Source organism: Methanofollis sp. UBA420 (assembly GCF_002498315.1).
In the GTDB taxonomy this organism is placed as follows: domain Archaea; phylum Halobacteriota; class Methanomicrobia; order Methanomicrobiales; family Methanofollaceae; genus Methanofollis.
Genome location: NZ_DAGX01000002.1, coordinates 905,768 through 952,782 on the forward strand (window position 1 = coordinate 905,768; position 47,015 = coordinate 952,782).

The window sequence follows — 47,015 nt, forward strand, 5'->3', positions numbered from 1 at the left end:
CCGATCCGAAGGAGGCCCAGGCCGTCAATGCCCGCGAGATGGCGAGAGTGACCGATGCCCTCAAGGCCGCGGGCATCGCCCCCGAGGACATGAAGACGACCGGCTACTCCATCTGGCCCGAGTACCCGGAAAACGACAAGCCCTTCAGTTCCCAGAAAGTGACCTACCATGTCACGAACACCCTTGAGATCACCCTGAAGGACGTGACCCGGGCGGGCGAGATCGCCGATCTTGCCGTATCGAACGGAGCCAACCGCGTCAACAACGTCTACTTCACCCTCAGCCCGGAGAAGGAACAGCAGTTCAGGGGTGAGGCCCTGACCAATGCCGTCCAGAAGGCGAGGGCCGATGCCGACGTCGTCGCGGCGGCCTCGGGCGTGAACATCACCGGCATCCAGGACATCTCCATCGGCGGGATCTATGTTCCCTTCTACGAGAACACGCAGTTCAGGGCGATGGATGCAAAGGCGACGGGTGCCCCGGTACCGACGCCGGTCGAGGCAGGCACCATCAAGGTCACCGCCTCGGTCACCATCGCCTACATCATCCGCTGAAAACCTCCCTCCCCCTTTTTTTCAGATTTTCAGAGGGCCGGATGCATGATCTCCCAACCCCCGGCAGGCAAGTCTGTGCCCCTGCACCTGAAGACAGAAATGCTTCATACCCGGATGAACTCCCAACCTTTTTTAGCGCCCTCACCCACAACATATATAGGAAAACTGTCAAGAAATCTCTACAAAATACGGGATTCGAATCGAAATACAGATACAATCATCACAGATCAGGGATTTTGAACATGGAAAGAAGCATTGGATTCAAAGAAAGACGATATATCGAGGAGTTGAGGATCCTCACCAGATCTGTTGCGGTGGACTGCCTCGTCGACGAGAGGTTCGACCGGATCATCTACGTCATAAAACCCGGGGACATGGGCCTTGCAATCGGTAAAAAAGGAGAAAATATCAGGAAGATGCAGAAGGTGCTCGGCAAGAGGATCGAGATGGTCGAATATGCCGAGGAGGAGAAAGACTTTATCACCAACATCTTCAAGCCCGCAGAGGTTGTCGATGTCCGTGCTGACGAGACCGGCGAGAAACTGGACGTCTTCGTCGGGGAGAAGAGCCATCTCGGCATCGCGATCGGGAAGGGAGGGAGCACCGTGGAGAAGGCGCGGATGCTTGTAAAACGCTTCTTCGGCCATGAGATCGGGGATGTCATCCTCAACGAGGAGGAGGAAGAGGCATGAAAGACCTCGCCGTGATCGAAGAACTCTGGGCCGTGATCAATGACCGCGCCGCACACCCGTCGCCTGACTCCTATGTCTCGTCCCTCCTGACCCACAGGAAGGGCATCGACAAACCCCTCGAAAAAGTCGGGGAAGAAGCGACCGAGTTCATCCTCGCGGTCAAAAACGGCGTCGACCAGAGAACCGTCGAGGAGGGGGCCGACCTCTTCTTCCACTTCCTCGTCGCCCTGAAAGCCGCGGGCATAGATTTCGAGGACGTCCTCGCCGAACTGGAGTCCAGGCGGAAGTGAGGGTTGGGAAAGCGCTCTGTGAAAAATGCCGCGGGGCATATTCAGGGAGCCCGATCACCCCCCTTATTGATGATATTTTATCCTGAAAGAATTCAATTTCAGGAGTGCCGGAGAGGTTTTCCGCGAAGATCGACTCTAAAAAACCCCAGAGAAGTATCACTTCCCGGAGAGAACTCTGGAAATTTTCTGTTCTGAAGTGCTGATGGCAGGGGACGAACGCCCGGTTATCTGAAGAAGAGAGGGCAAGTCCACCCCCGTCCTAAAGTGGGGTGGGGGACGAGGATTTCCTATTCTGTCTTCCCTGGTCCTATCCTGATTGAGGATGACCAAAGGGAGTCAAGAAAATCTTTGATTTTTGAGTTCTGTAGATATTCCCCGGATCTGATCTCCATGACGCCTGCATGTCAGAGCGTGAGGGCGTGGGCCGCGGGACACGGCGGACCAAATACGCCCGGATCTGCCTTCGAATAGGGGATCCCGCCTCCCATTCGGGGTCATACCGGGGAGATCCGGCGATCCGGGTGTATCGGCGTCCGTGCGCGAAACAGAATGAAATCCGGCAGGACTCAACGCCCTCAGGTCGCCGATATGATTGCGGGTAATGTCCCCTTCCTCCCGGCCCCCCTGGTGCCGGGGAGGAGGAGGGAGCGGGGCTGGAAAATGCCCCGATCCGGGCTCTGGAGATACCCCGATATAAGGGTTTCAACAGAGCCGATTTTTCAAAAGTCTCTCCTTCAGGAGAGATAGGTGGCAAGGTCGACAAAACCCGGGAGATCTGCCTCTTCTATCCCTGCATCCGTGGCCACCCTCTCCTCGACCGAGATCGGCGCTCCGGCCCGCAGGGCGATCGCGATCCCGTCGCTCGGCCGGCAGTCCAGACTCTCTTCGGCACCTTCCCGTGCCGAGATCAGGCGGGCATAGAAGATACCCTCACGCAGGTCATCGATGTGCAGCCTGACCACCCCGATCCCGAAGCATTCCAGCATCGCAAGGAAGAGGTCATGGGTCCCCGGGCGCGGGAGGACGTCATGGTTCAGGGCATTGTTGATCGATATCGCCTCCCACAGGCCGATATAGATGGGAATCGACCTCCCCGCCGAAAGGGCGAGGAGGACGGCCGGCACAGCCCCGGCCGCTCCGGTCGCCAGAAAGACCCCCTTCACCTGCACCTCCATCGTGCCCATAGGAGGGGGAACATCCTCATCTGAGTTAAGGGTTGTGGCAGGTCAGTGCCTGGCCACCTCGCGCTTGAGGATGCCGATGCTCGCCGCAAGGCCGACGGCGATATTGAAGTAATAGAAGATCATCCGCCAGAGGAGGACGAAAACGCCGACGATCGACGAGTTCACGAATATCCCGTAGATCGAGGTGGCGCTCACCTCGGCAATCCCGGACCCGCCCGGCGTCAGGGGGATCATCATCAGGAGGGCGATGATGATCTGGGCGATGAACGACTCCACCAGGTACGGCTTTTCCCCGAGGCCGACAAGGATGATCGAGGCGATACCAAACTCCACGATCCAGAAGAGGGCCGTGAAAACCGCTCCCCAGACAAGGCCCGCCTTCCCGTGGTTGACAAACTTGCTCAGGCCGCCATGAAAGTTATCGACCTCGGTATCGATCCGCTCAAGGAGGAGGTTCAGTTTCTCCACGTTCCTCCTCGACTTCCTCCGCTCCAGCCACACCGAGATCCGCCGCAGCCAGCCCTTCAACACCTCCGGATTCCTGACAGAGTAGACAAAGAGGAGGACGAGCGCGGCGATGATCGCCCATGATGCATAGACCAGCGTCGAATTCCCGCCCCCGAGGCTCTGCCACTGCTGGCCCAGAAGGACCATCGTGACAATGCTGATGGCTGCAAGGACCACACCGTCCAGGATCCGTTCCATGATCACGACCGCTGTGGCATCGCCGAGGCTCACACCGGCACGGTAGAGTTCATGGACCCTGACCGGTTCCCCTCCGGCCTGGGAGGGCGTGATCGCTGCAATGAGGAGGTTTGCAAAGACCGCATTGAGACAGTGGAAAAAACCGACATCATACCCGAGAGACCGGGACATCGCCTTCATCCGCATGGCCCAGAACCCGAGTGCGACGATATGGGCCAGCAGGGCAAGGAGAAGGTAGAACGGATTGAGCCGTGCGAGGTATTCCAGCGTGGTCTCGTCGAATGTAAAATACAGGACAAGTATGAGCACGATAGTGCTGAAGGCAATGGATACCCCGAGCCACTTCCACTGAGACTTTTTCATCCGGCCTCCGCAAGCACCCCCGAAATCAGCAGGGTACGGTATTTGCTCCTCTAAGTTTACGGGACGGTACTATAAACCCTTTGAGGATTGACGGCACAAAACGGGCATTCATACCGTGAATATCTCCCGTGAGCCGGTAATCACAAAGAGGCCGGCCTGAACCCCGGCATCAAGCCATCCGTACCCGTACGAATACCACCCAAGGGCCTCAGCACGTCGCCCGCACCCGGCATGGCCCTGCCCGTCTGCAAGGGCCGACCGACCTGCCTCACGCACCCGGCATGCGGCGGAGAACATCGGGGTCTCCGCGTCGGGGGCCGGTTCGACAGACGAGAGGGCCTGCGAGAGGAGACGCTCGTACCGGGCAGTCTTCTCCTCAAGGTGGCCGGCAAGGGACGGCGGGATAGGCGCCGCAAAGTCGTACGAGGAAGGGACAGCCCGCCCGCCGTACAGGCCGAGATATGCCCCGGCGTCCAGCCAGCCGAAGGCATAGGCAAAACTCGCATGGGCATTCACGAGGTCGCCCCGCTCCGCAAAGACCCGCCCGTCGGAGAGGTACGACTCGGCCATTCTGAGGACACAGGCCTCGACCTGTGCAAGCGCCGATCCCTCCGGGACGGCAGGGACAATCGCACAGAGAGCCGCCTCCAGGGCGTCGCCGGAGAAGGGAGAGGTCATAGGCCAGCAAAGGCCGAGAGATATTCCCTCTCCATCACGTGGAGTTCGCCCGGGACGACGAGGATATGGAGGGGGCCGCCGAAGTCCACGCCGGCAAGCGCCTCAGCCGTACCGGCCGCGACGACAGGCGCAGGCGACCCGGCCCGCGCCACGCCGATATACAGCGGGACCGAGATGCCGCGGTCCGCTGCCATCTTCTCCAGCATCGCCACCGCCTCAGGGACACGCATGTACCGGTCCGGCTGGATGTCCAGGTACACCAGGGTGTGGAGATTTTCGGCCATATTGTGCTCGATCACCTCGATCGGCGTCGTCGGCGCCCACTTCCCGTAAGGGAACGGAAGGGAGCAGGACTTGCCGAACCGGTAGTTCTGCAGCCCGGTCAGCCCGCAGACCGCGCTCACGATCGAGGCGCCGTGGATGATCGCCGTCTCGACCCCCATCGCCGCCGCCCTGATCCGCAGGTCGATGTGAGTGGTCGAGACCATCGGGTCACCGGCCGTCAGGAAAGCGACGTCCTCGTCCTTCGCCAGCGCAAGAAAAGACTCCGGATGTCCCTCGACATCGTCACGGTACAGGTACCGCACCTTCTTCCCGAAGAGTGCTTCCATCTTCTCGGGCGTCGCCCCGGTCAGCACCGAGGTATAGTGTTCGAGAAAAACATGATCAGCCCGCCTGATCCGTTCCAGACCCTTCAGGGAGAGGTCGGTCTCGTCATAGAGGCCAAGTCCGATAAATGTCAGCATAGTGCATCACTCATGGGGGGTACAGGGCACATCTATCTTGTGGAGAGGAGGGAGACGCGGCCTCACGCCGGGTCTGTGCTCCGGGTGATCAGACAGACCAGGGCGTCGAGCACGCCCATCGCCCCGTCCGGGTCCAGGGCCGAGAAGGGATGGAGCGGCGTCTCCTCAGGGAGAGAGAGGGCCACCCGCAGGTCCCGGTCAGGCACCCTCTCAGGAAGATCGCCCTTGTTCACCGCCACGACAAAGGGCGCGTCCATCTCCCTGATCTCGTCCAGGATCGCACGCGCCCGGCCGAAAGACGCCGTGCTGGTGCCGTCCACCATGAAGACGACGCCGGTCGCGTTGGTGAGCAGGTGCCTGATGATCGGCCCGAAGTGCTCCTGACCGGGCGTACCCATCAGGGTGAGGTCAAAACCCCGGCAGGTGACATGGGGATGGCCGACGTCCATCGCCACCGTCGTCGGTGACCCCGAGACACTTATCCGGTCGGACGAGACCGACGTCTCCGAGAGTGTCCTGATGAATGTGGTCTTCCCCGCGTCCACCGGGCCGGTGACGACGATCTTCGGGAGATAGGGGATGAGGTAGCCGTCGTCCCCGACCACGAAGGGGAGGGGCATGTCAGGGGCGCGGGTCCAGGACAGGTGTTCTATCCTGAAGTGGTTCAGAAAAAGGAAGTTCTCAAACCCCTCGCCCACCGAGAGCACCAGGTCGAAGGGAATGCCGGCCGAAAGCGCCCCGAGGTGGTCGCGGTCATAGAGGTTGAGGTATTCCACATAGAGGGTCAGACCGAGCCTGCGGCACACCCCGACAAAGAGGGCGAGGGCCTCCTCGGTCCCGAGGGCGTCGCAGATCCGGTTGCAGTAGAGGAAGACGGTATCGATCCCGCAGTCCGCGGCAAGGGAGGCGACGAGGTCATCCCACGCCGCCGCCTCAGACAGGGGAGTGGCCGCCCTGTTCCCGTGGATCTCGTCGAAGACGGAAACGTCAAGGAGATCGAGGTGTTCCTCCGGGGAAAGGGCATAGGGTGTCCCCGAGAGGTCGGCACGATAGGCACCGGCCGTCGTGTACGGGACGATCACAAGGCAGCGCCGGCCCAGGTCGTGCGCACTCCTGAGGGCGCTGTACAGTAACTGCTGACCGTCGACGCCAGGAGCAAGGGAGAAGAGCGCCAGACCTCCCGGCGGCATGCCGCCGCCCAGCAGTTCGTCGAGCGCCGGGATACCAATCGGGATCATGGCTCCACCACCAGGTCGTCGCCTTCAAAGTGGTAGCGCACCCGCGGGGAGACCCTACCCGAGAGGTCCTGATAACGCAGGGCATGGACCCCGGGGTCGCCGTCACATGCCTCCACCTCGATGATCCCGGTCATCAGTTGCTTCAGGGTGGAAACCGTCTTCTCGTCGACAGATTCCGGATTGAGGAGATAGACCCCGACGCCGTTCATCCTCCTGATGCGGGCAGAGAAGATGTGGAAGAAACGATAGATCGCTTCGAGCTTCGTATAGATCAGAAAACTGGAGAGGGAGTTGACACAGACCCTCACCTGCCCGGGCGCCGCGTCCCCTGCATCCCCGGCCCTCTGGACACCGTCCAGGATCTTCGTGAACTTGATCCCTATGCCTGTCAGGTCGGCCGGACTGCCGACGTACTTCACCCATTCGGTGTCGGTGGCGCCAGGGACCACACTCTTCGTGATGCAGTCCAGGACCCAGACCCGCCCGGCGTCCTCGCCAAAAGCAGTGCAGACGCTCGGCGCGTCCTCGTCTGTGGAGATGACGACAGTATAATCGGTCTCTGCCGGGCGCACCAGGGCATAGGCGAGGCGTTCGGCGTCGGAAAATGGCGGGGCAAGGAGGAGAATATTGGAGGGCGGCCTGATCTCGCCGATCCGACCATCTATCTCCCTGACACCTGCACAGATCCGGTCCATCGCCACTTACCCTGTGATCAGATGTATGAGTGCCCCGACACAAAATCCGATCGCAATCGTGTAGGCCGAGACCGCGACCGTCACCCTCGCACCCATCTCCTTCAGGAGCACGGCGATCGTCGAGATGCAGGGGACGAAGAGGACGCTGATGACGGCGAAAGTATAGAGCTGGACCGCGCTCATCACCGAGGCAAGGTCCGCGGTCCCGGCAAGGACGGCAAGGGTCTCAAAGGCCATCTCCTTCCGGAGGATGCCGAAGAGCAGGGCGGTCGTGGCCGATGCAGGCAGGCCGAACAGGCCCTCGGAGATCGGGGTGACAGCCTCGGAGAACGCGGCGACCCAGCCGAAGTAATCGAGGGCGCCAAGGACGACGCTCCCTGCAAGGAGCAGGGGCATGGCAATGAAGAGGAACTCCTTGATCCGCTGCCAGGACTTTTTGATGACGAGCGCAGCGTCGGGCCGCCTGAGAGGGGCCATCTCCAGGATCATGCCGTACTGCCCGCCGGGGATCGAACGGGCAAGGAAGATGCCGGTCAGGATGATGAGGGTAAGGACGATGAAATAGACCGAAAGCGCGGCGCCGAGGCCGACGAAAGCGGCGACGATCCCGGTGATGATCACTGTCCGCGCAGAGCAGGGAACCATCGTGATCAGGAAAGCGGCGATCGTCCGTTCCCTCGTCGTCCGCAACTGCCCGGCCGCCATCACCGCGGGTACATTGCAGCCGAAGGCCATCACCATCGGGATGATGGCGCCGCCGTGAAGGCCGAGGCTGTGCATCGCACGGTCGGCAAGGAAAGCCGCACGCGTCAGGTAGCCTGAGTCCTCGACGATGGAGAGGAGGATATAGTAGATGAAGACGAAGGGGAAGGCGATCCCGAGGCCGGCGACAATGGCAAGGAGCGCCGCCATCACGATGGTGTGGAGGAGGGGAGGGAGGGCGAGGGCCGAAAAGGGCTCGATCAAAAAGACGGAGAAGGCCTCCACGATCACTCCCTCGATGAACGATCCGGCGGTAAAGACCACGAGGAGCATCGAGAGGAGGACGGCAAAAAGGATCGGGATCCCGGGAAAGGACTTCGTGAGTAGCCGGTCCAGGGAAAAACGGCGGTCCGGTTCCCGCGCCCCGACCACCTCGCCGCAGATCTGCCGGGCGCAGAGGTGGCGGTTGGCGGCGATGATCTGGCCGGGTGCCATGTGATTGCGCGACTCGATCTCTGCGGCGATCGCCCGCGCCCCTTCGAGGAGGCTGTCGTCGTGTCCGATCCCCTGAAGGGCCTGAAGGGCAGGAAGGCGCGGCGCCCCGTACATCTTCTCCATGCTCCGCACGGCCGCCTCGATCTCAGGGGTGTACGGCACGGACAGCCCGGAGACGGCCGCATCATGCACGGCCGCCGGCACGATCCGGTCGATGTTCTGCCCGAGAGAGGCGGCGGTCTCGATCACCGGCAGGCCGAGCAGTTCGGAAAGCCGCTCGCGGTCAATGGAGAGACCCTGCTCCATCGACTCGTCGATCATGTTCAGGACAACGACCGTCGGGATCCCGTACTCGGCCAGCTGGAGGAGGAGGTAGAGGTTCCGCTCCATCCGGGTGGCGTCGAGGACGGCGACCACCCGGTCGGGAGGTTCATTGACGAGGTACGAGCGCACCAGTTCCTCTTCCTGCGAATCGCCGTCAAGAGAATAGATCCCGGGGAGGTCGACGACCTCCAGAGGGAAACGCCGGTAACAGAGTTTCCCCTGCAACAGCTCCACGGTCGTGCCCGGATAGTTCGAGACCTCGACGCCGAGGCCGGTGAGCTGGTTGAAGATGAGCGACTTGCCGACGCTCGGGTTCCCGACGAGGGCACACTTCATGCCGTCTTCTCCGCAAAGATCGTCGAGGCAATCTCGGGCGATAGGGCGATGTCGGCACCCTTCACCGTCACGACGACGGCATTGTTCCCGAGTTTGCGCTGAAGGACAATCTTTTCACCGGGAATGACGCCAAGATCGATGAGCCGACGGTTCTTGCCGATACACCGGATCATCGTGACCTCCACGGTGTCCCCCTCGGCGAAATCAAGGAGCGTGTGCCTGGAGTGTCGACCGGCACCTGCCCCGGCCCCCCGCCGCATCGCCCTGTGGCGGCCCGGGTCCTGGATATATGTCGAGAGACGGTCGATCGTCTCTTCGGAAACGCCGTGTTCGAGGACACATGCCTCCTTCGAGGCCGCACCCGTGTCCATGCCGAGCATCTCGGAGAGGAAGCACTCGAGGACGCGGTGTTTCCTGAACACAATCTCTGCAGCCGTCTTCCCCTGCGGGGTGAGCAGGTAGCCGCCGTCCTGCAGGACGATGTCCTCGTCGGCGACGAGCGTCCGGAGTGCCGCCACGACCTCGGCGGTGTCGGCATCCACCGCTCCCCCGATCCCAGCTTCGCTCACAGGCCGGCAACCTTTGCCGGAGAGGGTGAGGATCGCCTCAAGGCAGTCTTCCCGGACAGAAGAACTCATACATACATTGTAGGGGCCAGTGATTTTATGGATTTGCTTCCCTGCAGAACCAGAGCCTCCGCCAACCCCTATATAGGGAGGAGGCCATCCTGTTGCATGGCGATGGCGAACCGGCAGGTGGCCGCGGTGCTCGAAGAGATCGGCCAGTTGCTGGATATCCACGGCGAGAACCCGTACAAGGTCAGGGCCTATGCAAGGGCCGCCGAACTCATCGGCATGCTCGACCGCCCTGTGGCGGCGATGGACAGGGAGGAACTGGAGACGATCCCCGGCATCGGGAAGGCCCTCGCCGAAAAGATCCGGGCGATCGCCGCGACCGGAACCTGCCCCGAGAGGGACCGCCTCCTTGCAGCGACGCCGCAAGGTCTCCCCGCCCTCCTCGCTCTCCAGGGCGTCGGCCCGAAGACGGTCGGCCGCCTCTGGAAAAACCTCGGCATCGAGGGGATCGACGACCTGGAGGCGGCGGCACGGAACCGCCGGCTCAGGGCACTGAAGGGTTTCGGGCAGAAGAAGGAGCAGGAGATCCTGCGAGCAGTCGAGGAGGCCAGGAAGGGCGCGGAAAGGATGACCGTCGCCGAGGCCAGTGCGATCGCCGCCGCGATCCTCGCCGTCCTCCCCGGCGAGGCGCGTGTTGCCGGGAGCCTGCGCCGCGGCAGGTCCACCATCGGCGACATCGACATCGTCACCACCGCACACCCCGGCCCCGCGAACCGGGCCCTGCGGGCTCTCGCGGAGAGCGTTGTTGAGGAAGGGGAGAAGAAGACCTCCCTGCGGATGCGGGGGAGGCAGGCAGACATCAGGTACGCCCGCACCGGCGAGGAGGGGGCGATGCTCCTCTACCTCACCGGTTCGAAGGCTTTCAACATCCGCCTCCGCGAGATCGCCCGGACACAGGGGATGCGGCTGAACGAGTACGGCCTGACAGAGATGGCGACAGGGCATCTGTCTGTCTACCGGACAGAAGAAGAGGTCTTTGCCGCCCTCGGCATGGCGCCTGTGCCCCCTGAACTGCGGGAGGACCGCGGTGAGATCGAGTACGCCCTCCGCGGCGCCATCCCCTCCCTCGTCGACGAAGCCGATATCAGGGGCGACCTCCATGTCCACTCTGACTGGAGCGACGGAGCCATGAGCCTCGACGAGATCGCCGCCGCGGGAGAGGAGAGAGGATACGAGTATGTCCTGGTCCCCGACCACTCGGCAAGCCTCGGGGTCGCGCACGGCCTTGATGCCGCACGCCTGCAGAAACAGCAGGAAGCGATCAGGAGGGTGAATCACACCGCCGCCTGCACCCTCCTCTCAGGCGTTGAGGTGGACATCCTCGCCGACGGGAGGCTTGCCCTGCCGGTGGCCGTCCTCGACGACTGCGACCTTGTCGTCGCCTCGGTCCACTCGGCCTTCAGGCAGGACGCCGATAACATGACCCGCCGGGTGATCGCGGCGATGGAACACGAGCAGGTGGACATCATCGGTCACCCGACCGCGCGACTCATCGGGAGGCGGCCGGCCACGGCGATCGATATGGCACGCGTGATCGATGCGGCGTCGGCGACAGGAACAGCCCTTGAGATCAATGCCTCGCCGGCGCGCATGGATATCGATGATATTTATATCAGGCAGGCAAAAAAGAAAGGCGTGAAACTGGCAATCGGGACTGACGCGCATTCTGCCGGCGAACTCGGCCACCTGCACTACGGCGTCGCCCTCGCCCGGCGGGGCTGGTGCGATGCCGGAGACGTCCTCAATACCCGGCGGCCTGCCGATCTACCGGGGCGGTGCCGGTGATCAGGTGGCTGTACGAGCAGATCCTTCGCCGCGACCTGGAAAAACTCCCCGGCCAGATCTGTTTCATGATCACCGGCGAGGACATGGTCGAGGCCCCGGAGAAGGTCTTCGAGGTGAGCGAGTGGTGCCGTGAGATCGGGCTTGGCGGCGCCACCTTCCATATCTCGACACAAGACTCCTCCGAGATTGTGCCCTATCTCCCGGCCATAAGAAAGATCGCGACGATCGCCTGCCTACGCCTCCATGTGGGCGACCAGATCGAGACGAGCGGAGAGGGAATGTGCGTGACCGTCGCGGCGGGCAAGAGCGGGCGCGAGGAGATCGCCGAATGCATCAGGAAGATCGCAGAAGAGGGAATCACCCCGGAGGCGATCGACGAGGAAACGATCGAGCGCCACCTCACCTATCACTGCGCCCCCGACCTCGTGATCAAGACCGGAGGCAGTCACCTTACCGACTTTCTCATCTGGCAGTCGGTCTACTCGGAATTTTTCTTCTCAGACGTGAACTGGAAATGGTTCAGGAAAATCGATTTTCTCAGGGCCCTGAGAGACTTCCAGGCACGGGCCAGGCGCTACGGCGCCTGACCTACCGGGAACCCCGCATCCTCTGGTCGTACACCCTGATCGCACGTAAAAGGTCGATCTTTCTGAAGACCGGCCAGTAGGGCGCGCAAAAATAGACCGCACACTCGTTGCCGTTTGCCATCCAGGGGAGGAAATTCGAAGTCCGGCGTTCATTCCCTGTCCTGAGGATGAGGTCGACGGGAGGGAGATGGATGCCGTCATAGAGGTTGCTCTCCACGGTCTGCGGGGTGATCTCGTCAGGGGCGATGCTCCCGTCCTGCACGCCGGCGGCGATCTTCCGCGCGGCATGGACGATCTCGTTCCTGCCGCCATAGGCGAGGGCGATATTCAGGTAGTACCGACTGTAGTTCCTCGTCGCCTCTTCCGCGGCCTCGATAGTCTGGAGGAGGTCGGGCGGGAGCATCGAGCGGTCGCCGATCATCTGGACCCGGATCTGGTTTTTGTGGACGCGCTCGTCGGTTTTCAGGGCGGCGAACTTCTCCTTGAAGAGTGAGAAGAGATACTCCACCTCGGCACGGTCGCGGTTGAAGTTCTCGGTCGAGAAGGAGTACAGGGTGATCGTCCGGACACCGATCTCCCGCGCCCATTCGAGCACCCTCTCGGTCACCCCGGCGCCCGCGCGGTGGCCTTCGATGGTGTCCAGGCCGAGAAGCCTTGCGTACCTCCGGTTGCCGTCCTGGATGATGGCAATATGGCCGGGGATCTGGACGCACTGCCACTGGAGATAGCGCTCGTACAGGGGTTCGACCCTCTCCCTCAGGCTCAGAGTGGCGTCACCTCCAGGACGATACCACCATTCGGGTAGCGCTCCACGATCTCCTTCTTGCCGGGGAGGCGTTCCCTGAGTTCGGCAAGCACCCACCAGGCCATTTCCACATGGGTACCGGAGACTTCGAGATCATAAATATCTTCCTTGAGGGCCTGCGGGACCTCCCCGCCCTCGATTTCCAGGACGCCGTAGACGATCGTGCCGTCGTCGGTGATCTCGTCGAAGGGCCTGGCCGTGTTCTCCGCGATCCTCTTCAGCCTTTCCCGCAACTGGACCGAGTCCTTGAATGCCGACGAGCAGACGTGGACCTTCTCATCGCCGAGGAGAGGGGCGGCCCATGCCACCGCACCGCCGACGGCATTGTGGAGGCCGTCCTCCAGATCGAGGTTCCGCTCGCGCATGGCATCGGCGTTCGTCTCGCTCCACTCCAGTTCATTGATATTGAGAAAGTCGAGTTCAGGCAGGATCGCGGCGAGGGCTTCGAGGCCGGGAAGGGACGGGACCTCGATCCCGATGGAAAAGCCGAGGTCACGGGCAATCCGCACCGAGGCGGCGTACGGGCTTTTCAGGATCCCGGCCCAGGCCTCCTGCGGCGGGTGGAGGCGGACCTCGTCCACAAGCCCGCGCAGGGGTTCGAGCTGCGCTTTTTTTGGGGCGATACCCGTATAGAGGTGGATATGGTGGTCGGGCCCGAAGTGCTCCTTGAGGAGACGACAGTACCTGACGACGTCGTCGAGGACCAGGAAGGGTTCGCCGCCGGTGACGCCGGTGCCGAGCGCGCTCATCATCTCAGCCTCCTCGATGATGTCGTCGAGGCTCCCGACCAACCGGTCGTTTGCATAGACGACATCCAGATTCCGGCGCGTGTCTGAGAGGGGGCAGTACCAGCAGTTCCTGCCGCACCGCCCGGTCACGAAAAGGACCATCTTGGCCCCTTCATAGCAGAGGACGCAGCCGTCGGCAAGACGTGGCATCCGGTCGTCAGGTTCGATCATATCAATAGTCTCCAGAGATCAGATGGAGCATATATGTGACCGCGTGCAATCTTAACGCTATCCCAGCAGGCAGGTGCACTGTTCTGAAAGACATATATACTCTCTCCGGAAAAACGCGATCCATGCATTCCCCCCAGGACGAGGACGCTCTCTCCGAGGTCGTCGGCTTTGTGCTTCTTCTCGGCGTCCTTGTCCTCGCCCTCTCTGTCTATCTGCTCTATGCGGTGCCGGCAGAGGGGCGGGAGAACGAGATCGCGCATATGAACATGGTGAAGGACAGGTTCACCGACTACAAAATCGCGCTCGACTCCCTCTGGATAAATAAACAGACGGGTGTCACCCTCTCGACGGCCTTCGACCTCGGGACCGGCGCGGCGGCGACGGAAGGAGGAGGACTTGCCCTTCCCCTCCTCAGTCCGGTGAGGTCGTCAGGTGCGGTCGAGGTCAGGTCTGACGCGGGAGCTGTCACGATCGCCACCAGCGACAACCCCGACGGCGTGAGGATCCCCCTCGGCCTGGTACAGTATGTCTCAGGGAACAACTACTGGGTCGACCAGACCTGGACCTACCAGATGGGGGCAGTGTTTCTGACGCAGGACGGGGGAACGACCGTCCGGGTGGCCCCTCCTCTCTCGGTCTACAACATCAAGAATACCTCGGCATCCGTGACATTCGCCCCGGTGAACATCACCGGTTCGACTCTCCTTGCCGGGTCGGGGCCTGTGCGGATCGAATCGAGGCTGCGGGACATGCCGTCGTACGGCCTCGACGGAGTCTATGAGGATGTAACGATCGCTATCGAAACCGGAGATAGCGGAAAGGCACAGGCCCTCAAGCACGTCTTCCGTGAAGCTGCCAGGAACGGCGGGGTTCCTGCAGCGTGGTACACGGTCGGCACCGGCGCCGGAGGCACAGTGTCTATCCATGTCATCGGCCCGGAATCCGACGAAACACCAGACGTCGCTCTCCGCGTCCCGACAGCAGACTATGCGGTGACGATCTTTAATGCGGCGTCCCTGATCGAATGAGGTGATGAAGATGAGAGACGGGCAGACTGAAGACGGCGTATCTGAGGTGATCGGGAGCGTTCTTCTGATCTCTCTCGCGGTGCTCGCCGTGGCGGTCGTCGCGGCGACACTCTTCTCCCTCCCCCATGCCGCAGAGGTGCCATACGCGAGCATCGTCGCGGGAAACTCCAGCAACGGTTCATTTGTCCTCTTCCACGAAGGCGGCGACCCCCTGAGCAGGGATAAGTACCGGATCTATGTCGATACCGGCACCGGGCTTGAGGACCGGACAGCCGCGTTCACCCCCGCCGGGAGCGACGAAGTCTGGTCGATCGGCGAAACCATTGCGTATACCGGCCCCATTACTCCAGAGATGGCCGTCATTTTGGTCATTGACTCCGGGGGCGGCGAGATCGTCATTGCAGAACCCTCCTATCGGAGAGAGGTCGTGGATGCAGGGGGACCGGTGGATGCAGGGGGGTCGGGCGTGGTACCAACCGCGACACTGACGACGATACCGACAGCAATCCCAACAACCATACCGACCACAATACCGACGACGCCGCACCCCGCAGAAGGCCACGACATCACCCTGATCACAGAGCACCCGAAGGAGGGGGTGATCATGGGCGGCGGTTCCTTTGCGTTCAGAGTCACCGGCCTGTGGTCCTCCATCCAGATCGGCGAAACATATCTAACACTCTCCCCTGGCGACCGCGTCAAAATCACGCTCCTGAACGATCAGAAAGGTCGCATCTTTATCGGTGCGTCATCGATCAGTTCCTTTGAGTTCCCCGACGTCAGGGTCACGGTCAACGACGAGGTGCTCGGAGAGGGTGCGATCGACTCCATCATGGTCAGCCAGTACGACAGCCCGATCTCCACCCTTGTCCTCTCGGTCGATTCGAAGAACAAATGGACATACTTCGTAGTCGACGACGAGATCGTCATCGACGGCTGGAAGGACAGGAGAGAGATCGTCCTCACGCACCTCATACCCGACTCATTTGGTGCGATGAACCTCGACCTCATCGGCATCAGCCATACCGACAAATCCGTGTTTTATGATGGCGGGGCGGAGGACTACACCTGCTCTTAGCCGTGAGCATGAGGAGGAGGATACAATGCACAAAGACACCGCCGCCAGCGAACTCATCGCCGTCATGGCCCTCATCGCCATCTTCGTGACAACAGCGGCGATCGTCGGGGTCATGCTCCTCTCGAACCCGCCCGGCGACGACGCACCCGCGATGCTCGCCCATGTCGAGGAGGAAGAGGGGAACGTCTACCTTTACCACGACGGCGGCGACCCCCTCGATAAAGACCATTTTGCGATCCAGGTCGATGGCGTGGACAGGACCGGAGACTTCAGCCTCATCGATGCGTCGGGAACAGAGTACGGTCCTGGCGGATGGACGTCCTGGGAGGCCGGGCAGGCCCTCGTCCTTTCAGGCGTGTCTTCGGCGGCAGAGATCAGGATCGTCGCCGACGGCGTCGACCAGAGAGGAGGCTCCTGGCTCCTCTTCGAAAACGGCACGGCGCCGAGCGGAACGCCCACCATCACGACGACACCGACCGCTACGATGACAGTGCCGACGACCGGACCGACCCCGGTGCCCATAGGCGCCGGCTTCACCGCCAATATGACGCTGGGAACGGCACCCCTGACCATCGGCTTCACCGACCTCTCCACAGGGTCGCCGACCGCATGGTCCTGGAACTTCGGTGACGGGGCAACGTCGAACGAGCAGCACCCGACCCACACCTACACGGAGGCAGGCACCTACACCGTCTCTCTCACTTCATCGAAGACCGGGAGTTCTGACACCGAGACAAAGACTGCATACATCACTGTCGGCACCTCCTTCATCGATTACGTCATCGACAAAAATGTCTTCGTCTACGGCAACGCCCTCAGCTTCGGCGGAAACACCGTCACCGGCACGGGAGCAACAGTCGTTGTCACGGGAGGGCTGGATACCGGGGATCTCAACGGCGGATCTTCCATCGCCGTCTCCGACATCTACATCGACGGCGACGTGGCCCTGGACGGAGGGAGTGCCGGCCTCGGATCGGCAATAAAACCGGGAAATATCTCCATCAACGGAGACCTGACATTGAAAAGCGGCAGCAGAGACATCTACGGCGACGTGTACGTTGCCGGAGATTTCTTCCTCAAGGACGCCAGGATCCACGACAACGTGTACGTCGACGGGGACCTGACACTCGACTGGACGCCGGTGATCGATGACGACGCCCGTATTTACTATACCGGCACGTTCACGCATCCGGCGTCTATGAATGCAGACATACTATCGAAATGCATCCACCAGACAACCGTATCTGAAGTCAGGATGCCTGACCAGAAGATGTCGTCCGCAAAATCCGCCGACTGGTACGCGGCAAGAGGGTACGTCTCAGGCGGAGCCCTGACGAGCACCATGAAGGTCTATGCCGAGAGGTACTCGTCCACGTTCTGGAGCAAAACAGCGACTGACGTCGTCATCGTTGCATACGACGGCGACATCACCATAACAGGAAAGGGAGGAAGCGGCGTTACCGGCATCTTCTTCGCACCCAGGGGGGAGGTAACCTTCGAGGGTGCATTCATAGAGGGGGTCGTCATCGCTCGCGACGGCTTCTTCGTCACGAGCGGCGGAACGGCAGTCACCTTCAAGAATATCGAGGAATACATCAGCAATCCGGACGATTATCCATTCTAATCAAATAGAAGTCACCTGCCGCAACCGCATATGCAACAGAATGGACGATGCGCACACGACTCCGCACCCATCATCATCGACACCAAGAAAAAACCCCCGTACAGGAAAGGGGGAATGAGGTCAGGAGGCGCTAAGCCGACTGTCCGGCACCATTTTTACCCCGAGACTTCCATAAACTCTGCCGGCACCGGCATGTCTGTCACCGGCTCTGTATAGTCCTCGAACCAGAGGGCCGACGGGTTCCGGCGGAACGCCATAAACTTCCCGATATTTGCCGGGTCTGCTGCCTGGTGGTACTTGAAGAAGGCACACCCCTCTGTCAGACCCGCGATCTCGATCTTCCCGGTCGCATGAGACATCACAAACCGTGCCCTCTTCGCGAGCCCCGAGACCCGCCCTTTGGCAGCCTCGAAGATCTGGTACCCCTCCTCCACCGGCACCTGGAACATCCCGTTCCCGAGAGTCGGGCGGCACTGGAAGACATAGTACGGTGGCACCCCGATGAACGAGAGTTTTCTGAACAGTTCTGCAAGGACATCCGGGTCGTCGTTCACCCCACGCAGGAGAGGCGTCTGGTTCACGACGATCGCCCCGGCCTTCTGGAGGAGGGCGAGCGCCTCCACCGCCTGCGGCGTCAGTTCCCGCGGGTGGTTGAACTGGGCCATGATATAGATCCGCTTCTCGTCGGTCGAGTACTTCCCGATCATCTCCAGCAGGGACGGGTCGTCGATGATACGATACGGGTTGAAGGCAGGCATCTTCGACCCGATCCTGATGATCCCGACATGGTCGATCGCCCGCACCGATCTGACGATCGGTTCGAGTTTCGACGTCGCCATGATCAGGGGATCGCCGCCTGTCAGAAGCACGTTCGTGATCTCGGGGTGGTCCCGGATATAGGCGACCTCCTCGGTCACGTCCCTCGTCACCTCCGCACCCCGGTCCATAAACAACCGTTTTCTGAAGCAGAAACGGCAGAAAGTCCCGCACACATCGGACACCAGGAGAAGAGACGTCTCCCTGTACTTGTGCTGAAGACCCGGAGCAACCGTGTAGTTCTTCTCCTGCGAAGGGTCGAGCACCCCCGTTTCCTCACATTCCAGCGGGCTTGGAACCGCAATCCTGCGGATCGGATCCAGAGGATCGTCCCAATCAATCAAAGAGAGATAATAATCGTTCGAGCGGAAAGCGAACTTTTCTTCCACCTTCCTGAGGGCGGCCTTCTCATCCGTGCTCAGCGCGTCGATCTGGTCAACTCGTGTCAGGTATTGTGGTTTCATGATGTTCACCTCTATCAGTCCCGGTCAGATCCAGAAAGGAGTTCAATGCAGAACCGGGCATCACGCGGCGTCAAAAAATATCGGCACAAGGACATCTCTGCCGCGTACTGAGTGAGCACTGATCCTATGGCCCCACCATATAAAAAAGTATAGATCCCGGGAAAACCGTAAGAAATAATATTTTTATTGCTTCTTTTTGCGTTTGCCCATAGAGAAGATGTCGACAAAGTACTTCCCTTCCTTGCCGAATCCAACGACCATCTCCTCATCCCGGGCCAGTTTCTCGATATTCAGTTCATAGGTACCGGGCTCGAGGACACGGATCGCCTCGACCTGATCATACCTGTCTATACGGTCCCGGACCTCCTCTGTCTTGCGGGGCGGGGAAGGTGTCTCGGGAACCTCAATCTCCTCTGTATCGGTCTCCGAGGCGAGCTCTTCGATCGTCTTCCCCTCAAGCACGTCGTCGTGCCTCTTCGATTCTCCAATATAGAGGAACTTCTTCCCGCCGCAACTCGGGCAGCCCCTCAGGATCTCGGTTGAGCCGTCTTCAAACTCCCTTCCGCATTTGGTACACTTATGGGGCATTCCACCTCACCGTGACGAAACCCAGGCGCGGATCAGGTTCTCATCCTTCTTGATCGTCTTGAGCTGGTTCGCCGGCCCGATCACCGTGAGCCTGGACTCAGACTTCTTGCCGACAAGTTTGGAGAAGAAACCGCCGAAACCCTCTCCTCCCCCCTTCACCGGATAGGTTTCAAGTTCGATCCCGGAGAATCCATCGGGCCTGATCTCCATCATCGTCACCTCGATGAGTTTACTCTGCTCGTCCGGAGCAAGCCCCTTCTCCAGGACGACGATGTTTCCGTCCCGTACGTCGTCAAGGATCAGCCGGACCTTCTCCATCATGGTCAGCCGATCCATCCTTTCAGCCGAGAGGAAATCGATCTGAACTCCCTGAATCATCCTGATCACCTGAACGTCTCAGCCATCTTTTCATAGAGCATCTCGATATTGTCTCCTTCCATGCCGGAGATCGGAACGACCGGGTGCTGTGGGAAGGCACTCCTGATCCGCTGGGGCGCGGCGTCGGGGAGGTCGATCTTGTTGGCGACAATGACAACCGGGAGTTTCCGGCTCTCGATGATCCCGATCATCATGATGTTCACCTGCATAAAGGGATCCTGCGTCGAGTCCAGCATGTAGATGACACCGTCGATGTCGTCCCGAAGCCAGTGCATCGCTTCGGCAACACCTTCCGTCGCCTCTCTTGCCCGTATGACCGCTTCGTCCTTCTCAAGACCGTACTCGAGGAACTCGTTGTAGTCGATCTTCGTGGTGACGCCAGGGGTATCGACGATGTCGATCATGATCGAATTGCCGTTCGAACCGGAGATCGTGATGTTCTCCTTCCGCCGGGCCCGCCGGGTCTCGTGGGGGATCTCGCTCACCGGACCGATCGCATCACCAGTCCAGTCGCGTACAATCCTGTTGGCAAGGGTGGTCTTGCCAGCATTGGGAGGGCCGTAAATTCCAATCTTCGACTTCTTTTTGCGGAAGAAGGCATGGAATAAATTAGATACCGTCAGCTTTGCGCGAATAAGAAAATTCATGCTTCATCCCCTATTCAAGACTTTTCAGTTGCTCATTAGATGATTATCCACCCCGGTATAAATATCCCCCTATATTGGGTGAATATCACCCGGGCGAATATATGTTCGAATTTGAAAATACTCGCCAGTATTCTTTTATAGGGGAATCTCCTAGGTAGTGGTATCTGGAATCATCCAGAAAACAGCGACCCTACGGGGTGAACTCATGGCTAACGCACGAGACACCATATACGTCGAAACACGGGTTCCGCTGAAGGAAGTAATGAGAGGCAGCCCCACCACCATTGAGGCCGAGGCCACGGTCGCAAAGGCCGCAGCTCGCATGTGCCGGAGCGAGGTGGGAAGTTGCATCGTTCTTTCAGGGAACGTCCCTATCGGGATCGTCACCGAACAGGACATGAACTGCAAAGTCGTCGCCAGGGACCTCAAGCCAAGTTCCATCTATGTCAGGGAGATCATGAGCACGCCGCTCATCACCATCGATTCTGAGAGAACCGTGGGGGAAGCTGCACAGATGATGATACGGCACCGGGTCAGACGACTCCCGGTCGTCGAGAACGGCAAAGTCACCGGCATCGTCACGGTCAGGGACCTCCTATCCGTCGCCAACGAGCTCAACGAGATTATGTCAGACCTGATCGTCATCAACCGGGAGGAAAATTATTCCATGGGCGTTTGCGACCGTTGTGGCAAGATGAGCGACAGCCTGGTCACCATGGACGCGATGATGCTGTGCAATGATTGTAGGGAGGAGGAGCGCTTGAGATGAAGGTGGCAGACGACGTGAGAGTCAGGATCCCGGTGCTTACCACGGCGGATCCGATGACCAGGGCACGCCAGATCCTGCGGGACGACACATTCCGCGAGATCGCGATCACCGATACGAAGGGGCGTTATGTCGGGTATATCAATATCACCGATGCCCTGAAAGTCACCACCACCAAGTCGGACGTCCAGATCGAGGGTTTTGTCCGGGACGGTGCGGTGGTGAAACCCGATGATTCGCTGATTGTCGTTGCACGGGCAATCAGGGAGAAAAAATCCGACTCGGCCGTGATCACGAACAACGATGGGCAGGTCCTCGGGGCGGTCTTGCTCTCGGAGATCTTCCCGATCCTCTGTACACGGGAAGAACTCCGCGGCACCGTCGCCGATCACATGCACCGGAGCCCCGGAGTCTGCGAGGCCGACGACCCGGTCAGCAGGGTCTATGCAAAGATGATCGAAGAAGGGATCGCCGCCTTCCCGGTAATGAAGAGCCGGCACCTCATCGGCATCATCTCAAGGAGAGATATCTTAAATAGCGGCAGGGTGAGAAAGACGCTGGAGAGCGGCGGAAAGGTGCCGGTCGAAAGCGTGATGGTCACACCCGTGATTGCCATCGGGCCTGACGAGAGTCTCAGGTCGGCGGCAGAACGGATGGTGGAACATGATCTCTCCCAGATGCCGGTCCTCGACGGTGATGTTCTTGTGGGCATGATCGACCGGCATGGCGTGCTGAATGGTCTCTCTGCAAGGGAATGATGCTATGCATAAGAATAATCAGACGATGAAACAGGGCGACAGACTGCTGAAAATGCCCGGCAAACTCGACCGCGGCCCGATCGAGTTCAAGTCGCGGATCGCCGGGAGCGAGGGCGAGGTGATGGGGATTGCAACCCGCGGCGTCATCTCGGTCCCCCAGACGATGACCATCATCGGTGCTGTGGAGACGATGACGGCCTATGGTTTCCGCCGTCTTCCAATCACCGATGCAGGCACGCACCGTCTTCGCGGCATCATGACCGCACGGGACATCATCGACTTCCTCGGCGGCGGCGACCGCTTCAACCTTGTACGGGTCAAGCACGGCGGCAACCTCCTCTCGGCGATCAATGAGAGTGTGCGGGAGGTCATGACACAGCGGGTGACGACAATGCCGCATACCGCCACGATCGCCGGGGCCGCCGAGATCATCGTCACGAAGAAGATCGGCGGCCTCCCGATCGTGGACGAGGAGGAGGCCCTCGCCGGGATCGTCACCGAGAGAGACGTGATGAAGGCCCTCGCCACCGAGGACACGGACGTGACCGTAGAGGAAGTCATGAGCACGGGCCTCAGGGTGACCGGCCCTGACACTCCCATCGGGTCGGTCACGAGAGAGATGATCACCCACGGTTTCAGGCGCCTGCCCCTGGTCTCGGACGACGTGCTCTTCGGGATCATCTCGGCGTCCGACATCATGAAGTACCTCGGGTCAGGGGAGATCTTTACCCGCCTCTCGACCGGCGACGTGGCCGAGGTGATGGGTCTGCCTGTGCGCACCCTCACCGGGGCGGAGTTGTATACCACGACCCCGAACACGAACATCAATGATGCAGCGCTGAAGATGCTGCAGAAGGGGGTCGGCGCCCTCCCTGTCATCGAGGAAGGGAAATTGATCGGCCTGATAACCGAGTTCGACCTTGTGAAAGCATTTTATGAGGAGTGAAAGGAGATGAAGGCAGAGGATGTGATGTCGTCCCCGGTCAGGGTAGTTTCGCCCGAGGATACCGTCGCCTATGCGAGAAACCAGATGATCAAACACAAGATCTCCCGCGTGCTGGTGATGGACGGCGGGAAACTCGCCGGGATCTTCACGAAAAAGGACATCGTCTACCGCCTCAGGCAGACCGAACCGATCTGGCGGAGACGGCCGATTGACCGCATCCCTGTATCTGTCCTGATGACGACAGAGCCCGTAGCCGTCGGCCCGGACACACCCATGCGAGAGATCGCCGCCCTCATGCTCGACCGGTCCATCAGCGGCATCCCGGTCGTAAACGACGGGGAGGTGATCGGCATCGTCACCAAGTCGGACATCCTCAGGTCGGCAGCGGCACGCTCGCTCACGACACCGCTCTCCGACCTTATGGAGAACCCGGTGACGGTGAGCCGGTACCACTCCCTCGACCATATCATCGACCTCCTCTCCGAGAGGGACGAAAAACTCATCGCCGTGAACAATGACGGGACTCTTGCCGGGATCATTACCGAAACGAACCTTGCGTTCTTCATTTACCGGAACGAGTCAGGCGGCATCCCGGAAAGAGATATAACGATGCTGAGAAAAGAAGCATCTGGTGGAAGAAAGGCATACAGGTATGTCCAGGAGGCCTCTGCGGTCGCCGAGGACGTGATGACACACCCCGTTCTGACCGCACCCCCTGAGACAAGCGCCGCGGACGCGGTGCAGATGATGATCGACCGCCGCATCAACAGCGTGGTCATTGTTCGAGGATCAGAGGTCCTCGGGATCGTGAAAAGGGACAATATATTACAGGAAGTGGCAAAATGAGCGAAGAGCTGTACATCCACATCAAGGACATTATGGCAAAGCCGGTAACAATCGCGAAATCAGCGCCCATCACTGACGCCCTTGACAAGATGCTTGACGAGAACATCGACCCCCTGATCGTTACCGACAACGGGACCGTCGTCGGCACTATCTCCCGGCAGGCAATCGCCGAGACGATCGGCAAGAAGAGGAATGCCACCATCCCCCCGACAAAGATCCATGTCGCAAACACCGTGGAGGGAGAGTTTACCGCGGCATACCCCGACCAAGGGATCGAGATCCTGCCCACCCTCCTGCAGCACGCAAAGATCGTCGTGGTCTTCGACGAAGACCACAAACTCATCGGCCAGGTCAGTTACGGAGACCTGCTGAAGGTGGTGCAGCCCTCGAAACAGGTGAAGGAGATCCTGGAGCCGGCCTCCACCATCAATGTCGAGGAGCGGGTCGTCCACCTCCGCCGCCGGATGATGGACGAGGATATTGCCAGATTCCTCGTCACCGACGAGAATGGAGCGCCGATCGGGATCGTCACCGAGACCGACGTCGCCCGCGCGATGGTCGCCTTCAGGGAGGTCGTGGAGGGGAAGTATCAGGACCACCGGATCCGGAACCTGCTTGTCCGTGATATCATGTCCGCACCCCTCATCTCAGTGAACGCCAGCATGCCGGTCGGCGAGGTGATCGACACGATGCTCACCAAAAAGATCAGTTCCCTGCCCATCACCGATGGGAATGGCCACATTGCAGGCATCGTGACCCGCACATCCCTGATCCAGGCACTCTGAATCTCATTTCCACTTTTTTTGGCTCTGTTGAAATCCCCATATCGAGAGTGATGTCTCTCTCGACTGCGTGGAGAGATGCGCGGACTCCTTGCCTTCCTCGCAGAGATACCAGAGGCTTTCTCGAAGGTCTTCGAGCTGTCCCCCGGCGGAGAACGGGGGAGGGGATCACTGCCTTCCCCGCAATCGAGACCGGGGGCAATCGCCGAAAATCAAATCCAGGAAGCAGGGTTCGAACCGGACATGCGGCACGCAAAAGATCGTCTCAGGGATGCCGACGGCAACCGGTCGCCAACCACGACCCTCCACAGGAGAATCTTATAGAGAGGGCCGGACACAGCGCGCAGGGGTGGACTGTGAGGGACGTCAAAGGGGAGCGGAACAGAGATGCACCAGCCCAAGATTGGGTCGGGAAGGAGAGATGAAGATCATGATGATCTACCTTAATGCAGGGGACGACCGAAGGGAGTCGAGAATATTCCTGCCATCCCCCACACCCTGATCCCTCCATCTCCAGATCATGAATACACCTCTCTTTCCTCCATCTAACCCAAACCAATGGATTAATCTGATAGAATTCCGATTATAACTCAGGAGAACAGCCATGGACATGAACCCACGCCGTTCCGTCTGTCCAACGACAGATGTACCATCACTTGTTGCCGCAATGAGCGAATCCGGTTTTCAGGGAAGAAAACTCGGCGAGTCAGTCAAAATCTGGTCAGAGATGATCCAGGACCCAGACTGTACCATCCTTCTCGGCCTCTCAGGCGCCATGGTGCCTGCCGGCATGCAGGAATGCCTCATCGAACTGGTCAGGCACAGGTACGTCGACGCCATCGTCTCGACAGGGGCCAACATCTTCCATGACATCGCCGAACACCTCGGCATCAACCACTATCTCGGCCACCACCATGTCGATGACGAGTCCCTGTACAGGCAGGGGATCGACCGTATCTACGACGTCTTCGCCTATGAAGATGAGTTTCGGAGCGTCGACCGGCGCGTCGCGAAGTTTGCCGCGGAACTCGCCCCCTACCATGCCTCCTCCGCCGACTTCCTCAACCGTCTCGGCCATCACATAACAGAAGTCGCCCCGGCCGGGCGCTCGATCCTCGCCACCTGCACACAGATGGGGGTGCCGGTCTTCGTCCCGGCCCTCGGCGACTCCTCCCTCGGCATCGCCCTCACCGTCGCCAGGCGAGAGGGGGTGGATATCGCCATCGACCAGATCGCCGACGCCGACGAACTCACCCGGATCGTCGAGATGTCAAAAAAGACCGGGGTCGTCTATATCGGCGGCGGCGTCCCGAAAAATTTCATCCAGCAGACGCAGGTGATCGCCTCCATGCACGACCGCGACCTCGGCGGCCACGCCTACGCCGTCCAGTACACCACCGACGCCCCGCACTGGGGCGGACTCTCCGGGTGCACCTTCGAGGAGGCAATCTCCTGGGGAAAAGAGTCAGTCGAGACAAAGAGAGTCCAGTGTTTCTGCGACGCCACCATTGCAATCCCGATCGCCGTTTCCGCCCTTATCGGCAGCGGCCTTGTGCGGCCATACGCCCGGGGGGACTGACCACAACCCTTATTACTCTCTCAACCTAATATAACTGAACATCATTCATGGAGCAGCGCCATGCGTTGCGAGTATCCACGGATGCGACATTGACAAGTTGAGGTAGCCAAGCCTGGTATGGCGCAGGTTTGCTAAACCTGTGTCCCCCTGGGACTCGAGGGTTCAAATCCCTCCCTCAGCGCTTTGACCACATCTAATTGAGGCGATTGGATGGATCAGGAAGAAGAAATAAAGTACTTCGTCAGGATCAGAGACACTGATCTCGACGGCACAAAAATGGCCCTCATCGCACTCACCGGCATCAAGGGAGTCGGGAGGCATGCCGCGACCTATATTGTCAACAAGGCACAGGTCGACTCGCACGCCCTTCTCGGCAAGATGTCGGACGAGGACGTTGAGAGGCTCCGTACAGCAGTCGACGAATTCTCGGAAAGCGTCCCCTCGTGGATGCTGAACCGGCCCATCGACGTTCTTTCGGGCAAGCCCCGGCACCTCCTTGCAAGCGAGGTCGACCTGACGCTTGAGGAAGACATCAACACGATGCGCAAGATCCGCAGTTACAGCGGCATCCGCCACGAGACCGGCCAGAAGGTCAGGGGCCAGCGCACCAAGTCCACCGGCAGAACCGGCACGACCGTCGGCGTAAAGAGAAAGAAGGACTGAGTGAGGAGGCACGATCATGGGATATCCAGGAAAGAACCACAAGCAGTACTCCACACCAAAGCGCCGCTTCGAGAAGACGCGCCTTGAAGAGGAGGCAAAGATCGTCATTGAATTTGGTCTCCGGAACAAGCGTGAACTCTGGAAGGCCGAGAGCGCCCTCCGGAAGTACCGCAAGGCCACCCGTGAGATTCTTGCCCTTCGTTCCGCCGGTACCGACCTGAAGCAGGCCGAGACCAAGAAGGCGCAGCTCCTCAACCACCTCGAACGCTACGGCCTTCTGTCAGGCGAAAGCGACATCGAGGACATCCTCGCGCTGAAAAGCGAGCAGGCACTCGAACGCCGTCTCCAGACCCTCGTGTACAGAAAGGGCCTCGCCCGCTCACCAAAGCAGGCCAGACAGCTCATCACCCACGGCCACATCATCGTGAGCGGCCACCGGGTCACCATCCCCGGCTACCTCGTCCCGAGGAGCGAAGAGGCGTCCATCGGATACTACGCCCACTCACCACTCGCCGCCGAGTCGCACGCTGAACGCAGCAGGATCACCGGGAGGTAAACATGGCAGCCGATAAGGAAAAGTGGGGCATTGCACACATCTTTGCCTCGTTCAACAACACCATCATCACCGTCACCGACCTCTCCGGGGCCGAGACGATCACCAAGAGCAGCGGCGGCATGGTTGTCAAGCAGGACCGCAATGAAAGTTCGCCCTATGCTGCGATGCAGATGGCAATGAACATCGCCAACTCCGTCAGGGAAAAGGGCCTCATCGGCCTTCACGTAAAGGTCCGCGCACCCGGTCAGGGGAAGCAGCGCAGCCCCGGCCCCGGTGCCCAGGCGGCCATCCGCGCCCTTGCCCGTGCCGGCATCCGCATCGGTAAGATCGAGGACGTCACCCCGGTCCCGCACGACTCAATTCGCCAGAAAGGCGGGAGACGCGGAAGGAGAGTCTGATGCAGATCGAATTTGCCAGAATTGATGATGACGCCGCCAGGTTCGTCCTCAGCGGCGCCACCCCAGCGTTCGCGAATGCACTGCGCCGCACCATGATCGGCGAGGTACCCACGCTCGCCATCGAAGACGTAAAGATCTATGATAACTCTAGCGTGCTCTTCGATGAGATTCTGGCACACAGGCTCGGACTAATCCCAATAAAGACCGATCTTTCAAGATTTGTCAAGCAAGAGGACTGCTCGTGCGAGGGTGCCGGGTGCCCGCTCTGCTCGGTGACCTTCACCATGAGTGTCGAAGGCCCGGGGATGGTATATTCCAGCGACCTCATCCCGGACGACCCCGAAACCCGACCAGTCCTCGACAACGTCCCGATCGTCAAGCTCTTCGAGGGCCAGAAGATCGTGCTCGAAGCGCGCGCCACCCTGAACACAGGGAGAGTACATGCCAAGTGGGAACCGACCACCGCCTGCGGGTACAAGAACTACCCGGTTGTCACCATCGGTGAGAACTGTGACGGGTGCGGCATGTGCATCGACGAGTGCCCTCGCGGCGTGCTTGAGATCAAGGACAGACAGGCACACGTGGTCGATGGAAAACTTGAGGCATGCTCCCTCTGTAAACTCTGCGAGAAAGCGTGCCTGACCACCGGTATCGGCACCGAGCCTGCGATCACCATCAGGTCCGACATTTCAAAGTTCATCTTTGTCGTGGAAAGCGATGGTTCGTTGCCTGTTCTGACAATCATCGAAAAAGGACTTGAATACATCAGAAAGCAATCAACGGATCTCTCAGAGACGTTGGTCGAGATAGCCGGAGTGAATTAGATGGCAAAGGGAACATACCAGAAGACGAACCCCCGTCTTTCGTATCTCGTTGCGCTGCTCAAAGAGACGGCACGAGAAAACGACGCGAAGGTCTGGCGGGTCATCGCACAAAATCTGGAAGCACCCAGCAACAACTATGCTGAGGTCAACATCGGAAAGATCAACCGGTACGCCCAGGACGGCGAAACGATCCTGGTCCCCGGCAAGGTGCTCGGAAGCGGCGTGCTGAACCAGAAGGTCTCGGTTGCGGCACTTAGCTTCTCCGAGTCCGCGATCGGCAAGATCACCGGCCTTGACGGCTCGTGCATGACCATTGAAGAACTGGTCGCACAGAACCCGAAGGGTACAGGCGTGAGGATACTGAGGTGAGAATCATGGTGACGATCATCAATGCAGAAGGACTGCTCCTTGGGCGGCTTGCAAGCAACGTCGCACGGCGCTCACTTCAGGGTGAGAAGTTCGCCCTCGTGAACGTTGAGAAGGTAATCGTTTCCGGCCACCGTGCCATGGTGCTCGGCAACTACCACCACAAGCGTCAGCGCGGCTCGCGCGAAGGCGGCCCGTTCTTCCCGAGAAGACCGGACCACATCATGAGGCGGACGGTTCGCGGCATGCTCCCGTACAAGCGCCAGCGGGGAGCCGAGGCATTCAGGAACGTCATGGCCTATGTCGGCGTCCCGGTCGAGTTCCAGGGCAGAGAAGCCGAATTTGAGACCATCGAACAGGCAGGGATCGAGCGGTTGAACAACCCGAGATATGTCACCCTCGGTGAGATCAGCACCACGCTCGGGGCCAAGTACTGAAGGTGAGTAAGATGGCAAAGGTCGTAAATACAAGCGGTAAGAGAAAGACCGCAATCGCACGGGCAACCCTCAAGGAAGGAAACGGGCGGATACGGATCAACTCCGTACCCCTCGAGATCTACGCGACCGAACTGGTGCGCATGAAGATCTCCGAGCCGCTCCACCTCATCCCGAACACCATCGATGGCGTTGACGTCTCTATCGAAGTGAGCGGGGGCGGGATGATGGGTCAGGCCGAGGCTGTCAGGACCGCGCTTGCTCGCGGCATCCTCGAATGGACCAACGATCCCAAGGTCAAGGACACCTTCATCACCTATGACCGCACTCTCCTCGTCAATGACTCGAGGCAGAAGGAAGCCAAGAAGCCGCACGGCCGTGGCGCACGCGCAAAGTTCCAAAAGTCTTATCGGTGAGCCAGACAAACACCATAGAGGAAAATCGAGATATGATCCCGGTCAGATGCTTTACATGCGGCAAAGTGATCTCCTCTACCTGGGTGGAGTTCAAAAAGCGGCGGGATGCAGGCGAGGATCCCAAAAAGATCCTCGACGATCTCGGTTTAGAACGCTACTGCTGCAGACGGATGCTGCTCACACACAAGGAGATTGTGGACGACATCAACCCGTACCAGTGAGGGGTCGTGGGGTAGCCTGGACTATCCTAGGGCGTTCGGGACGCTCTGACCTGAGTTCGAATCTCAGCGACCCCATTATCTATTATGTGTTTTGAGGATGCATCATGGACCAATATACTCGCTATGAGAAAGCACGGATCGTAGGAGCCCGCGCGCTCCAGATCTCGATGGGTGCCCCGGTCCTGATCCAGACGAGCAATGTTGATCCCCTCAACATCGCACTTGAAGAATTCGAGGACGATCGGATCCCCATTACGGTAAAGAAAAAGGCGTGATCTGATGACCGATATTGAACAGATCGTACTGAGGACTATTCTGGACAGCAGAGGGAACCCGACCGTCGAGGCAGAGATCTATACCTGTTGCGGCTTCGGCCGGGCAGCCGCACCGAGCGGCGCATCCACCGGGACGTGGGAAGCAAAGGTCAGATCACCGCGCGAGGCGGTTCCCGCCGCACGCGAACACCTCATCCCCACACTCGTCGGGCTCGACGCCGCGGATCAGGCAGGTTTTGACAGGACCCTTCACGAAGCCGATGGAACAGTGGACTTTTCGAACATCGGCGCAAACGTGGCCGTCGCACTCTCCCTTGCATGCGCGAAGGCTGCGGCGAACTCGATCGGCATCCCGCTCTTCCGGTACCTTGGCGGGGCCTTCGCCCGGAAGACACCCCTGCCCCTCGGCAATGTCATCGGCGGCGGGGCACATGCCACAAATGCCACCGACATCCAGGAGTTCCTGGTCATCCCGACCGGCGCCTCCTGCGCGGACGAGGCGGTCTTTGCAAACGCCGCCGTCCATAAAAAGGTGAAGGAGTTGCTCGTCAAGGCAGGCAAGGGCTGTGGCAAGGGCGACGAAGGCGCGTGGGCACCGAGGATCTCCGACGCAGAGGCGTTCGAATTCCTGAACCAGGCTATCGGAGCTGTCTCCGACGAACTGAACTTCGCGATCGACATGGGTATCGACGTCGCATCCAGCGAGATGTGGAACGGAAACACCTATGTGTACAGTGACATGAAGAGGACGACCGAAGACCAGATCGCCTATATCACCGAACTGGTAGACCGTTACAACCTCGCCTATGTGGAAGACCCCCTCGTCGAGGAGGACTTCGAGGGCTTTGCCAGAATCAACAGACAGGTCGGAGACCGGTGCCTGATCTGCGGCGACGACCTCTATGTCACCAATGCCGAGCGGATCATGCGCGGGATCGAGACAGATGCCTCGAACTGCGTGCTGATCAAGCCCAACCAGATCGGGACGCTGACCGACACCTTCGAGGCCGTCCATCTGGCAAAATCCCACAGCATGGACACGGTGATGAGTCACCGGTCCGGAGAAACGACCGACGAAACTATCGCCCATCTTGCCACCGCATTCGAATGCAGGTTGCTGAAATCGGGGGTCGTGGGCGGAGAAAGAATCGCAAAACTGAATGAACTGATACGTATTGAGGAGCTGATCTAAACATGGTTGAAGAGACTGAGATGGAAATTGTGCTGAACGAGCCCCTCGTTCCGGTGGAAGAGTACCTCGCCGCAGGAGTCCACATCGGCACGCAGCAGAAGAGCCAGGACATGATGAAGTTCATCTACCGCGTGCGCGGGGACGGACTGTACATCCTTGACATCAGAGCAACCGACGAGCGCATCAAGACCGCGGCGAAGTTCCTTGCCAGTTACGACGCCCCGAAGGTTCTCATCGTCGCTTCCCGCCAGTACGCCCAGTACCCGGCAAAGAAGTTCGCCGACGCCATCGGAGGCACCGCGGCTATCGGGCGGTACATCCCCGGTCTCATGACCAACCCGAACTTCCACGGCTACGTGGAGCCCGAAGTCGTCGTCGTCACCGACCCGATGGGCGACGCTCAGGCGATCAAGGAAGCGATCCAGAACGGGATACCAGTCATCGGCCTCTGCGACACGAACAACATGACCAGCAACCTCGACATGGTCATCCCGACAAACAACAAGGGCAGAAAAGCACTCTCCCTCGTCTACTACCTCCTCACCAGAGAGATCCTCCATCTCCGCGGTGTTTCCACCTCCTATACCCTCGAGGACTTCGAGACCGAACTGTAAGGAGGAAGAGAGATGCAGACGAGGGCATGCACCGTCGCAGGCATGTTCTATCCGGGAGACCCCGCTCATCTCGAGCAGTTCCTCGGCATGGTCACCCCGGAACCGGTGACCGACATGCCTGCCGCCCTCGGTATCGTCGCACCCCATGCAGGTTATCCATATTCAGGTGCCGTGGCGGCCCGGGCTTATGCCGCCATACCACCCTCTTTTGACGGGACATTCATCATCATCGGGCCAAGCCACCACGGTTTTACGACCTCCGCCTCGGCGATACCATGGGAGACCCCACTTGGCATCGTGGACGTCGACGCCGACCTCGTAGAGAGGATCGGCGTGCCGATCGACGACGACGCACATGCCACCGAACACTCGATCGAGGTTCAGGTGCCTTTCATCAAGTACCACTTCCCGCGGGCCAGGATCGCACCGATCATGATGGGCGACCAGAGCCTCAGGAGTGCGGAGAAACTTGCAAAGGCGATCGTGGCCGCAGTCAGGAAGACCGGCCGTGAGGTGCGGATCGTCGCCTCCAGCGACTTCTCCCATTATATCCCGGAGGACCTCGCACATCATGTGGATCTGCAGGCGATCGAGGCATTGAAGACTCTCGATGTCCCGGAGTTCTACCGGAAGATTGAGTTTCTCGACGTCAGCGCATGCGGGTACGGCCCGATCGCGACGATGGTCCTTGCATGCAAGGCATTCGGCGCGACCGAAGGGAGGTTGCTCACCTATACCACGAGCGGAGAGGTGACCGGCGACCCCCTCGTCGTCGGATATGCTGCCATAGCGGTGGTGTAGAGTGGCGACCTGGAGCGCCCCCGGTAAGGTATTTCTTTTTGGAGAGCACGCTGTTGTCTATGGGAAGCCAGGCGTGGCGATGGCAATCAAGCCGCGCGTGGCGGTGACGGTGAGGAGGGTAAAAAACCCCGCACCTGTCCGTTCTCCCTATATAGACGAGTGTTTCCGTTCGACCGGGGTACAGGGGAGCGTCTATATCAGGTCGCAACTCCCGAGTTCGTCAGGGCTCGGGTCCTCAGCAGCGGTGACCACCGCCACCCTCGCCGCCATCTCAGACGAGTTCGGCCTCGGCTTTACAAAGGACGAGATCGCAGAGCGCGCCTTTGCGATCGAGAAGAAAGTCCAGAACGGGAGAGCGAGCCCGACCGATACCTATGTGACGACCTTCGGTGGGATCGTGCTCATCTCCCGGGGTTCGAAACGACGCCTGCCGCCGCAGAGCCTCCACCTCGTCATCGGCAATACCCTCGTCCCCCATTCGACCGCAAAGATGGTGGAACACGTGGCACAGATGCACCAGAAGCATCCCGCCATCGTCAACCCGATCCTGGACTCAATCGGGGCGGTGACCACCCAGGCGATCAAGTGCATGAACAAACCGCAGCAGCTCGGTCACTGCATGGACGTCAACAACGCCCTCCTTGAGGCACTCGGCGTCGGCCACCCCGCCCTCTCCAAACTTGTCCTGACCGCCCGCGCGGCCGGGGCCTTCGGCGCGAAGATCACCGGCGCCGGCGGAGGCGGGTGTATGGTGGCGCTCTGCCCGAAGCACGCAAAGAGCCGGGTCGCAGGGGCGATGGACGCCACAGGCGCAAAGTCGATCATCACCACCATCGACACGACCGGCATACGCAAAGAGAAAGATGGATGAAAAGGTTATTCTGCTAAAATTCGGCGGGAGCATCATTACCGACAAGGCCGGAACCGGCGCCGTCGATCATGCCCGCCTTGCCGCTCTTGCCGGAGAGATCGCACAGCGGCCCGGCCTCAGGCTTGTTCTGGTCCACGGGGCCGGGTCATGCGGCCACCCCGAAGCCGCCCGATACCGTCTCCAGGAGGGAGTCGGCCCCGCAAACAAAGAAGGGATCGCTGTCACCCACGAGGCGGTCACCGGCCTCAACAGAGCGGTCGTGGCCGCACTGCGTGAGCACGGCGTGGACGCCGTTGGCATCCACCCCCTGGCCGGATGCCGTGCCAACAACCGACACCTCATATCCTGTGAGCACCTACCTATTGTACAACTGGTGCGGCTCGGCATCACCCCGGTCCTCCATGGGGACGTGGTGATGGACGCGAGTCGTGGTGCCTGCATCATTTCAGGCGATCAGATCATCCGGTACCTTGCCGTAGCCCTCGGGGCGGCCCGCGTCGGTCTTGCGACCGACGTGCCCGGCGTCCTTGACAACGGTGCGGTGGTCCCGGTGATCACAAGGGACACAGTCGGACGTCTGTCTATCGGGTGTTCAGGGAACACCGACGTGACCGGCGGGATGAAAGGGAAGATCACGGAACTCCTCGCACTCGCAGACGAGGGTATCGAATCACACATATTCCATGTCTCCCGGACGGCCGCATTCCTCGATGGGAAGGGTCACGGCGGCACGATAGTCAGAAAGTGAAAGAAAAGAGAAGGACAGGGACAGGCACACCAGAGAACAGGAGGAATTCATATCAAAGAGAGTACACAGACGTCCTCACGGAAGCTGGACCACCTGCGGATCTGCTGCGATAAGCAGGTCGAGGTCGGCAGCGCAGGCTTTGAAGACGTCAGACTGGTGCATGCCGCCCTTCCAGAATGTGACCTTGATGCGATCAGGCTGGAGACCAGGTTTCTCGGCGCACGCCTTGCGGCGCCGCTCTTCATCGCTGCCATGACAGGCGGCCACCCTGCAACGACCGAGGTCAACAGGCGGCTCGCACGGGTTTCGGAGAGATTCGGCCTTGCAATGGGCGTCGGGTCGCAACGCGCGGCCCTCGAACACCCGGATCTTGCAGAGAGTTTCTCCGTCGTACGGGATGAGGCGCCTCATGCCTTCATCTGCGCCAACCTCGGCGCGGTGCAGTTGCGGGAGCACGGGGCAGAGTGGGCCGAGCGCGCGGTGGAGATGATCGATGCCGACGCCCTCTGCGTTCACCTGAACTTCCTGCAGGAGGCGATCCAGCCCGAGGGCGACCACGATGCCCGCGGCTGCCTCGCCGCCATCGCCGACCTCTGCGAGGACTTCAAAACGCCGGTGATCGTCAAGGAGACCGGAGCAGGCATCTCGAAGGAGACGGCCGGCCTGATCTGGGGCGCGGGCGCCGCGGCGATCGACCTCGGCGGTTTCGGCGGCACCTCATGGGCGGCGGTCGAGGTCGAAAGGGCTGAAGAGGAACACCTACGGGCCCTCGGAAAGACGTTCCTCGACTGGGGCATCCCAACAGCGGTGAGCCTCTGCGAGGTGGCGGGAAGCGGCCCGGTGATCGCCACCGGAGGCGTGCGGAATGGAATAGACATCGCGAAGGCTCTCGCACTCGGGGCCGACCTCGGCGGGATGGCCCTGCCCCTGCTGAAACCCGCGATGGACGGAGAAGAGGCGCTTACGGCGGTCGTATCAATGATCCTGCAGGAACTGCGGGCCGCCATGTTCCTCACCGGAGCCGGCAGCGTTGCCGATCTCAGGAAAACACGGGCTTATATTACCGGTACGACCCGGCAGATGCTCGAAGAATAGGATTCATACGGAGACAAAAAATGGATACAGAAATTGTTGCAGTGGGCGGCTATAACGAAGTCGGCCGGAACATGACCGCCGTCCGGTGCGGAAAAGAGATCGTCATCTTCGATATGGGCATCAGGCTCGACCAGATCATGATCCACGAGGACGCGGAGATCGAGAATATGCACTCCCTCGATCTGATCGAGATGAAGGCCATCCCCGACGACACCATGATGAACACGGTGGAAGGGAGCGTGAAGGCGATCGTCTGCACGCACGGCCACCTCGACCATATCGGGGCGATCCCGAAACTCGCGCACCGGTACAACGCGCCCATTATCGGAACGCCGTACACAGTCGAACTGATCAAACAGCAGATCCAGGGCGAACAGAAGTTCGGGGTCACCAACAAGATCCAGGTGCTCAAGGCGGGCAGCAGGTACAGGATCTCCCCGAACCTTACCCTCGAGTTCGTCAAGATGCAGCACTCGATCATCGACACGGTGATGGCGGTGCTCCACACGAAAGACGGCGCCGTCGTCTATGCAAACGACTTCAAGCTCGACCGGACGCCTGTGATCGGAGAACCGCCCGACTTCGCCCGCCTCCGCCAGATAGGGAAGGAAGGGGTGCTCGCCCTCATCGTCGAGAGCACGAACATTGAGAAGAAGGGCAGGTGTCCGAGCGAACGGATCGCACGCGACCTTGTCAGGGACACGATCACCAGTTACGAGGACGACAAGAACGCGATCATCGTCTCGACCTTCTCTTCACACATTTCACGTATCAAGACAATCGCCGAGTGCGCCCATGAGATCGGAAGAAAGCCCGTCCTTCTCGGCCGCTCGATGGAACGGTATTCGACGGCGGCCGAACAGCTCAAACTGGTCGCATTCCCCCAGAGCCTCTCGGTCTTCGGGAACAGGCGGACAGTGGACCGCACCCTGCGACATATGATGAAGACCGGGAAGGACAAGTTCCTCCCGATCGTCACCGGTCACCAGGGCGAGAGCGGCGCCATCCTGACGCGGATTGCCCATGGCGACACGCCGTACAAGGTCGAGAAAGGCGACAAGATCCTCTTCTCGGCCAAGGTGATCCCGAACCCCATGAACTTCGGGCAGCGCCATCTCGTCGAGACCCTCCTGAAGATGAAAGGGGCCAGGATTTTCGATGAAATCCACGTGAGCGGCCACGCGTACCGTGAAGACCACTATGAACTGCTCCATCTCCTGAACCCCCAGCACATCATCCCGTCCCACGGGAACATCGACATGACCGGCGAGTACATGCGGTTTGCCGAGGAGTGCGGTTACACCCTGAACAACGACGTCCACCTGCTCAGAAACGGGCAGAGGGTCCTGTTGAAATAAACGAGGTTTTGTCATGAGTGATCTGAAGACTTATCTTGAGAAAACCGCCGAGCAGGTCGACATCGCGCTCGAGCGGAATTTTGGAGACGTATTCGGCGACCTCTATAAGGCGAGCGCCCATCTCCTGCTCGCGGGCGGGAAGCGCCTGCGCCCGGCGGTGCTGCTCCTTGCAGCCAACGCCGTGAAACCCGGTCGTGCCGACGACCTGATCACCGCGGCGATCGCGGTCGAGATGACCCACACCTTCACCCTCATCCACGACGACATCATGGACGGGGACGTGACACGGCGGGGCGTGCCGACGGTCCACACGAAGTGGGACGAACCGACGGCGATCCTGGCGGGCGACGTGCTGTATGCGAAGTCCTTCGAGTACATCACCCATGCCCTCGCCGAGGACAGGGCGCGGGTGAAGGCGGTGACCCTCCTTGCCCGGACCTGCACGGAGATCTGCGAGGGGCAGCACCAGGATATGGCCTTCGAGCAGAAGGGCGCGGAGGTCGAGGCGGCCGACTACATCGAGATGGCCGGGAAGAAGACCGGTGCCCTCTATGCAGCGGCGGCAGCGATCGGCGGAACCCTTGCCGGCGGGAATGCCATGCAGGTGGATGCTCTCTACCAGTACGGCATGAATGCCGGGATCGCCTTCCAGATCCAGGATGACCTCATCGACCTCCTGGCCCCCCCGGAGACGAGCGGGAAGGACAGGGCATCCGACCTCCGCGAGGGGAAGCAGACCCTCATCGCCATCACCGCACGGGAGAAGGGCCTCGACCTCTCGAAGTATCGCCATACTCTCACCGGCGCCGAGATCGACGCGGCGATCGCAGAACTCGAAGAGACGGGCGTGATCGACGAGGTGCGGCGGGCCGCGGAGGAGAGGGTCGCTACGGCAAAGCGCTCTCTCTCTGTCCTGCCCGAATCGATGGAACGCACATATCTTGAGGAAATCGCAGATTACTTCCTGACACGGAGTTTCTAAGATGGAGACAGAGATCAGGAGAGTCCTGTATATCTACGCGCTCCAGAACGCGGTAAAACATGGCAATGTGCCGAATGCAAAGGCAGTGATGGGAAAGGTGCTCGGCGCCCACCCTGAACTCCGCCCACATGCAAAGGATATCCCCGCCCTTCTCGCGGGCGTGCTCGACGAGGTCGCGGCCCTGCCAGCGGAGTCATGGCAGGCAAAACTCCAGGAGATCGCCCCCGAACTTGTGGCCGAGATGAACGAGGTCAGGAAGGAGACAAAGAAGGAGCTCCCGCCCCTCGAAGGTGCCGAAAACGGCGTCGTGATGCGGTTTGCGCCCAACCCCTCCGGGCCCCTGCACCTGGGGCACGCTAGGGCGGCCTTCCTGAACGATGCCTATGTGAAGAGGTACGGCGGGCGGTATGTGTTGCGGATCGAGGACACCGACCCGCGGCGGGTAGACCCCGAGGCCTATGAGATGGTCCAGGAGGACATCAGGAATCTGGGCCTTGGCATTACCGATATCGTCTACCAGAGCGACAGGATGGAGATTTACTACGATCTCTGCCGGCAGCTCATCGAACTTGGCGGGGCATATGTCTGCACCTGCGACGCGGAGAGGTTCAGGGAACTGAAACTCGCAAAGACGGCCTGCCCATGCCGTTCCCACACTGTCGAGGAGAATCTGGAGCTCTGGGACCAGATGCTCGCCGGGAAGTTTGCCGAGGGGCAGGTGACAGTGCGGGTGAAGACCGACCTGACACATCCCGACCCGGCGATGCGCGACTTCTCCATCTTCAGGATCGTCGACAGCCCGGCCCACCCGCGGATCGACGCCCGGGTCTATCCCCTGATGAACTTCTCGGTCGTGGCCGACGACCACCTCCTCGGCATCACCCACGTGATCCGGGGCAAGGACCACATCGCGAACACCCGTCGCCAGCAGTACATCTACGACTACTTCGGCTGGAAGGCGCCGGTGTACCGCCACTACGGCAGGATGGGTATCGAGGGGGTTGTCCTCTCGACCTCGTCGATGCGCGAGGGGATCAACGCCGGCACGTACACGGGCTGGGACGACATCCACCTCGGCACCCTGAGAGCGATCGCACGCCGGGGCATCGAGCCCGAGGCGGTGAAGGAGGCGGTCCTCGATATCGGTATCGGCGAGACCGACATCTCCTTCTCCTGGGAAAATCTGTATGCGAAGAACAAGGCGATCGTCGACCCGTCATCAGACCGCTTCTTCTTTGTCCCCGAACCTGTGCGGGTGACTGTCGAGGATGCACCGGCACAGACAGCCGAGGTGCCCCTGTACCCGGGCAACGAGGCGCGGGGTGTGCGGAAACTTGCCTTCGAGAGTGCAGTCGTCCTGCCAAAGGCCGAGGTCGCGGGGGCCGGGATGATCAGGCTGAAAGATCTCTTCAATATCGAGATGAGAGGCGAGGGGCAGGCAGTCTATGCCGGCGACGACCTGGCGGCGGCGCGGGCGGCGAAGGCCCCGATCGTCCAGTGGCTCCCCGAGGGAACGGGCATCCCCTGCACCGTCCTCACCCCGGAGGGCACGCTCACCGGACTCTGCGAGGCCGCGGTCGCTCGCTATGCGGGAAAGACCGTCCAGTTCGAGAGAGTTGGCTTTGTCCGGATCGACCGGGCCGACGAAACCGGCGTCGTCGGCTACTTCTCCCACCGGTGAAGAGACCTCTTTTTCTTTTTTTGGGCTCGGAAGAATTTTTTTTGTTCTGTGAGAGGAGGCTACTCTATGGATCCCGGGAGTTTGTCCAGAGCAGGGGACAGCAGAATCGTAAGACAAGACGCCGATCCACCGTCTTCAATCGAGATCGGGGGACTACGCCCCCGGACAGCGAAGACCTAGCGGTCTTCTCGAACTCGCTGAAGCTCGTTCCCCCCTCAGGATTGGACCTCGGGTGGGTGAAATCCTGCATTTTGAAGAGGAGACTGCCCTCCACCCTTATACTAATGGCAGGGTGCGAACGAAGTGAGCATGAGAAAAACGGAGGTTTTCGAGGGATCGGGGGGCGGCAGCCCCCCAGCAGAGGCACTCCAGAATAGGCTTTTTACAAAGCCAATTTTTTCGAGTTTTGAGAGGGGCGAGCATCGGCAATATCGAGAAAGCCATAAGACTTGCGATTATTCCCCGCAGGAGGATCGATTCTTTGTTCCAGGGTTCACACCCCCGCACACCATATATACCCTCATCTCCCATGCACCCGCATGCGAACTCTAACCCTCATCCTCATCGCGGTGTCCGCACTCCTCCTCGTACAGGCGGCAGCGGCGGCGGCCACTCTGGAGATCGGAGAGGTCGGAAAGGATCCTGACGGGACCCTCACCGTCAGCGGGACGACGAACATCGCACCGGGCAATGAACTTCTCGTCGATATCGTCTCTTCGGGTTTCAAGCCGACCTCGAAGGATACGGGGGGTGCATTCTACGGGTCAAGCGGCACCGTGACAGTGGAGGCCGGGGACCCGTACAACACCTGGTCCTACACCTTCGAGGTGCTCCCGCCTGAGACCTACACCATCACTGTCGAGTGGGTGGAAGGGGACGCCACGGCAAGCGGGACCTTCATGATCACAAACGAGACGGTGAGCGACGTCACGACGGCCGCGACGACTGCACCACCTCCGGCGACGACGCCGGTCCCGCCAGCGACACCGACACCTACGCAGGCACCATGGAGTGCCGCCGTGGTCGTCCTCGGCCTGGCGGCTGCGTTGTGGATACGCCGTTCTTAAATAGACAAAACCCGATATCTCCATCCATGAAAAAAGAGAATATAGCCAGAGCCCTCCTCCTGGCAACCTTTCTCTGTCTCCTCTGCGGGACAGCGGCGGCGGCAGAGGAATCCCCTGACTGGACCTACACGACCCAGGGGATCCTCCGGGGCGTCGCCGTCTCTGCAGATGGTTCGGCGGTCGCCGCGGGCGGTGACGATGCACGGGTCACCCTGCTCGACGCTTCCGGAAGTGTCGTATGGCAGAAGAATGCACAGGCGACCGTGAACAGTGTCTCTATCGCACCTGATGGGACGGCGGTCGGCGCCGCCGCCTCTGATAACAGGGTCTATCTCTACAACAGGTCGGGCGACCTCAGGTGGAGTGCGGTGCTGCCCGGCCGCGCCTATGCCGTTGCCGTCGCCAAAGGCGGGGAATACGTCGCCGCCGGGTGTTCGGACGACAGGGTCTATCTCTTCGATGAAGAAGGCAACACCCTCTGGTCATACCAGACAGAAGGTGATGTCTTCGGGGTCTCCGTGACACCGAACGGGACTTTCGTCGCAGCGGGTTCACAGGACGACAAAGTCTACCTCTTCGCACGGGACGGTTCCCCCCTCTGGTCGCAGGCGGCCCGCGCGGACGTACTTGGGGTCTCGATTTCTCCTGACGAAACCTTTGTAGCAGCGGGATCGGCCGATACGCGTGTCATCCTCTTCGATGCAAACGGCACACTCCTCTGGAGCGTACCGATGACGGGGTCGGTCACGGCCGTGTCGGCGAGCGAGCGCGGGGAGAAGATCGCCGCAGGGTCTCTCGACCAGAATATCTATATCCTGGACAGGACAGGCTCGGCGATCCTGAGCAAAGTGATCGGGTCGGCGGTGCGGGGAGTGGCCCTCACCCCAGATGGTACCACTTTCGCCATCGCAACATCAGGTGGTGAGGTCAGTCGCTACACCACCGCGCCGGAGCCCACCCCGACGCCGACCACTACCGTCACCACCACGCCGACGACCGCACGTATAACCGGATCGCTTGCAATCTCCTCGGTGCCGGCGGGCGCGGCCGTCCACATCGACAACCTCTATGTGGGCAGGACGCCGGTCACCGTGCCCAACATCGAGGCTGGCAACCACACCGTCCTCCTTGAACTCCGCGATCACGATACGTGGAGCGGGACCTTCTCTGTCGAGGCAGGAGTCACGGCCACGGTGAATGCCACCCTGGTGCCGTCGACAACGCCAGCGACGACGACACCGACCCGCGCCGCCGCCCTGCCGCTGACCGCCCTTGCAGGGGTCGGTATCGCTGTCGTTCTCCTCATGATGAGAAGACAATAAACCATCCTCTTTTCTTTTCCCCGGGGAATTTCCATGGAATAATGTCGATGATATAATTAGAAGATCATTTAAAGATCGCAGGTCCAGAGACAACAGTATGATCGAAATGAAACGATATAAGACCGGGATCTTCATCATCATACTCCTCTGTCTTGCATGCACGGCCGGGTGTACCGCACCGCCACAGTCGCAGACACGCGGTTATGTCACCATCGCCGACATGGATATCGTTATTCCCCAGGGCCAGCCCCCCTCGAACACCACCGCGATCGAAGTCATCCCCTATATCGAAGCCCTATACGGCGACCTGGAGAAGGTCGATGTCCTGGTGAGCGCGAAATATGCCGGCACAGATGTCGTCGTCACCGAGAGGCGCGTCTCGGACCTGAGCCTGGAGGAAGGGAAGACACACAGGGAGGTAATCCCGATGAAACTCGAAAACGGGCATAACTACGACATCTGGGCCTCGGTCTGGCAGGACGGGAGGAGACAGGTGACAGGGTCGGTCGCCGTCGCTCTCCCTGACCGCACCGCCCATGCGAAAACTATCGCCCGTTCCCTCCTTGCCGTCACGGCCATCGACGTGATGACCCCGGACCTGGAGGCCGACCCCATCACCCTGGATATCTTCCTTGGCCTGGAGAATATCGGGCTCTCTCCCTCGGGCCAGGTCGCGGCGAAGGTGAAGGCCTACAACCTGCAGAAAGGGATCACGGCGGCACGGGAGTCGGCGACCCTCGGGACCATCGCCGGGAATGCGTCTACGGAAAGGAGTATCCGCCTCACCGTTCCGAATGGCTATGACTACGAGATCGGGATCGAGGTCTTCGAGAACAGCGCCCTCATCACGGGCGGTACCGGCCGCGTGACCCTGGCCCCTCCACAGGGTGACTCAAAAAGCGGGGAGACAGGAAAGGCGACAAAACCGCCCACCCTGACCGTCACCGCCGCGCCGACACCTATACCCGGGGAGGTGCAGGTGGGGCAGTTCAGGGTCGTTGAGGGTGGCCGGGTCGGGCCGACTCAACCGGGATTTGCGGCAGTACTTGCCCTTCTGGCCCTCGGCGCAGCCGCGTATGTTGTCCGACGGGGGAGGCGCGAGGGATGAAGGGCGGGATCACCGCATGGAGGATGTACCTCTATGCCGTCACCTTCCTCTCCCTCCTGGTGATGGTCATCGGAGCGGTCGACGTCTGTACGGTCCTGCTGGAGGTCTTCGTTTACCCGCCGCCGGCACCGTACCCACAACCGCCCCCCTATTACGCCGGCCTCCCAAAGGCGGCGGCGATGCTCCTCGTCGGCCTTGCAGTCTGGGTCTACCACTGGCAGGTGCTCAGGAGAGACGAGAAAAAGTTGAAAGAGGGGGAAGGGGACGGGCATTCAGGATAGTGATGAGCACCGCAACGCGCGAACGCGAACCCGCCGATATTGGTGGGACCGGAGTCCCCGGCAGTTTGGTGCGAACGGCATCATCACGCACGAGGATCCGGGCCACGACATTCCCGGTCTTGACCCTCTTGTTCAGGGTTCACCCCGACGACGGTGCCTATCGCATAGCCCCTGCCCGCGCATACCGCGGGGATGAGAGCCTGCGAAAGAAAAAAGAGAGATTATCCGAGGAACTTCCTGACATTTGCCGCCCGCAGTATCCCTGACCTGACGTCTGCAGTACGGTTCTCCTTCAGGGCCCCGCGGATAGAGGCCGCGATCTCCCGGTGCTCTGCATCGGGTTCGACATCGACGAGGTCGAGGACGGCCTTTGCAAGGGACGGGGACACATACTCAGATTCAGGATCGAAGTACCGGGCGGCATCGGCAAGGTCGGCATCGAAATTGACATAGACCTTGCGGAGGAACTCGATCTCGTCCGAGTCGAGGGCGTCGAGGCCGAGGAGTTCGGGTGGGAGGCCGACCGAGTACAGCGCGGAGGTGAAGGTGATCGCCCGTGGGAGGGAGATGCCACCGGCACTCCGTGAGTAGCCGAAGAGGCCAATATGGAGTTTCCTCTTTCTCCTGCTCGGGACAAAAGTGGCGACCCGGTTGATGAGGTCGGAGAGACCGGTGATCGCCTGCATGTAGGCGTCGGTGTACTTCTGGATGAGGGCGACTGCCTCTTCTTCGTCTATTTCAGGTGGAACCGTGGTGTTCTGCCCTTCGAGATCGGCGACCGCCCGGCGGACCATGTCCAGGGGATAGTCGTACTTGAAGGCCGACTGGATGGTGAAGGTATGCACGCCGGGGTACTCGGCAACACAGCGCTCGACTGTGTCGGGACGGAGGTTGCCCCTGAAGGGCGCGGAACCGACGCCGATGATCGGGTACACCGGAACGCCCGTCTCCTCGGAAAGGAGGTGGAGGCGGAAGAGGGCGATCTTGTTGAGAAGGATTGCCGGGATCATGCCGTAGTTCATGGCCGGGTCAGAACGCGCGAGGAAGACGCGCTGGTAGGTGAGGTCTTTGTCCTGCATGTACCGCCCGACGATCCCGGCGGCGTTGAGCATGCTCGGTGCGTCCTCGAAGAGAGGGATGACATTGATCTTCTGCGGAGAGAAAGGACCGATCCATTCGGCGATGGTCATGTCCCTCCCGCCAAGGCGCTTATGCTGCTGTCCAACGACGAAGTCGCAGTAGTACTGATAGATGTTGTCGACAGCGACGTGCGACGATGTCATCGGGAGGATCACCTCATAGATCGGAGGGACGTCATTCCCGGAGAAGAGGCGGGCCACGTCGAAGGAGCGCGGAATGCTCTCCAGGGTTTCGAGGAGGATCTTCGCTTCGGCGCGTTCGACCTCAGGGTTCGGGACGCGCAGGGTGAGAAAGAGATCTTGTCCGAGCTGGTTGTCCCGGAAAAAGGATTCATACCTGGAGAGAAGTTTTTTGACGACGAAGTTGTCGACTTCTTTTCCCTCGCAGTCCCACATCTGCTCCCTGCATCCGAGATGGGAGTAACTGTAATACGCCTCCTGCACCTCGTCGTCGCCGCCGAGTTCGGAGGTCTCGGCAAAGAACGGGAGGTGGACATTGTCCGGGTGCTGGGTGCTCATGCACCGTGAAATTCGTGGAATATCTGCCATCTCTATCACCATACATCCTGGAAGCGGGACAAGCCCGCGGGGGGCCGGGATGCGGTCACGCCGGTCACATGGACAGCGTGCCAGATGATATGTGAGGATATACCAGATAATGGTGCCTCTCAAAAAGAGGAGGAAAGAGAGGGTCAGGCACCGGCAGAAGTAATGATCAGCGTGTGGTCCCTCTGTCCCGTAGGGGAAAGGACAAATGAATCGCCAGGATCGAAAGGACTGCCGTCAAAGATGATGACAGTATCCGGCCTTACAGGAATAGAATGCTCCATGCCATAGGCACCTCTGATCCTGATGATGTCTCCTTCATGCTGGACAGTACAGATAACTGCTGGTAGTACAAGAGTTCTTTCTTCTCCCGGAGGAATCGAGATCTCGGAATTGATGAGAGGAACATAGCAGACGAACACTTCGGGACGGTTGTTGATGATCGTCAGTTCAAAAGGTCCGCCTTCGAGGACTTCGGTTATGGGCGCACCTCCGATAACCAGGCCGGCACCAAGACTTATTGCAGCAGCCTGGGGAAGAAGTGTCTGGAATAGCGAACCTGAAGGACGTGCATAGGAGAAACGGATGGCAAGGATCATCAGGACCATCCAGCCGACCACAAAAACCAGTTCCAGAGGATTTTTTCCCAGGATAAAGCCGCCAAGAATAACTAGAACAACAATGAAGATCAGGCCCCATGCCAGCACCTTCATAACCCGCCGGGAGAGGCGCCTCGGGGCCCGGTCAGACCGTCGAATCGTTCTCAGGGCTGCAATGATCAGGCCTATGCCAAGGACGATAGAGAGTTTGCCCACATCGCTCATCTCTCCGATCATATCGAGGATAATACTGGACACCAGACCCCAGAGTACGCCAGGAAGAAGTTCGAGGAGAGAATCGAATTCTTTCTCCTGATCGCGCGAACCGGTCACCTCTTCGGGCATATAATCTCCCCCGTCGTATACACGTATTTACGGTATAAACATGTATGGCCGGGGACGTCCTGCCAGAAATAGGAATAACAACAGAGAAAAAACAGGCATTCATTCGCTGTATAAGAAGAATATAGCAGCGAATTGTTTTTCCCAAGTGCTCGCGCAACTCAGTACACGACAATACGTGAACGGGCTTAACTGCCGGGTTCGGAAAGAGTCCGGGTGTTTCCCCGCTGCTATGGCCGCTATACACTATAAAGTCAGCATAATAAGATATAAGGGTATGCACGAAACGGATTCGGGATACAGAAAGCCAGGAACAGATTCAGGAGAAATAGAAACGGAAACAGAAAAGACGGTCAGAACGTATATGATCCGACGGACGTATCAATATCAACAATCAGGGTACAGAACAAACATTTCAGAACAGACACAATACAAAGGAATCCAAGAACAGTCATAATTCATAAGGAAGGGGATAGCAGCGAATTACTTTTCCCAAGTGCTCGCGCAACTCAGTACACGGTAATACGTGAGTGGGCTTAACTTCTGGGTTCGGAAAGAGTCCAGGTGTTTCCCCACTGCTATGGCCGCTATCACCCAAGCCAAGGCCCGGAATCGAACCGGGATGTAGTTGATCTGCAGTCAACCGCGTAGCCTCTCCGCCACCTTGGCAGCCGTGTCCTCTATAATGTAACACATTATAGTGTTTAAAGGTATGCACAACGGGTTTCGTCTGGGTTCAACGGATAGTTGGATTTGGACGTTAGTACTTGCGGACTGAACATGTCGTGGTCTTCATGCGTACATCCCAAGCCTATCAAGCGGGTCTTTTACCCATGTCCTCAGCGGAGTCTCTTTTTGGGCCGGGTTTCAAGCTTAGATGCTTTCAGCTTTTATCCCTTGCCGCGTAGCTGCTCGGCATTGCCCTGTCGGACAACCGATCGACCAGAGGCGACGAAAGAAAGTTCCTCTCGTACTATTTCTTTCTTACCCTCAGACTCCATACACCCCAAATAGATAGTAACCGACCTGTCTCACGACGGTCT

General features: G+C 59.9%; 52 protein-coding genes, 3 tRNA genes and 3 rRNA genes (1 of these 58 cut by a window edge). 38 read left to right on the plus strand and 20 right to left on the minus strand.

Annotated elements, in window-relative coordinates:
• The 3 genes from BP869_RS04500 to hisE all read left to right on the plus strand — a co-directional run.
• A protein-coding gene (locus BP869_RS04500; protein WP_342677271.1) for an SIMPL domain-containing protein crosses the window boundary here: on the plus strand, positions 1 to 554 show its 3' portion. 184 nt of this gene lie to the left of the window's left edge; only the last 554 of its 738 coding nucleotides appear in the window; the start codon falls outside the window, past its left edge; the stop codon is at positions 552 to 554.
• 242 nt (positions 555 to 796) lie between these two features.
• Positions 797 to 1,246, plus strand: a complete 450-nt coding sequence (locus BP869_RS04505; RefSeq protein ID WP_342677273.1) for a NusA-like transcription termination signal-binding factor — start codon at positions 797 to 799, stop codon at positions 1,244 to 1,246.
• Complete coding sequence (hisE, locus tag BP869_RS04510) at positions 1,243 to 1,536, plus strand: phosphoribosyl-ATP diphosphatase (protein WP_300165135.1); 294 nt, start codon at positions 1,243 to 1,245, stop codon at positions 1,534 to 1,536. Before BP869_RS04505 ends, hisE begins: the two co-directional genes overlap by 4 nt.
• A 734-nt stretch (positions 1,537 to 2,270) precedes the next feature.
• On the opposite strand, the gene BP869_RS04515 is transcribed toward hisE, so the two are convergent.
• The 8 genes from BP869_RS04515 to BP869_RS04550 form a co-directional block, all read right to left on the minus strand.
• Complete coding sequence (locus tag BP869_RS04515) at positions 2,271 to 2,720, minus strand: bifunctional nuclease family protein (protein WP_342677278.1); 450 nt, start codon at positions 2,718 to 2,720, stop codon at positions 2,271 to 2,273.
• 42 nt (positions 2,721 to 2,762) lie between these two features.
• Positions 2,763 to 3,788 carry a flippase-like domain-containing protein gene (locus tag BP869_RS04520; protein ID WP_342677280.1) on the minus strand — a complete coding sequence of 342 codons (1,026 nt, stop codon included), beginning with the start codon at positions 3,786 to 3,788 and terminating at the stop codon, positions 2,763 to 2,765.
• Positions 3,789 to 3,896: 108 nt separating this feature from the next.
• Positions 3,897 to 4,466, minus strand: a complete 570-nt coding sequence (locus BP869_RS04525) for a DUF357 domain-containing protein (RefSeq protein ID WP_342677282.1) — start codon at positions 4,464 to 4,466, stop codon at positions 3,897 to 3,899.
• Positions 4,463 to 5,212 carry a diphthine synthase gene (gene dph5 / locus BP869_RS04530; protein ID WP_342677283.1) on the minus strand — a complete coding sequence of 250 codons (750 nt, stop codon included), beginning with the start codon at positions 5,210 to 5,212 and terminating at the stop codon, positions 4,463 to 4,465. The genes BP869_RS04525 and dph5 overlap by 4 nt, the downstream gene beginning before the upstream one ends.
• Positions 5,213 to 5,274: 62 nt before the next feature.
• Positions 5,275 to 6,450, minus strand: coding sequence for a GTP-binding protein (locus tag BP869_RS04535; RefSeq protein ID WP_342677284.1), 1,176 nt, complete (start codon positions 6,448 to 6,450; stop codon positions 5,275 to 5,277).
• Positions 6,447 to 7,145, minus strand: coding sequence for a DUF7504 family protein (locus BP869_RS04540; RefSeq protein WP_342677285.1), 699 nt, complete (start codon positions 7,143 to 7,145; stop codon positions 6,447 to 6,449). The genes BP869_RS04535 and BP869_RS04540 overlap by 4 nt, the downstream gene beginning before the upstream one ends.
• Before the next feature lie 6 nt (positions 7,146 to 7,151).
• On the minus strand, positions 7,152 to 9,002 hold the full coding sequence (gene feoB / locus BP869_RS04545) for a ferrous iron transport protein B (RefSeq protein WP_342677287.1): 1,851 nt from the start codon (positions 9,000 to 9,002) through the stop codon (positions 7,152 to 7,154).
• Positions 8,999 to 9,640, minus strand: a complete 642-nt coding sequence (locus BP869_RS04550; RefSeq protein WP_342677289.1) for a metal-dependent transcriptional regulator — start codon at positions 9,638 to 9,640, stop codon at positions 8,999 to 9,001. The genes feoB and BP869_RS04550 overlap by 4 nt, the downstream gene beginning before the upstream one ends.
• A 96-nt stretch (positions 9,641 to 9,736) precedes the next feature.
• On the opposite strand from BP869_RS04550, the gene polX reads away from it, so the two are divergent.
• Positions 9,737 to 11,422, plus strand: coding sequence for a DNA polymerase/3'-5' exonuclease PolX (gene polX / locus BP869_RS04555; protein WP_342677291.1), 1,686 nt, complete (start codon positions 9,737 to 9,739; stop codon positions 11,420 to 11,422).
• Positions 11,419 to 12,009, plus strand: coding sequence for an undecaprenyl diphosphate synthase family protein (locus BP869_RS04560; RefSeq protein WP_342677293.1), 591 nt, complete (start codon positions 11,419 to 11,421; stop codon positions 12,007 to 12,009). The genes polX and BP869_RS04560 overlap by 4 nt, the downstream gene beginning before the upstream one ends.
• Position 12,010: 1 nt before the next feature.
• On the opposite strand, the gene uppS is transcribed toward BP869_RS04560, so the two are convergent.
• Together uppS and BP869_RS04570 are read right to left on the minus strand one after the other, a co-directional pair.
• Entirely contained in the window at positions 12,011 to 12,775 is a 765-nt protein-coding gene (gene uppS / locus BP869_RS04565) for a polyprenyl diphosphate synthase (RefSeq protein WP_342677404.1), read from the minus strand.
• Positions 12,772 to 13,773 (minus strand): radical SAM protein, encoded by a 1,002-nt coding sequence (locus tag BP869_RS04570; RefSeq protein WP_342677295.1) that lies wholly within the window; start codon positions 13,771 to 13,773, stop codon positions 12,772 to 12,774. The genes uppS and BP869_RS04570 overlap by 4 nt, the downstream gene beginning before the upstream one ends.
• Before the next feature lie 122 nt (positions 13,774 to 13,895).
• Here BP869_RS04570 and BP869_RS04575 point away from each other — a divergent pair, with 122 nt between their 5' ends.
• The 3 genes from BP869_RS04575 to BP869_RS04585 are packed head-to-tail and all read left to right on the plus strand — an operon-like array spanning position 13,896 to position 17,503.
• Positions 13,896 to 14,801, plus strand: coding sequence for a hypothetical protein (locus tag BP869_RS04575; protein WP_342677298.1), 906 nt, complete (start codon positions 13,896 to 13,898; stop codon positions 14,799 to 14,801).
• A 10-nt stretch (positions 14,802 to 14,811) separates the two neighbouring features.
• Positions 14,812 to 15,879, plus strand: a complete 1,068-nt coding sequence (locus tag BP869_RS04580; protein ID WP_342677300.1) for a type IV pilin N-terminal domain-containing protein — start codon at positions 14,812 to 14,814, stop codon at positions 15,877 to 15,879.
• A gap of 25 nt (positions 15,880 to 15,904) precedes the next feature.
• Complete coding sequence (locus BP869_RS04585; protein WP_342677302.1) at positions 15,905 to 17,503, plus strand: PKD domain-containing protein; 1,599 nt, start codon at positions 15,905 to 15,907, stop codon at positions 17,501 to 17,503.
• Between the two features lie 155 nt (positions 17,504 to 17,658).
• Here the strand turns inward: BP869_RS04585 and BP869_RS04590 are convergent, their stop codons facing one another.
• The 4 genes from BP869_RS04590 to BP869_RS04605 all read right to left on the minus strand — a co-directional run bounded on the left by BP869_RS04590 (position 17,659) and on the right by BP869_RS04605 (position 20,396).
• On the minus strand, positions 17,659 to 18,783 hold the full coding sequence (locus BP869_RS04590; protein WP_342677304.1) for a KamA family radical SAM protein: 1,125 nt from the start codon (positions 18,781 to 18,783) through the stop codon (positions 17,659 to 17,661).
• A gap of 183 nt (positions 18,784 to 18,966) precedes the next feature.
• Positions 18,967 to 19,371 (minus strand): Zn-ribbon domain-containing protein, encoded by a 405-nt coding sequence (locus tag BP869_RS04595; RefSeq protein WP_342677306.1) that lies wholly within the window; start codon positions 19,369 to 19,371, stop codon positions 18,967 to 18,969.
• Positions 19,372 to 19,377: 6 nt separating this feature from the next.
• Positions 19,378 to 19,749: a DUF2073 domain-containing protein gene (locus BP869_RS04600; protein ID WP_067053316.1), complete on the minus strand. Its 372-nt coding sequence runs from the start codon at positions 19,747 to 19,749 to the stop codon at positions 19,378 to 19,380.
• A 5-nt stretch (positions 19,750 to 19,754) separates the two neighbouring features.
• On the minus strand, positions 19,755 to 20,396 hold the full coding sequence (locus BP869_RS04605) for an Era-like GTP-binding protein (RefSeq protein WP_342677308.1): 642 nt from the start codon (positions 20,394 to 20,396) through the stop codon (positions 19,755 to 19,757).
• Positions 20,397 to 20,601: 205 nt separating this feature from the next.
• Here BP869_RS04605 and BP869_RS04610 point away from each other — a divergent pair, with 205 nt between their 5' ends.
• From BP869_RS04610 to BP869_RS04755, 30 genes are all read left to right on the plus strand, one after another.
• Positions 20,602 to 21,165: a cyclic nucleotide-binding/CBS domain-containing protein gene (locus tag BP869_RS04610; RefSeq protein ID WP_342677310.1), complete on the plus strand. Its 564-nt coding sequence runs from the start codon at positions 20,602 to 20,604 to the stop codon at positions 21,163 to 21,165.
• Positions 21,162 to 21,920, plus strand: a complete 759-nt coding sequence (locus tag BP869_RS04615; protein WP_342677312.1) for a CBS domain-containing protein — start codon at positions 21,162 to 21,164, stop codon at positions 21,918 to 21,920. The genes BP869_RS04610 and BP869_RS04615 overlap by 4 nt, the downstream gene beginning before the upstream one ends.
• Before the next feature lie 4 nt (positions 21,921 to 21,924).
• Positions 21,925 to 22,866 (plus strand): CBS domain-containing protein, encoded by a 942-nt coding sequence (locus BP869_RS04620; protein ID WP_342677314.1) that lies wholly within the window; start codon positions 21,925 to 21,927, stop codon positions 22,864 to 22,866.
• Positions 22,867 to 22,872: 6 nt separating this feature from the next.
• Positions 22,873 to 23,712 (plus strand): CBS domain-containing protein, encoded by an 840-nt coding sequence (locus BP869_RS04625; RefSeq protein ID WP_342677315.1) that lies wholly within the window; start codon positions 22,873 to 22,875, stop codon positions 23,710 to 23,712.
• Positions 23,709 to 24,497 carry a CBS domain-containing protein gene (locus BP869_RS04630; RefSeq protein WP_342677317.1) on the plus strand — a complete coding sequence of 263 codons (789 nt, stop codon included), beginning with the start codon at positions 23,709 to 23,711 and terminating at the stop codon, positions 24,495 to 24,497. The genes BP869_RS04625 and BP869_RS04630 overlap by 4 nt, the downstream gene beginning before the upstream one ends.
• Positions 24,498 to 25,104: 607 nt before the next feature.
• The gene (locus BP869_RS04635) at positions 25,105 to 26,073 is read left to right on the plus strand and encodes a deoxyhypusine synthase (protein WP_342677406.1); all 969 of its coding nucleotides are present in this window, start codon (positions 25,105 to 25,107) and stop codon (positions 26,071 to 26,073) included.
• 96 nt (positions 26,074 to 26,169) lie between these two features.
• Positions 26,170 to 26,254 (plus strand) — tRNA-Ser (locus BP869_RS04640).
• 29 nt (positions 26,255 to 26,283) lie between these two features.
• A complete protein-coding gene (locus BP869_RS04645; protein ID WP_342677319.1) occupies positions 26,284 to 26,736 on the plus strand; it encodes a 30S ribosomal protein S13 in 453 nt (150 codons plus the stop codon).
• Positions 26,737 to 26,752: 16 nt separating this feature from the next.
• A complete protein-coding gene (locus tag BP869_RS04650) occupies positions 26,753 to 27,292 on the plus strand; it encodes a 30S ribosomal protein S4 (RefSeq protein ID WP_342677321.1) in 540 nt (179 codons plus the stop codon).
• A gap of 2 nt (positions 27,293 to 27,294) precedes the next feature.
• Positions 27,295 to 27,690, plus strand: coding sequence for a 30S ribosomal protein S11 (locus tag BP869_RS04655; RefSeq protein ID WP_342677323.1), 396 nt, complete (start codon positions 27,295 to 27,297; stop codon positions 27,688 to 27,690).
• Entirely contained in the window at positions 27,690 to 28,514 is an 825-nt protein-coding gene (locus tag BP869_RS04660) for a DNA-directed RNA polymerase subunit D (RefSeq protein ID WP_342677325.1), read from the plus strand. Before BP869_RS04655 ends, BP869_RS04660 begins: the two co-directional genes overlap by 1 nt.
• On the plus strand, positions 28,515 to 28,883 hold the full coding sequence (locus BP869_RS04665; RefSeq protein WP_342677327.1) for a 50S ribosomal protein L18e: 369 nt from the start codon (positions 28,515 to 28,517) through the stop codon (positions 28,881 to 28,883). It begins immediately after the preceding gene.
• Positions 28,884 to 28,888: 5 nt separating this feature from the next.
• Positions 28,889 to 29,317 (plus strand): 50S ribosomal protein L13, encoded by a 429-nt coding sequence (locus tag BP869_RS04670; RefSeq protein WP_342677329.1) that lies wholly within the window; start codon positions 28,889 to 28,891, stop codon positions 29,315 to 29,317.
• Positions 29,318 to 29,328: 11 nt separating this feature from the next.
• The gene (locus tag BP869_RS04675; protein WP_342677331.1) at positions 29,329 to 29,730 is read left to right on the plus strand and encodes a 30S ribosomal protein S9; all 402 of its coding nucleotides are present in this window, start codon (positions 29,329 to 29,331) and stop codon (positions 29,728 to 29,730) included.
• 32 nt (positions 29,731 to 29,762) lie between these two features.
• Entirely contained in the window at positions 29,763 to 29,951 is a 189-nt protein-coding gene (locus BP869_RS04680) for a DNA-directed RNA polymerase subunit N (protein ID WP_067053326.1), read from the plus strand.
• Positions 29,952 to 30,026, plus strand: a tRNA-Pro gene (locus BP869_RS04685). It begins immediately after the preceding gene.
• 29 nt (positions 30,027 to 30,055) lie between these two features.
• The gene (locus BP869_RS04690) at positions 30,056 to 30,226 is read left to right on the plus strand and encodes a DNA-directed RNA polymerase subunit K (RefSeq protein ID WP_067052597.1); all 171 of its coding nucleotides are present in this window, start codon (positions 30,056 to 30,058) and stop codon (positions 30,224 to 30,226) included.
• A gap of 4 nt (positions 30,227 to 30,230) precedes the next feature.
• The gene (gene eno / locus BP869_RS04695; protein ID WP_342677335.1) at positions 30,231 to 31,418 is read left to right on the plus strand and encodes a phosphopyruvate hydratase; all 1,188 of its coding nucleotides are present in this window, start codon (positions 30,231 to 30,233) and stop codon (positions 31,416 to 31,418) included.
• 2 nt (positions 31,419 to 31,420) lie between these two features.
• The gene (rpsB, locus tag BP869_RS04700) at positions 31,421 to 32,032 is read left to right on the plus strand and encodes a 30S ribosomal protein S2 (protein ID WP_300162393.1); all 612 of its coding nucleotides are present in this window, start codon (positions 31,421 to 31,423) and stop codon (positions 32,030 to 32,032) included.
• 12 nt (positions 32,033 to 32,044) lie between these two features.
• Positions 32,045 to 32,833 (plus strand): AmmeMemoRadiSam system protein B, encoded by a 789-nt coding sequence (amrB, locus tag BP869_RS04705; protein WP_342677338.1) that lies wholly within the window; start codon positions 32,045 to 32,047, stop codon positions 32,831 to 32,833.
• Between the two features lies 1 nt (position 32,834).
• Complete coding sequence (gene mvk / locus BP869_RS04710; RefSeq protein WP_342677340.1) at positions 32,835 to 33,704, plus strand: mevalonate kinase; 870 nt, start codon at positions 32,835 to 32,837, stop codon at positions 33,702 to 33,704.
• The gene (locus BP869_RS04715; RefSeq protein ID WP_342677342.1) at positions 33,697 to 34,452 is read left to right on the plus strand and encodes an isopentenyl phosphate kinase; all 756 of its coding nucleotides are present in this window, start codon (positions 33,697 to 33,699) and stop codon (positions 34,450 to 34,452) included. Before mvk ends, BP869_RS04715 begins: the two co-directional genes overlap by 8 nt.
• Before the next feature lie 51 nt (positions 34,453 to 34,503).
• Positions 34,504 to 35,547, plus strand: coding sequence for a type 2 isopentenyl-diphosphate Delta-isomerase (fni, locus tag BP869_RS04720; RefSeq protein WP_342677408.1), 1,044 nt, complete (start codon positions 34,504 to 34,506; stop codon positions 35,545 to 35,547).
• Between the two features lie 20 nt (positions 35,548 to 35,567).
• Positions 35,568 to 36,905, plus strand: a complete 1,338-nt coding sequence (locus tag BP869_RS04725; protein ID WP_342677343.1) for an RNase J family beta-CASP ribonuclease — start codon at positions 35,568 to 35,570, stop codon at positions 36,903 to 36,905.
• 13 nt (positions 36,906 to 36,918) lie between these two features.
• Positions 36,919 to 37,887, plus strand: a complete 969-nt coding sequence (locus tag BP869_RS04730) for a polyprenyl synthetase family protein (RefSeq protein ID WP_342677345.1) — start codon at positions 36,919 to 36,921, stop codon at positions 37,885 to 37,887.
• Between the two features lies 1 nt (position 37,888).
• Positions 37,889 to 39,568: a glutamate--tRNA ligase gene (locus BP869_RS04735; RefSeq protein WP_342677347.1), complete on the plus strand. Its 1,680-nt coding sequence runs from the start codon at positions 37,889 to 37,891 to the stop codon at positions 39,566 to 39,568.
• A 539-nt stretch (positions 39,569 to 40,107) separates the two neighbouring features.
• The gene (locus BP869_RS04740; protein ID WP_342677349.1) at positions 40,108 to 40,635 is read left to right on the plus strand and encodes a hypothetical protein; all 528 of its coding nucleotides are present in this window, start codon (positions 40,108 to 40,110) and stop codon (positions 40,633 to 40,635) included.
• 26 nt (positions 40,636 to 40,661) lie between these two features.
• A complete protein-coding gene (locus BP869_RS04745) occupies positions 40,662 to 41,957 on the plus strand; it encodes a PQQ-binding-like beta-propeller repeat protein (RefSeq protein WP_342677351.1) in 1,296 nt (431 codons plus the stop codon).
• A 106-nt stretch (positions 41,958 to 42,063) separates the two neighbouring features.
• Positions 42,064 to 43,065, plus strand: coding sequence for a DUF7490 domain-containing protein (locus BP869_RS04750; RefSeq protein WP_342677353.1), 1,002 nt, complete (start codon positions 42,064 to 42,066; stop codon positions 43,063 to 43,065).
• A complete protein-coding gene (locus BP869_RS04755; RefSeq protein ID WP_342677354.1) occupies positions 43,062 to 43,346 on the plus strand; it encodes a DUF5671 domain-containing protein in 285 nt (94 codons plus the stop codon). The genes BP869_RS04750 and BP869_RS04755 overlap by 4 nt, the downstream gene beginning before the upstream one ends.
• A gap of 221 nt (positions 43,347 to 43,567) precedes the next feature.
• Here the strand turns inward: BP869_RS04755 and ppcA are convergent, their stop codons facing one another.
• From ppcA to BP869_RS04785, 6 genes are all read right to left on the minus strand, one after another.
• The gene (gene ppcA / locus BP869_RS04760) at positions 43,568 to 45,034 is read right to left on the minus strand and encodes a phosphoenolpyruvate carboxylase (protein WP_342677355.1); all 1,467 of its coding nucleotides are present in this window, start codon (positions 45,032 to 45,034) and stop codon (positions 43,568 to 43,570) included.
• A 143-nt stretch (positions 45,035 to 45,177) separates the two neighbouring features.
• Entirely contained in the window at positions 45,178 to 45,975 is a 798-nt protein-coding gene (locus BP869_RS04765) for a hypothetical protein (protein WP_342677357.1), read from the minus strand.
• Between the two features lie 119 nt (positions 45,976 to 46,094).
• Positions 46,095 to 46,216: ribosomal RNA gene (rrf, locus tag BP869_RS04770) — 5S ribosomal RNA — on the minus strand.
• Positions 46,217 to 46,442: 226 nt separating this feature from the next.
• A 5S ribosomal RNA gene (gene rrf / locus BP869_RS04775) occupies positions 46,443 to 46,564 on the minus strand.
• A gap of 5 nt (positions 46,565 to 46,569) precedes the next feature.
• Positions 46,570 to 46,641 (minus strand) — tRNA-Cys (locus BP869_RS04780).
• 72 nt (positions 46,642 to 46,713) lie between these two features.
• Positions 46,714 to 47,015, minus strand: a 23S ribosomal RNA gene (locus tag BP869_RS04785); the annotation flags it as partial.

Bases quoted from the DNA above. Each gene is read 5' to 3' on its own strand.
- BP869_RS04505 (WP_342677273.1), top strand. From the start codon at position 797: ATGGAAAGAAGCATTGGATTCAAAGAAAGACGATATATCGAGGAGTTG.
- hisE (WP_300165135.1), top strand. From the start codon at position 1,243: ATGAAAGACCTCGCCGTGATCGAAGAACTCTGGGCCGTGATCAATGAC.
- BP869_RS04515 (WP_342677278.1), bottom strand. From the start codon at position 2,720: ATGGGCACGATGGAGGTGCAGGTGAAGGGGGTCTTTCTGGCGACCGGA.
- BP869_RS04520 (WP_342677280.1), bottom strand. From the start codon at position 3,788: ATGAAAAAGTCTCAGTGGAAGTGGCTCGGGGTATCCATTGCCTTCAGC.
- BP869_RS04525 (WP_342677282.1), bottom strand. From the start codon at position 4,466: ATGACCTCTCCCTTCTCCGGCGACGCCCTGGAGGCGGCTCTCTGTGCG.
- dph5 (WP_342677283.1), bottom strand. From the start codon at position 5,212: ATGCTGACATTTATCGGACTTGGCCTCTATGACGAGACCGACCTCTCC.
- BP869_RS04535 (WP_342677284.1), bottom strand. From the start codon at position 6,450: ATGATCCCGATTGGTATCCCGGCGCTCGACGAACTGCTGGGCGGCGGC.
- BP869_RS04540 (WP_342677285.1), bottom strand. From the start codon at position 7,145: ATGGACCGGATCTGTGCAGGTGTCAGGGAGATAGATGGTCGGATCGGC.
- feoB (WP_342677287.1), bottom strand. From the start codon at position 9,002: ATGAAGTGTGCCCTCGTCGGGAACCCGAGCGTCGGCAAGTCGCTCATC.
- BP869_RS04550 (WP_342677289.1), bottom strand. From the start codon at position 9,640: ATGAGTTCTTCTGTCCGGGAAGACTGCCTTGAGGCGATCCTCACCCTC.
- polX (WP_342677291.1), top strand. From the start codon at position 9,737: ATGGCGATGGCGAACCGGCAGGTGGCCGCGGTGCTCGAAGAGATCGGC.
- BP869_RS04570 (WP_342677295.1), bottom strand. From the start codon at position 13,773: ATGATCGAACCTGACGACCGGATGCCACGTCTTGCCGACGGCTGCGTC.
- BP869_RS04575 (WP_342677298.1), top strand. From the start codon at position 13,896: ATGCATTCCCCCCAGGACGAGGACGCTCTCTCCGAGGTCGTCGGCTTT.
- BP869_RS04580 (WP_342677300.1), top strand. From the start codon at position 14,812: ATGAGAGACGGGCAGACTGAAGACGGCGTATCTGAGGTGATCGGGAGC.
- BP869_RS04585 (WP_342677302.1), top strand. From the start codon at position 15,905: ATGCACAAAGACACCGCCGCCAGCGAACTCATCGCCGTCATGGCCCTC.
- BP869_RS04590 (WP_342677304.1), bottom strand. From the start codon at position 18,783: ATGAAACCACAATACCTGACACGAGTTGACCAGATCGACGCGCTGAGC.
- BP869_RS04595 (WP_342677306.1), bottom strand. From the start codon at position 19,371: ATGCCCCATAAGTGTACCAAATGCGGAAGGGAGTTTGAAGACGGCTCA.
- BP869_RS04600 (WP_067053316.1), bottom strand. From the start codon at position 19,749: ATGATTCAGGGAGTTCAGATCGATTTCCTCTCGGCTGAAAGGATGGAT.
- BP869_RS04605 (WP_342677308.1), bottom strand. From the start codon at position 20,396: ATGAATTTTCTTATTCGCGCAAAGCTGACGGTATCTAATTTATTCCAT.
- BP869_RS04610 (WP_342677310.1), top strand. From the start codon at position 20,602: ATGGCTAACGCACGAGACACCATATACGTCGAAACACGGGTTCCGCTG.
- BP869_RS04615 (WP_342677312.1), top strand. From the start codon at position 21,162: ATGAAGGTGGCAGACGACGTGAGAGTCAGGATCCCGGTGCTTACCACG.
- BP869_RS04620 (WP_342677314.1), top strand. From the start codon at position 21,925: ATGCATAAGAATAATCAGACGATGAAACAGGGCGACAGACTGCTGAAA.
- BP869_RS04625 (WP_342677315.1), top strand. From the start codon at position 22,873: ATGAAGGCAGAGGATGTGATGTCGTCCCCGGTCAGGGTAGTTTCGCCC.
- BP869_RS04630 (WP_342677317.1), top strand. From the start codon at position 23,709: ATGAGCGAAGAGCTGTACATCCACATCAAGGACATTATGGCAAAGCCG.
- BP869_RS04635 (WP_342677406.1), top strand. From the start codon at position 25,105: ATGAACCCACGCCGTTCCGTCTGTCCAACGACAGATGTACCATCACTT.
- BP869_RS04645 (WP_342677319.1), top strand. From the start codon at position 26,284: ATGGATCAGGAAGAAGAAATAAAGTACTTCGTCAGGATCAGAGACACT.
- BP869_RS04650 (WP_342677321.1), top strand. From the start codon at position 26,753: ATGGGATATCCAGGAAAGAACCACAAGCAGTACTCCACACCAAAGCGC.
- BP869_RS04655 (WP_342677323.1), top strand. From the start codon at position 27,295: ATGGCAGCCGATAAGGAAAAGTGGGGCATTGCACACATCTTTGCCTCG.
- BP869_RS04660 (WP_342677325.1), top strand. From the start codon at position 27,690: ATGCAGATCGAATTTGCCAGAATTGATGATGACGCCGCCAGGTTCGTC.
- BP869_RS04665 (WP_342677327.1), top strand. From the start codon at position 28,515: ATGGCAAAGGGAACATACCAGAAGACGAACCCCCGTCTTTCGTATCTC.
- BP869_RS04670 (WP_342677329.1), top strand. From the start codon at position 28,889: ATGGTGACGATCATCAATGCAGAAGGACTGCTCCTTGGGCGGCTTGCA.
- BP869_RS04675 (WP_342677331.1), top strand. From the start codon at position 29,329: ATGGCAAAGGTCGTAAATACAAGCGGTAAGAGAAAGACCGCAATCGCA.
- BP869_RS04680 (WP_067053326.1), top strand. From the start codon at position 29,763: ATGATCCCGGTCAGATGCTTTACATGCGGCAAAGTGATCTCCTCTACC.
- BP869_RS04690 (WP_067052597.1), top strand. From the start codon at position 30,056: ATGGACCAATATACTCGCTATGAGAAAGCACGGATCGTAGGAGCCCGC.
- eno (WP_342677335.1), top strand. From the start codon at position 30,231: ATGACCGATATTGAACAGATCGTACTGAGGACTATTCTGGACAGCAGA.
- rpsB (WP_300162393.1), top strand. From the start codon at position 31,421: ATGGTTGAAGAGACTGAGATGGAAATTGTGCTGAACGAGCCCCTCGTT.
- amrB (WP_342677338.1), top strand. From the start codon at position 32,045: ATGCAGACGAGGGCATGCACCGTCGCAGGCATGTTCTATCCGGGAGAC.
- BP869_RS04715 (WP_342677342.1), top strand. From the start codon at position 33,697: ATGGATGAAAAGGTTATTCTGCTAAAATTCGGCGGGAGCATCATTACC.
- BP869_RS04725 (WP_342677343.1), top strand. From the start codon at position 35,568: ATGGATACAGAAATTGTTGCAGTGGGCGGCTATAACGAAGTCGGCCGG.
- BP869_RS04730 (WP_342677345.1), top strand. From the start codon at position 36,919: ATGAGTGATCTGAAGACTTATCTTGAGAAAACCGCCGAGCAGGTCGAC.
- BP869_RS04735 (WP_342677347.1), top strand. From the start codon at position 37,889: ATGGAGACAGAGATCAGGAGAGTCCTGTATATCTACGCGCTCCAGAAC.
- BP869_RS04740 (WP_342677349.1), top strand. From the start codon at position 40,108: ATGCGAACTCTAACCCTCATCCTCATCGCGGTGTCCGCACTCCTCCTC.
- BP869_RS04745 (WP_342677351.1), top strand. From the start codon at position 40,662: ATGAAAAAAGAGAATATAGCCAGAGCCCTCCTCCTGGCAACCTTTCTC.
- BP869_RS04750 (WP_342677353.1), top strand. From the start codon at position 42,064: ATGAAACGATATAAGACCGGGATCTTCATCATCATACTCCTCTGTCTT.
- BP869_RS04755 (WP_342677354.1), top strand. From the start codon at position 43,062: ATGAAGGGCGGGATCACCGCATGGAGGATGTACCTCTATGCCGTCACC.
- ppcA (WP_342677355.1), bottom strand. From the start codon at position 45,034: ATGGCAGATATTCCACGAATTTCACGGTGCATGAGCACCCAGCACCCG.
- BP869_RS04765 (WP_342677357.1), bottom strand. From the start codon at position 45,975: ATGCCCGAAGAGGTGACCGGTTCGCGCGATCAGGAGAAAGAATTCGAT.